General features: G+C 68.5%; 58 protein-coding genes (2 of these 58 running past the window's edge). 15 read left to right on the top strand and 43 right to left on the bottom strand.

What is annotated here, in order from left to right:
* From CXY79_RS14865 to rpsB, 5 genes are all read right to left on the bottom strand, one after another.
* Positions 1–314: the 5' portion of a phosphatidate cytidylyltransferase gene (locus tag CXY79_RS14865; protein ID WP_233191535.1), read on the bottom strand. Its footprint begins 682 nt before the window's first position; only the first 314 of its 996 coding nucleotides appear in the window; its start codon is at positions 312–314; its stop codon lies off the left edge, out of view.
* Positions 315–329: 15 nt separating this feature from the next.
* Positions 330–884 carry a ribosome recycling factor gene (gene frr, locus CXY79_RS14860; RefSeq protein WP_104103176.1) on the bottom strand — a complete coding sequence of 185 codons (555 nt, stop codon included), beginning with the start codon at positions 882–884 and terminating at the stop codon, positions 330–332.
* A 31-nt stretch (positions 885–915) separates the two neighbouring features.
* Complete coding sequence (pyrH, locus tag CXY79_RS14855) at positions 916–1,632, bottom strand: UMP kinase (RefSeq protein ID WP_104103173.1); 717 nt, start codon at positions 1,630–1,632, stop codon at positions 916–918.
* A gap of 200 nt (positions 1,633–1,832) precedes the next feature.
* Complete coding sequence (tsf, locus tag CXY79_RS14850) at positions 1,833–2,660, bottom strand: translation elongation factor Ts (RefSeq protein ID WP_104103170.1); 828 nt, start codon at positions 2,658–2,660, stop codon at positions 1,833–1,835.
* Positions 2,661–2,669: 9 nt separating this feature from the next.
* Positions 2,670–3,590, bottom strand: coding sequence for a 30S ribosomal protein S2 (rpsB, locus tag CXY79_RS14845; protein WP_104103167.1), 921 nt, complete (start codon positions 3,588–3,590; stop codon positions 2,670–2,672).
* A gap of 324 nt (positions 3,591–3,914) precedes the next feature.
* Here rpsB and CXY79_RS14840 point away from each other — a divergent pair, with 324 nt between their 5' ends.
* Positions 3,915–4,478 (top strand): M23 family metallopeptidase, encoded by a 564-nt coding sequence (locus CXY79_RS14840; protein ID WP_104103164.1) that lies wholly within the window; start codon positions 3,915–3,917, stop codon positions 4,476–4,478.
* 56 nt (positions 4,479–4,534) lie between these two features.
* Here CXY79_RS14840 and CXY79_RS14835 read toward each other — a convergent pair whose 3' ends face one another.
* Together CXY79_RS14835 and CXY79_RS14830 are read right to left on the bottom strand one after the other, a co-directional pair.
* The gene (locus CXY79_RS14835; RefSeq protein WP_104103161.1) at positions 4,535–5,581 is read right to left on the bottom strand and encodes a tyrosine-type recombinase/integrase; all 1,047 of its coding nucleotides are present in this window, start codon (positions 5,579–5,581) and stop codon (positions 4,535–4,537) included.
* A gap of 11 nt (positions 5,582–5,592) precedes the next feature.
* On the bottom strand, positions 5,593–6,492 hold the full coding sequence (locus CXY79_RS14830; protein WP_104103158.1) for a phosphodiesterase: 900 nt from the start codon (positions 6,490–6,492) through the stop codon (positions 5,593–5,595).
* A gap of 230 nt (positions 6,493–6,722) precedes the next feature.
* Here CXY79_RS14830 and CXY79_RS14825 point away from each other — a divergent pair, with 230 nt between their 5' ends.
* Both CXY79_RS14825 and CXY79_RS14820 read left to right on the top strand, forming a co-directional pair.
* Positions 6,723–7,229, top strand: a complete 507-nt coding sequence (locus tag CXY79_RS14825; RefSeq protein ID WP_104103155.1) for a hypothetical protein — start codon at positions 6,723–6,725, stop codon at positions 7,227–7,229.
* A gap of 113 nt (positions 7,230–7,342) precedes the next feature.
* Positions 7,343–9,376, top strand: coding sequence for a hypothetical protein (locus CXY79_RS14820; protein ID WP_104103152.1), 2,034 nt, complete (start codon positions 7,343–7,345; stop codon positions 9,374–9,376).
* A 110-nt stretch (positions 9,377–9,486) separates the two neighbouring features.
* Here CXY79_RS14820 and dprA read toward each other — a convergent pair whose 3' ends face one another.
* From dprA to CXY79_RS14795, 5 genes are all read right to left on the bottom strand, one after another.
* Positions 9,487–10,746, bottom strand: coding sequence for a DNA-processing protein DprA (gene dprA, locus CXY79_RS14815; protein WP_104103149.1), 1,260 nt, complete (start codon positions 10,744–10,746; stop codon positions 9,487–9,489).
* The gene (locus CXY79_RS14810) at positions 10,743–12,278 is read right to left on the bottom strand and encodes a YifB family Mg chelatase-like AAA ATPase (RefSeq protein WP_104103146.1); all 1,536 of its coding nucleotides are present in this window, start codon (positions 12,276–12,278) and stop codon (positions 10,743–10,745) included. Before CXY79_RS14810 ends, dprA begins: the two co-directional genes overlap by 4 nt.
* A complete protein-coding gene (locus CXY79_RS16660; RefSeq protein ID WP_104103537.1) occupies positions 12,278–12,634 on the bottom strand; it encodes a YraN family protein in 357 nt (118 codons plus the stop codon). Before CXY79_RS16660 ends, CXY79_RS14810 begins: the two co-directional genes overlap by 1 nt.
* Positions 12,635–12,875: 241 nt before the next feature.
* Entirely contained in the window at positions 12,876–13,586 is a 711-nt protein-coding gene (locus CXY79_RS14800) for an SGNH/GDSL hydrolase family protein (RefSeq protein ID WP_104103143.1), read from the bottom strand.
* Positions 13,587–13,644: 58 nt separating this feature from the next.
* Positions 13,645–14,760, bottom strand: coding sequence for a dipeptidase (locus CXY79_RS14795; RefSeq protein WP_104103141.1), 1,116 nt, complete (start codon positions 14,758–14,760; stop codon positions 13,645–13,647).
* A gap of 141 nt (positions 14,761–14,901) precedes the next feature.
* Here CXY79_RS14795 and CXY79_RS14790 point away from each other — a divergent pair, with 141 nt between their 5' ends.
* Both CXY79_RS14790 and CXY79_RS14785 read left to right on the top strand, forming a co-directional pair.
* Positions 14,902–15,714 carry a metal-dependent hydrolase gene (locus tag CXY79_RS14790; protein ID WP_104103138.1) on the top strand — a complete coding sequence of 271 codons (813 nt, stop codon included), beginning with the start codon at positions 14,902–14,904 and terminating at the stop codon, positions 15,712–15,714.
* Positions 15,715–15,774: 60 nt separating this feature from the next.
* Positions 15,775–16,221: a nitroreductase family deazaflavin-dependent oxidoreductase gene (locus CXY79_RS14785; protein WP_104103135.1), complete on the top strand. Its 447-nt coding sequence runs from the start codon at positions 15,775–15,777 to the stop codon at positions 16,219–16,221.
* 30 nt (positions 16,222–16,251) lie between these two features.
* On the opposite strand, the gene CXY79_RS14780 is transcribed toward CXY79_RS14785, so the two are convergent.
* The 11 genes from CXY79_RS14780 to rpsP form a co-directional block, all read right to left on the bottom strand.
* Positions 16,252–17,721 (bottom strand): glyceraldehyde-3-phosphate dehydrogenase, encoded by a 1,470-nt coding sequence (locus tag CXY79_RS14780; RefSeq protein ID WP_104103133.1) that lies wholly within the window; start codon positions 17,719–17,721, stop codon positions 16,252–16,254.
* 73 nt (positions 17,722–17,794) lie between these two features.
* A complete protein-coding gene (locus tag CXY79_RS14775) occupies positions 17,795–18,118 on the bottom strand; it encodes a DUF2469 family protein (protein WP_066596196.1) in 324 nt (107 codons plus the stop codon).
* Between the two features lie 12 nt (positions 18,119–18,130).
* A complete protein-coding gene (locus CXY79_RS14770; RefSeq protein WP_104103130.1) occupies positions 18,131–18,772 on the bottom strand; it encodes a ribonuclease HII in 642 nt (213 codons plus the stop codon).
* A 3-nt stretch (positions 18,773–18,775) separates the two neighbouring features.
* Positions 18,776–19,522: a signal peptidase I gene (lepB, locus tag CXY79_RS14765; protein ID WP_104103128.1), complete on the bottom strand. Its 747-nt coding sequence runs from the start codon at positions 19,520–19,522 to the stop codon at positions 18,776–18,778.
* Between the two features lie 85 nt (positions 19,523–19,607).
* The gene (rplS, locus tag CXY79_RS14760) at positions 19,608–19,952 is read right to left on the bottom strand and encodes a 50S ribosomal protein L19 (RefSeq protein WP_104103125.1); all 345 of its coding nucleotides are present in this window, start codon (positions 19,950–19,952) and stop codon (positions 19,608–19,610) included.
* Between the two features lie 192 nt (positions 19,953–20,144).
* Positions 20,145–20,723: an MFS transporter gene (locus CXY79_RS14755; RefSeq protein WP_104103120.1), complete on the bottom strand. Its 579-nt coding sequence runs from the start codon at positions 20,721–20,723 to the stop codon at positions 20,145–20,147.
* Between the two features lie 36 nt (positions 20,724–20,759).
* A complete protein-coding gene (trmD, locus tag CXY79_RS14750) occupies positions 20,760–21,509 on the bottom strand; it encodes a tRNA (guanosine(37)-N1)-methyltransferase TrmD (protein ID WP_104103117.1) in 750 nt (249 codons plus the stop codon).
* Between the two features lie 9 nt (positions 21,510–21,518).
* Positions 21,519–22,400 (bottom strand): formate/nitrite transporter family protein, encoded by an 882-nt coding sequence (locus CXY79_RS14745; protein ID WP_104103114.1) that lies wholly within the window; start codon positions 22,398–22,400, stop codon positions 21,519–21,521.
* An 87-nt stretch (positions 22,401–22,487) separates the two neighbouring features.
* On the bottom strand, positions 22,488–23,162 hold the full coding sequence (gene rimM, locus CXY79_RS14740; protein ID WP_104103111.1) for a ribosome maturation factor RimM: 675 nt from the start codon (positions 23,160–23,162) through the stop codon (positions 22,488–22,490).
* A 22-nt stretch (positions 23,163–23,184) separates the two neighbouring features.
* Positions 23,185–23,421: an RNA-binding protein gene (locus CXY79_RS14735; RefSeq protein ID WP_104103108.1), complete on the bottom strand. Its 237-nt coding sequence runs from the start codon at positions 23,419–23,421 to the stop codon at positions 23,185–23,187.
* Positions 23,422–23,423: 2 nt separating this feature from the next.
* A complete protein-coding gene (gene rpsP / locus CXY79_RS14730) occupies positions 23,424–23,849 on the bottom strand; it encodes a 30S ribosomal protein S16 (protein ID WP_104103105.1) in 426 nt (141 codons plus the stop codon).
* Between the two features lie 285 nt (positions 23,850–24,134).
* Here rpsP and CXY79_RS14725 point away from each other — a divergent pair, with 285 nt between their 5' ends.
* Positions 24,135–25,271 carry a glutamate--cysteine ligase gene (locus tag CXY79_RS14725; protein WP_104103102.1) on the top strand — a complete coding sequence of 379 codons (1,137 nt, stop codon included), beginning with the start codon at positions 24,135–24,137 and terminating at the stop codon, positions 25,269–25,271.
* Between the two features lie 348 nt (positions 25,272–25,619).
* Here the strand turns inward: CXY79_RS14725 and CXY79_RS14720 are convergent, their stop codons facing one another.
* Together CXY79_RS14720 and ffh are read right to left on the bottom strand one after the other, a co-directional pair.
* Positions 25,620–26,459, bottom strand: a complete 840-nt coding sequence (locus CXY79_RS14720) for an LLM class F420-dependent oxidoreductase (protein WP_104103100.1) — start codon at positions 26,457–26,459, stop codon at positions 25,620–25,622.
* 70 nt (positions 26,460–26,529) lie between these two features.
* Positions 26,530–28,104: a signal recognition particle protein gene (gene ffh / locus CXY79_RS14715; RefSeq protein ID WP_104103097.1), complete on the bottom strand. Its 1,575-nt coding sequence runs from the start codon at positions 28,102–28,104 to the stop codon at positions 26,530–26,532.
* 76 nt (positions 28,105–28,180) lie between these two features.
* Between ffh and CXY79_RS14710 the strand changes: the two genes are divergently transcribed.
* Entirely contained in the window at positions 28,181–28,501 is a 321-nt protein-coding gene (locus CXY79_RS14710) for a putative quinol monooxygenase (protein WP_104103094.1), read from the top strand.
* A 20-nt stretch (positions 28,502–28,521) separates the two neighbouring features.
* On the opposite strand, the gene CXY79_RS14705 is transcribed toward CXY79_RS14710, so the two are convergent.
* On the bottom strand, positions 28,522–29,025 hold the full coding sequence (locus CXY79_RS14705; protein WP_104103091.1) for a DUF2004 domain-containing protein: 504 nt from the start codon (positions 29,023–29,025) through the stop codon (positions 28,522–28,524).
* Between the two features lie 7 nt (positions 29,026–29,032).
* On the bottom strand, positions 29,033–29,908 hold the full coding sequence (ftsY, locus tag CXY79_RS14700) for a signal recognition particle-docking protein FtsY (RefSeq protein WP_104103088.1): 876 nt from the start codon (positions 29,906–29,908) through the stop codon (positions 29,033–29,035).
* A gap of 488 nt (positions 29,909–30,396) precedes the next feature.
* Between ftsY and CXY79_RS14695 the strand changes: the two genes are divergently transcribed.
* The gene (locus tag CXY79_RS14695; RefSeq protein WP_134342632.1) at positions 30,397–30,777 is read left to right on the top strand and encodes a four-helix bundle copper-binding protein; all 381 of its coding nucleotides are present in this window, start codon (positions 30,397–30,399) and stop codon (positions 30,775–30,777) included.
* Positions 30,778–30,814: 37 nt separating this feature from the next.
* Here the strand turns inward: CXY79_RS14695 and CXY79_RS14690 are convergent, their stop codons facing one another.
* Positions 30,815–34,576, bottom strand: coding sequence for a chromosome segregation SMC family protein (locus tag CXY79_RS14690; RefSeq protein WP_104103534.1), 3,762 nt, complete (start codon positions 34,574–34,576; stop codon positions 30,815–30,817).
* Positions 34,577–34,926: 350 nt separating this feature from the next.
* Between CXY79_RS14690 and CXY79_RS14685 the strand changes: the two genes are divergently transcribed.
* Together CXY79_RS14685 and CXY79_RS14680 are read left to right on the top strand one after the other, a co-directional pair.
* On the top strand, positions 34,927–35,556 hold the full coding sequence (locus tag CXY79_RS14685) for a GNAT family N-acetyltransferase (protein ID WP_104103082.1): 630 nt from the start codon (positions 34,927–34,929) through the stop codon (positions 35,554–35,556).
* Between the two features lie 57 nt (positions 35,557–35,613).
* Positions 35,614–35,919, top strand: coding sequence for a hypothetical protein (locus CXY79_RS14680; protein WP_104103079.1), 306 nt, complete (start codon positions 35,614–35,616; stop codon positions 35,917–35,919).
* On the opposite strand, the gene CXY79_RS14675 is transcribed toward CXY79_RS14680, so the two are convergent.
* The gene (locus CXY79_RS14675) at positions 35,855–36,433 is read right to left on the bottom strand and encodes a hypothetical protein (protein WP_233191533.1); all 579 of its coding nucleotides are present in this window, start codon (positions 36,431–36,433) and stop codon (positions 35,855–35,857) included. The genes CXY79_RS14680 and CXY79_RS14675 overlap by 65 nt on opposite strands.
* On the opposite strand from CXY79_RS14675, the gene CXY79_RS14670 reads away from it, so the two are divergent.
* On the top strand, positions 36,432–36,803 hold the full coding sequence (locus tag CXY79_RS14670) for a hypothetical protein (RefSeq protein WP_146068155.1): 372 nt from the start codon (positions 36,432–36,434) through the stop codon (positions 36,801–36,803). The genes CXY79_RS14675 and CXY79_RS14670 overlap by 2 nt on opposite strands.
* A 339-nt stretch (positions 36,804–37,142) precedes the next feature.
* Here CXY79_RS14670 and CXY79_RS14665 read toward each other — a convergent pair whose 3' ends face one another.
* From CXY79_RS14665 to CXY79_RS14625, 9 genes are all read right to left on the bottom strand, one after another.
* Positions 37,143–38,084 (bottom strand): Fpg/Nei family DNA glycosylase, encoded by a 942-nt coding sequence (locus tag CXY79_RS14665; RefSeq protein ID WP_104103069.1) that lies wholly within the window; start codon positions 38,082–38,084, stop codon positions 37,143–37,145.
* A 33-nt stretch (positions 38,085–38,117) separates the two neighbouring features.
* Entirely contained in the window at positions 38,118–38,777 is a 660-nt protein-coding gene (gene rnc, locus CXY79_RS14660; protein ID WP_233191532.1) for a ribonuclease III, read from the bottom strand.
* A 162-nt stretch (positions 38,778–38,939) separates the two neighbouring features.
* Entirely contained in the window at positions 38,940–39,143 is a 204-nt protein-coding gene (gene rpmF, locus CXY79_RS14655; RefSeq protein WP_066596228.1) for a 50S ribosomal protein L32, read from the bottom strand.
* A gap of 2 nt (positions 39,144–39,145) precedes the next feature.
* Positions 39,146–39,718, bottom strand: coding sequence for a DUF177 domain-containing protein (locus tag CXY79_RS14650; RefSeq protein WP_104103063.1), 573 nt, complete (start codon positions 39,716–39,718; stop codon positions 39,146–39,148).
* Positions 39,719–39,729: 11 nt separating this feature from the next.
* A complete protein-coding gene (locus tag CXY79_RS14645) occupies positions 39,730–42,171 on the bottom strand; it encodes a DUF3488 and transglutaminase-like domain-containing protein (RefSeq protein ID WP_104103059.1) in 2,442 nt (813 codons plus the stop codon).
* The gene (locus CXY79_RS14640; protein ID WP_146068154.1) at positions 42,158–43,723 is read right to left on the bottom strand and encodes a DUF58 domain-containing protein; all 1,566 of its coding nucleotides are present in this window, start codon (positions 43,721–43,723) and stop codon (positions 42,158–42,160) included. Before CXY79_RS14640 ends, CXY79_RS14645 begins: the two co-directional genes overlap by 14 nt.
* A gap of 4 nt (positions 43,724–43,727) precedes the next feature.
* Entirely contained in the window at positions 43,728–44,699 is a 972-nt protein-coding gene (locus CXY79_RS14635; protein ID WP_104103531.1) for a MoxR family ATPase, read from the bottom strand.
* 86 nt (positions 44,700–44,785) lie between these two features.
* Complete coding sequence (coaD, locus tag CXY79_RS14630) at positions 44,786–45,274, bottom strand: pantetheine-phosphate adenylyltransferase (RefSeq protein WP_104103054.1); 489 nt, start codon at positions 45,272–45,274, stop codon at positions 44,786–44,788.
* A 57-nt stretch (positions 45,275–45,331) separates the two neighbouring features.
* A complete protein-coding gene (locus CXY79_RS14625; RefSeq protein WP_104103051.1) occupies positions 45,332–47,527 on the bottom strand; it encodes an ATP-dependent DNA helicase RecG in 2,196 nt (731 codons plus the stop codon).
* A gap of 95 nt (positions 47,528–47,622) precedes the next feature.
* Between CXY79_RS14625 and rsmD the strand changes: the two genes are divergently transcribed.
* On the top strand, positions 47,623–48,201 hold the full coding sequence (gene rsmD / locus CXY79_RS14620) for a 16S rRNA (guanine(966)-N(2))-methyltransferase RsmD (protein WP_104103048.1): 579 nt from the start codon (positions 47,623–47,625) through the stop codon (positions 48,199–48,201).
* A 7-nt stretch (positions 48,202–48,208) separates the two neighbouring features.
* On the opposite strand, the gene thiL is transcribed toward rsmD, so the two are convergent.
* Complete coding sequence (thiL, locus tag CXY79_RS14615; RefSeq protein WP_233191531.1) at positions 48,209–49,216, bottom strand: thiamine-phosphate kinase; 1,008 nt, start codon at positions 49,214–49,216, stop codon at positions 48,209–48,211.
* Between the two features lie 24 nt (positions 49,217–49,240).
* Here thiL and CXY79_RS14610 point away from each other — a divergent pair, with 24 nt between their 5' ends.
* The 3 genes from CXY79_RS14610 to CXY79_RS14600 all read left to right on the top strand — a co-directional run bounded on the left by CXY79_RS14610 (position 49,241) and on the right by CXY79_RS14600 (position 51,291).
* A complete protein-coding gene (locus CXY79_RS14610; RefSeq protein WP_104103042.1) occupies positions 49,241–49,756 on the top strand; it encodes a DUF3515 family protein in 516 nt (171 codons plus the stop codon).
* A 213-nt stretch (positions 49,757–49,969) separates the two neighbouring features.
* Positions 49,970–51,028 (top strand): YeeE/YedE family protein, encoded by a 1,059-nt coding sequence (locus CXY79_RS14605; protein WP_104103039.1) that lies wholly within the window; start codon positions 49,970–49,972, stop codon positions 51,026–51,028.
* Between the two features lie 35 nt (positions 51,029–51,063).
* Positions 51,064–51,291 (top strand): sulfurtransferase TusA family protein, encoded by a 228-nt coding sequence (locus tag CXY79_RS14600; protein WP_104103036.1) that lies wholly within the window; start codon positions 51,064–51,066, stop codon positions 51,289–51,291.
* A 28-nt stretch (positions 51,292–51,319) separates the two neighbouring features.
* Here CXY79_RS14600 and CXY79_RS14595 read toward each other — a convergent pair whose 3' ends face one another.
* From CXY79_RS14595 to murA, 4 genes are all read right to left on the bottom strand, one after another.
* Positions 51,320–52,438 carry a D-alanine--D-alanine ligase family protein gene (locus tag CXY79_RS14595; protein ID WP_104103033.1) on the bottom strand — a complete coding sequence of 373 codons (1,119 nt, stop codon included), beginning with the start codon at positions 52,436–52,438 and terminating at the stop codon, positions 51,320–51,322.
* Positions 52,341–53,438, bottom strand: a complete 1,098-nt coding sequence (locus CXY79_RS14590; protein WP_104103030.1) for an NAD(P)H-dependent glycerol-3-phosphate dehydrogenase — start codon at positions 53,436–53,438, stop codon at positions 52,341–52,343. Before CXY79_RS14590 ends, CXY79_RS14595 begins: the two co-directional genes overlap by 98 nt.
* A 19-nt stretch (positions 53,439–53,457) precedes the next feature.
* Positions 53,458–54,153: a 1-acyl-sn-glycerol-3-phosphate acyltransferase gene (locus CXY79_RS14585; protein ID WP_233191551.1), complete on the bottom strand. Its 696-nt coding sequence runs from the start codon at positions 54,151–54,153 to the stop codon at positions 53,458–53,460.
* A gap of 133 nt (positions 54,154–54,286) precedes the next feature.
* A protein-coding gene (gene murA, locus CXY79_RS14580; protein WP_233191550.1) for a UDP-N-acetylglucosamine 1-carboxyvinyltransferase crosses the window boundary here: on the bottom strand, positions 54,287–55,114 show its 3' portion. It continues 495 nt past the right edge of the window; only the last 828 of its 1,323 coding nucleotides appear in the window; its start codon lies off the right edge, out of view; it ends in the stop codon at positions 54,287–54,289.

The raw sequence follows: 55,114 nt of genomic DNA, 5'->3' as shown, positions 1-55,114 counted from the left end.
GCGAGCTCGAAGGCCGTGAAGCCCACGAACGCGATCGCGCAGACCATGAACAGGTCTTTGATGAAGATGAGGCTGAACAGCATGAACAAGCCAAGCGCGAGCCCGATCAGGGTTGCCAGGATCAGGTTGCGCCCGGTGCGCGCCTGGATACGTTCCTGAGTCGCATCCAGCTGCGCCCGGGTCGCCAGCATTTGACGTTCGAGATCGGCCTTCTTCGACTGCATCTGGGCCCTGAACTCGGCGCGACTGACACCATGCTCGCGCTTGGCGCGCAGCCCTTCGCGTTCTCCGGAATCGCCTGATTCGTCCGTCATGAGGCTGGATCGTCCTTAGATCTCGAGGAGTTCTGCTTCTTTGCGCTTGAGGGCGTCGTCGATGGCATCCACGTGGGTCTTGGTGATGTGTTCGAGTTCTTTCTCGCCGCGGGCCACGTCGTCGTCTCCCACTTCACTCTTGAGGGCGTCGAGGTCGTCCTTGGCCTTGCGGCGCAGGTTGCGCACCGACACCTTGGCATCTTCGGCCTTGGTGCGCACGATCTTGACGTATTCCTTGCGGCGGTCCGCGGTCAGCTCCGGCAGCGTGGCCCGGATGACGTTGCCGTCGTTTCCGAGGTTGGCGCCCAGGTTCGGAGTGTCGCGAATGGCCTGCTCAATGTCTCGCAGGGCGCCCTTGTCGTACGGCCCGATCAGGAGCGTGCGGGCCTCCTGGTTCTGCAGCGAGGCGAGCTGTTCCAGTGGCGTCGGTGTGCCGTAGTAGTTCACCAGGATCTTGGCGAACATCTGCGGGTTCGCACGACCGGTTCTCACGGTCGCGAAGTCGTCTTTGGCAGCTTCCACGGCCTTGTGCATGCGGGCGGTGGCGTCGGACAGAACATCCGTGATCACGATGACTCCTTCTTCGATGGCGTTGTCAAGCTTAGTTGGAGACAAGGGTTCCCAGATCGGCGCCGAGAATGGCAGCCGTCACGTTGCCGTGCGGGGCCATGCCGAACACCTGCATGGGCATTCCGTTGTCCATGCAGAGGCTGAAGGCCGTCGAGTCGACGACCTTGAGGCCGCGCTGCAGTGCCTCCTGGTAGGTGATGTGGTCGATCTTGTGCGCGTCCGGGTTGGTGCGCGGGTCGTCGGAGTAAATCCCGTCGACGCCGTTCTTGGCGACGAGCACGATGTCCGCATCGATTTCCAGGGCACGCTGGGCCGCAACCGTATCGGTGGAGAAATAGGGCAGCCCGGCGCCCGCGCCGAAGATGACCACGCGGCCCTTTTCGAGGTGGCGTTCCGCGCGACGAGGGATGTACGGCTCGGCGACCTGGGTCATCGCGATCGCGGACTGCACCCGTGTCTCGGATCCGGCCTGCTCGAGGAAGTCCTGGAGGGCAAGGGCGTTCATCACGGTGCCGAGCATGCCCATGTAGTCGGCACGGCCGCGGTCCATTCCACGCTGGGACAATTCGGCGCCGCGGAAGAAGTTGCCGCCGCCGACGACGATGGCGATTTCCACCGTCTTGGCCGCCTCGGCGATCTCGCGGGCGAGGGCGCTGATGACGTCGGGATTGACGCCCAGGCTGCCTGCCCCGAAGGCTTCGCCGGAAAGTTTGAGGAGGACCCTGCGCTTCTTGACCGTATCTGACATTCTGTGCGCTTCTTCCCTCGTGATGCTCTGTGCCGTGCTGTGCTGTGCAGTGTTGCCTTGGGTTGGGTTGTGTTGTGTTGCGCCGTGCCGTGTTCCGGCGGTGTTCTAAAACTACTGGGTGGGCTGGTGGGTGCCCACACACAGAAGGAGACCGGATTGCGACTGCAACCCGATCTCCTTCACTACGATCAAACGACCGGTTACGCGCCGACCTTGAATCGGGCGAAGCCCGAGACGGTCAGTCCGGCGTCAGCCAGGACCTTGCTGACGGACAGCTTGTTGTCCTTGGCATAATCCTGTTCGAGGAGTGCAACCTGCTTGAAGTACGCGGTGACGCGACCCTCGACAATCTTGGGCAGTGCAGCCTCCGGCTTGCCCTCGTTCTTCGAGATCTCGGTGACGATCCGGCGTTCGGCCTCAACGAGGTCGGAGGGAACGTCTTCGCGAGCGAGGTACTCGGGGTTCGCGAAGGAGATGTGCTGAGCCACGCTGCGCGCGCTCTCCGCGTCACCTCCGGAGTAACCCAGAACAACGCCGACCTGCGGGGGCAGGTCCTTGCTGGTCTTGTGCAGGTAGATCGCGAACTTCTCACCCGCGACGGATGCGACGCGGCGAAGTTCGAACTTCTCGCCAATGATCGCGGCCTCGCCGTCGATGAGCTGGCCGACGGTCTGACCGTCGACCGGAGCGGCCAGGCCTTCCTCGACCGTGGTGGCCGCGGCAGCGGCGACCGCGTCCAAGACCTTCTCGGCTAGTGCAACGAACTTATCGCCCTTGGCGACGAAGTCGGTCTCGCAGGCGAGTTCGATCAGGGTGGCGGTGTTGCCGATTTCCTTGGCAGCGACGAGTCCCTCGGAGGTGGAACGATCGGCGCGTTTGGCGTTACCCTTCGCACCCTTCATTCGAAGGATTTCGACGGCCTTTTCCATGTCGCCTTCGGCTTCAACGAGGGCGTTCTTGGTGTCGACCATGCCGGTACCGAGGCGCTCGCGCAGCGCTTTGACGTCTGCGAGGCTGATGCTTGCCATGCTTGGTCCTTACTTGGTTTCTTCGGCGGGAGCGTCGGCTGCAACAACGGCTGCGGCTTCGGCTTCTGCGGCTGGGGCTGCGGCGGCTTCCTCGTCGGCAACCGGCGCGGCCACGACGGCCTCTGCGGTCTCGTCGGAGACGGCGACGGCTTCGTCAGCTGCCGGGGCGTTCTCGGCAGGAGCGGCCAGGAGTTCGGCTTCCCACGCGGCGAGAGGCTCGATTTCAGCCTCCGGCTTGGCGTGGCGCTGGATGAGGCCCTCGGCCGCAGCGTCCGCGATGATGCGGGTCAGCAGGCCGACGGAACGAATGGCGTCGTCGTTGCCCGGGATCGGGTACTGGACGTCGTCCGGGTCGCAGTTGGTGTCGAGGATCGCGATGACGGGGATGCCGAGCTTGCGGGCTTCGTCAATGGCGAGGTGCTCCTTGTTGGTGTCCACAACCCACAGCGCCGACGGCGTCTTCGTGAGGTTGCGGATGCCGCCGAGGCTCTTGTGCAGCTTGACGAGCTCGCGCTTCTTGATGAGCATTTCCTTCTTCGTGAAACCGCTCTTGGCGGTGTCCTCGAAGTCGAGCTCTTCAAGCTCTTTCATGCGGGCCAGACGCTTGGAAACGGTCTGGAAGTTGGTGAGGAGGCCGCCGAGCCAGCGCTGGTTGACGTAGGGCTGGCCCACGCGGATGGCCTGTTCGGCGATCGATTCCTGCGCCTGCTTCTTCGTTCCGACGAAGAGGATGGTGCCGCCGTGGGCAACCGTCTCCTTGACGAAGTCGTAGGCCTTGTCGACAAACCCGAGCGACTGCTGCAGGTCGATGATGTAGATGCCGGAGCGCTCCGTGAAGATGAAGCGCTTCATCTTCGGGTTCCAACGGCGGGTCTGGTGCCCGAAGTGCACGCCGCTGTCGAGCAGCTGGCGGATGGTTACGACGGCCATGAGCCGTTCTCCTTGTCCGGCGCGCGCTGCGATGCAGACGAACGCCAATCGGTTTGTGTCGTGATCGGATGATCACCACTCCTGGTGCCCGGCACAGAACCGCCTCGCATCTGAAAGAAACGAGGACCGAGTGGGTCTGGAGGCCGAATGGGCACGCGTAGTCAGCACGCAAGCGCTGCTCCTCAAAGGTTAGCACCCACGGGGGTGCCCCGTGCGCGCGCCGGCACGTGCGGGCGTCCCTCCCCAGGCGGGGTGGTACGGGATCCGGTCACGGATACCGCCCTCGCCGGTTTGGGGGGGGGACGGAGGCCGCACGGTGGTGGCATGAATGCCTTCCGTCTGCTCATCGCGGCCGCGCTGCTGCCGCTGTCCTGCCTGTCCATGGTGCGGAGCGACGCGGCGGGTGTGACATTACCCGGGGCGGCGTCGGTCACGGAGACGGCCGCGGAGACGGCCACCTCCGGCACCTGGCACTGGCCGCTGGCTCCGCCGCATCCGTTGCTCCGGGGTTTCCTGGCGCCGGCCACCCAGTATGCGCCGGGCCATCGAGGTCTGGACCTGTCGGCCGAGGCCGGCCGGGAGGTGGTTGCACCGGCCGAGGGTATCGTCTCGTTCGCCGGGGTCGTGGTCGACCGCCCCGTACTCTCGATCGAACATGCCGACGGCCTGGTATCCAGCATCGAGCCGGTGTCGGCCAGTGTCGCGGTCGGTGACCGGGTCGCGGCAGGGCAGCCCGTCGGCCAGGTTGCCGACGGCGGGCACTGCGCTGGGCAGTGCCTGCATCTTGGCGCCCGGTTGAACGGTGGCTATGTGTCACCACTGCTGTATCTGGTCGGAGTTCCTCGCGCGGTGCTGCTGCCGGCACTGCTCCTGAGAGGAGACAGCTGAGGGGCCGGCAGCCGCGAGGTAGTCGCGGAGCAGTCCCGGAACCCGTCGCCGGGGAGTCAGGCGCGCGGGTGCGCGGTGCGGTAGCTCTGTTTGAGGCGTTCGGCCGAGACATGAGTGTAGATCTGGGTGGTGCCGAGGCTGGAGTGGCCGAGCAGCTCCTGCACGGCCCGGAGGTCGGCTCCGCCGTCGAGCAGGTGGGTGGCCGCCGTGTGGCGGAGGGCGTGCGGGCCGGCCGGCCCGTTGCCGGGCACATCGGCGAGCAGAGTGGCGACCAGCCGGTAGACCGCCCGCACGCCGAGGCGCTGGCGGCGCGCACCAAGGAACAGCGCGCTCACCGGCGTCGCGGCGTTCTCGGCAGCGGTTTTCGCTGCGTGCGCGCGGTTCTCGGCAGCGGGCCCCACGGTCCCGGCGGGGGCTGCGGTCTCGGCGGGCGCTGCGGTCTCAACGAGCCGGGGGCGGCCCCGTTCGAGATAGGCGAGGATCGCGTGCTGGGCCGGCACGCCGAAGGGAACGACGCGTTCCTTGGAACCCTTGCCGGTGACCCGCACGGTGAGTCGGTGCAGATCGACGTCGGTGACGTCGAGGCCAACGAGCTCCGAGACCCGCAACCCCGACGCATAGAGCAGTTCCACTATCGCGAGGTCGCGCAGCGCCGCCGGGTCGGGACCGGCAGCACGAAGTTCCAGGTGGGTGAGTAGCTCCTGCATTTGGGTGTGGTTGATCACTCGGGGCAGTGGTCTGCCGGGTTTCGGCGAGCGCAGCCGCACGGCGGGGTCGGTTGCGCTGCCGCCGGTGCGTGCCAGCCAGGCCGTGAAGCTGCGGGCGGAGGCTGACCGCCGGGCAATGGTCGCCCGCGCCAGCCCCGACTGGGTTCCGACCCACAGCCAATCGCGGAGCAGATCGAGGCTCAGCGCCGCCGGGTCGATGACGCTGCGAGTTTCGGCGAAGGCGATCAGTCCCGCCAGGTCGGTGCGGTAGGCGCGCACGGTGTGTACGGAGAAGCCGCGCTCAACGGCCAGGTAGACCACGAAGTCGTCGACAGACGCATCGAGGAGGTGCACCGGCGCGGGAACCGGCGGTGGTATGCGAACGGACTCAGGCATAGTCACCTCGGTCAGACCTGCCGCGAGAAGGCCTCGGTGCGCTCGTCGGGCGTAAGCGCCTCCATCCGGTCGAGGAAGGCCGCGTCGAAGCCGGTCGCTGCCGGAAACTCGCCGAGAGCCACATGCGAGTGCACGATCTGGTCGTCGTAGACGTGCACGAGGTTGATCGATTGCCCACCCTGCAGACCGCTGAGCGCCCCCTGCGGCGCGGTCGGATCGATCGTGTAGCAGGTCGCTGCGGCGACCGACACCGGGATACCCGCGAAGAGTCCGGTCGTCGCGTAATGCAGGTGTCCGCCCAGGATCGCCCGGATATCGCTGCCGGCCACCACCTCGGCCAGTCGGGGCTGCCCCCGCAGCTCGAGGATGGACATCAGCGGCAACATCGTGGGCACGGGCGGATGATGAAGCGCCAGCAGGGAGCCGTGCGGAGCAGGCTCGCTGAGCACCTCGGCCAGCCACGCTAACTGCGCGCCGGACAGGTCGCCGTGGTGATAGCCCGGAACACTCGTGTCCAGTGCGATGATGCGCACTCCCCCGATGTCGAATACCCGGTCGATCGGCGCCGAGGATCCTTTTTCCCGGAGCAGCTCGGTGCGGAAGGCCTCGCGCTTGTCGTGGTTCCCCATCACCCAGATGACGGGGGCGCCCATCCGTTCGGCCGCGGCCTCGACAATGTCACGCACCCGGCGGTACGCAGCGGCTTCACCGCGGTCGGCGATGTCACCGGTGAAGAGCAGCGCGTCGGGCCGGAGACCGGACCGCTCCAACTGTGCCATCGCCTGGTACACGGTGGTGTCGGTGTCGACCGCGCCGTAGAGCGCTCGACCTCCGCCGAGGAAGTGGGTGTCGCTGATATGCGCGATGAGGTGGGTGGCTGGAGGGTACTGGCCCAGTTGCACGGCTGACATGACTCACCTTTCGTGGGTGCCGCCCAGACTACGGCCTGCCCCCGACGTCGGCCTGTCGTCGCGCGAATTCACCCTTCGGTGGGATTCGCGCGAACCCACTATTGGGGGGCCCGCAGCCCCGTTCTGTGGGCTCATCCGGCCTAACGGCGCACACGAGACCGCCCTAGCTTTCAGCACGTGTCCTCACAGATGAGGACTGTCGAGACCCGAAATCGATAGAAGGGCATCACATGACCAAGAAGACCACACCCGAGGCAACCGCCGGCACCGCCAAGCAGCTGCGGGTGAGGAGCATCGCGCTCGTCGCGGCCGCGATGCTCCTGGTCGGCGGAGGCGGAGCGTACGCCTACTGGTCGACGACCGGCTCCGGCACCGGTGCGGCGGCCAACGCCAAGTCCAACGGCTCGCTGGTGCTGAGCGCCCACCTGGCCGACGGTCTGACCCCGGGCGCCTCCGTGCCGGTGACGTACTCCGCAAAAAATGCGGGCACGTCCAGCCTCAAGGTCGCAACCATCTCCCAGACCGGCAGCACTGACGCCCCGGGGTGTGTCTTCGCCGACAACTTTACGATCGCCCCGTCCGTCGTCTCCGACACGCGCGTGATGGGCATGCCCAGGAGCCAGACCGTCGTCGATGTGACCATCACGGGAGCCTCGACGCTCATGTTCCTTGACACCGCTGACGACCAGGACGCCTGCAAGGGCGCCACCGTCACGCTGACGCTCAAATCCAACTAGCTCGATCACAGGTGGGCAGGCTCTCTCCGAGCCTGCCCACCTGTGCGATTTTTATTTTGGTACATCTGAGTCCCTGAACATTCATGCTCGTTCGACAGCTGTGAGAGGTTGACGTGACTTCCCTCCGTGCCCACCGTTCCGCATCCGGAAACACCCGCCTCTCATTCTTCGGCCTCACCGCCGCCGTGACCCTTGCCGTGTTGGTCGTGTCCGTAACCGGTGGCGCCTCCGCGTATTACACCGCCCCCGGGTTCGGCTCCGGCTCGGCAGCCCTCGGCACGCTGCTTCCGCCCACCGACGTGCTCGTTCCCGCGACGAGCGCCGGCACCGCGAGCCTGCGCTGGACGGCATCCGTCGGCACGCCCGCGCCGACCGGCTCCTGCGCCACCCGCACCAAGACCGGCACCGGCACGCCGACCCCGGCCTGCGGCACCAGCCCGACCATCATCGTGGCCACCGCGTTTTGCGACGACCTGCTCGTTCTGACCGGCGACTATACCTACACGGTCACCGCCGTCTACAACGGCTGGACCGCGGCGAGCGCCCCCAGTGGCAGCGTGACGATCTCGAATCCGACGAAAGTCGCGTTCCAGGCCCAACCGTCCGACGCGACCAGCGGCGCCGTCTTCACTGCCCAGCCCAGCGTCGCGATCCAGAATGCCGCCGGAGACACAGTGCCCACCAGTACCAGCCCGGTCACACTGGCAATCACCGGGTCGCCCGCCGACGCCAGGCTCACGTGCCCAACCAACCCGCTGGCGGCAGCATCCGGTATCGCGGTCTTCACCGGCTGCGCCATCGACAGGGCCGGCACCTATACGCTCACCGCGGCCTCCGGTGCCCTGACCGCCGCCACGAGCACCGCCCTGACCGTTTCCGCGGGCTCCGCGAAGAAACTGTCCTTCACCCAACCTGCCGTTGACTTCTCCATCACCAGCCAGACCACGTTCGCCGCGCCCGTCCAACCGATGGTCACCGTTCAGGACGCCGGCGGAAACACCATCACCGGCAGCACCGCAACAATCAGCCTCGGCCTCACCTCACCCGCCGGGGCCAGCCTGACCTGCGCCGCGAACGCCCGGGCTGCCGTCTCAGGCATCGCCGCCTTCGCCGCCTGCCAGATCGACAAGGCCGGCAGCTACACGCTCACCGCCACCTCGGCCGGGCTCGCCGACGCCACGAGCAACGGCATCAACGTCACCGCCGGGCCCCCTAAGAGACTCGTCTTCACCGCACAGCCCGCCAATAGCAGTAGCGGCGGAACCCCGTTCTCAACCCAACCTGTCATTGCCGTGCAGGATGCGTTCGGAAACACCGTCACCACCAGCCTCAGCCTCACGACCCAGGCAGGCGCCGCGCTGTCCTGCACCTCAGGCAACCCGCTCGCGGCCGCGTCCGGTGTCGCGGCCTTCACCGGTTGCCGGATCGACAAACCCGGCAGCTACACACTCACGGCGGCCTCAGGGACCTGGACGGCCGAGTCCAGCAGCCTCACCATATCGGTCGGCTCCGTAGCGAAACTAGCCATCGCCTTCCCGACCAGCACCGCCATCAGTCAGAGTGCCTTCTCCACCCAACCGGTTGTCACGGTGCAGGATGCCGGTGGCAACACCGTCACGAACAGCACCGCAGCCGTGACATTGAGCCTCACCAACACACCCGTCGGGGCCACCCTGTCCGCGTGTGCTTCCGCCAGCACCGCCGGCGTCACGACCTTCACCGGTTGTCGGATCGACAAGGCCGGCGCCTACACACTGACGGCCGTCGTGGCAGGCCCCATCACGGCCACGAGCAACACCACCACGATCTCGGCCGGGGCCGCGTCAAAACTCGCTTTCACCGGAACATTCCCTCAGAAGAGCCATAAGAGGAACGACTTCTTCGTGCCTCAGCCGGAAATCACGATCCAGGATGCCTTCGGCAACTCAGCGAACGCCGCTGTAAGCGTCACGCTCTCTGCGAGTCCACCGTCCAACAGATCCGGCACGCTGTCGTGCGCGGCGACAACCAGGACTTCTCTCAACGGTGTTGCTACGTTCAGTGGCTGCCAGGTCAGTTACCAAGGCAATCAAGCGGGCCTGTACACGTTCACGGCGGAAGCTTCGGGGCTTGTGAGCGCCTCCGTCATCGTCACGATCGTCCAGTGATCAGGAGTCTTCCAGTGATCATGGATGACAACGACGGGGCCACGGTCGACGTGCTCGTACGCCGAAAGGACGGGGACGACCAGGGGGGTGGTCGGGTGAACGGCGAACCGTTACCGGCCGCGCACCCAGCCGGTCTCCTTCTCCCGAACCACCCCCTCCAGGTCGAGGGCGCCGAGGGACCCCTGCACCGTTGACATCGACAGTCCGGCCCGACGGGCGATGTCGGTCACGCTGCGCGCCGCCCGCGTGCTCAGAGCGTCGAACACGCGCACCTGCTCGCTCGTGCGGCCGCCGAACCCGGCCGTGTCTCCATCGGCGGGCGGCAGGTCGAGGGTGAGGCCCAGCATCCGTTCGCCCACCAGTTCGGCCATTTCCGCGGCTGTGCTGACGCAAACGGCGTCATACTCGCGGATCAGCCGATGGCAGCCGGCCGACGTCGGCGAGGTCACCGGGCCCGGAACGGCCCCGAGCGGCCGGCCGAGAGCGGCGGCATGCCCGGCAGTGTTGAGCGAACCCGAGCGCCAGCCGGCCTCGAGCACGACCGTGGCCGCGCTGGCAGCGGCGATCAACCGGTTGCGTTGCAGGAACCTCCATTTGGTGGGCGCGGCCCCGCACGGCAGTTCGGAAATGATCGCCCCCATCGTGGCGATACGGCTCAGCAGGGCGTCGTGGCCGCTCGGGTAGTAGCGGTCCACTCCCCCGGCGAGGAACGCGACGGTCAGCCCCGAGCTGGCCAGTGCCGCCCGGTGCGCCATGCCGTCAATGCCGTACGCCGCCCCGGAGACGATGAGGAAGCCGCGGTCGACGAGCCCGGCGGAGGCCTCCATCGTCACATGCTCGCCGTAGCCGGTGGCCGCGCGGGCACCCACCAGGGCGATCGAGTTGGACAGCGCCGTCAGAGCGGTCGGGATGCCCCGCCACCAGAGTGCGATCGGCGCGTGGACTGCCAGGTCGTCGACGCCTCTCGGCCAATGTGCATCAGTGGGCACCAGGAGCCCGGCGGACGCGCGCGCCGCCTGCTGCAGGGAACGGATCACCTCGGCCGAGGATAACCGCGGCCGCCAGCGTTGCAGGGCCTGCTCCAGTAGGGCCTGCAGGTCGTCGGTCAGTGGCAACCCCGTTGCGGCCAGCGCGCCCGCGAGCCGGGCCCCGGTCCACAGGTCGAGGACGGCACTGAGTGCCGGCCCGGCCCCCAGCCCCTGCACGAGCAGTCCGGCGGCGCCGTCGCCCGGCTCCGAGATACCGGTCCACGCGGCGCGCGCGAACACATCGGCGGCGGCCGCGGCATCCGTCGGGCCAGACCCGGCGGATGCCCGCACGCCCCCGGTCAGCGCAACCACCGTGGATTCCTCCAGCCCAAACAGCATCATGACGTCATTCCCTTCCGCAGGTACAAGGCCTGCCCTACTTGTTCAATGCCGGGCCGGGACACGCCCTCGAGGTCGGCGATGGACCAGGCCACCCGCAGTACTCGGTCATATCCGCGCATGGTGATGCCTCCGCGTTCAAGCGCCCGGTCAAGGATGGCCGTGGCCGCTCTGCCCAGCCGGGCCTGGGGGCCGCGCAGCCAGGGGCCGGGCACATCGGAGTTCAGCGTCCACGGCGTGCCGGCGAGGCGCTGGGCCGCGGCGGCTCGGGCCTCGATCACCCGTCCGCGGGCGACGGCGCTCGCCAGTCGGGGCGTCTCGGTGGCCAGCCGCAGCTGGGCGGCAGTGATGCGCTGCACCCGCAGCTGAATGTCGATACGGTCCAGCAGCGGTCCCGAAATGCGCGCCAAGTACCGTCGCCGGGAGCTCGGCGGGCAGGTGCAGTCCAGGTCAGGGGCGCCGTACTGCCCGCAGGGGCACGGGTTGGCCGCCATCACCAGCTGGAAGCGGGCCGGGAAGTGGGCGACCGCGTTGGCGCGGTGAATGCTGATCACCCCGGATTCCAGCGGCTGCCGGAGCGCGTCGAGCACCGCCGAGGCGAATTCGGGAGCCTCATCGAGGAAGAGCACCCCGTGCGAGGCGCGCGCCGCCGCGCCAGGCCGGACCTGCCCGCTGCCTCCGCCGACCATGGCCGCCGCCGTCGCCGTGTGGTGCGGGGCCTCAAGCGGCGGGCGGGTGATCAGGGCGCGCCCGACGGCGCGGCCGCTGAGCGACCGCATGGAGCTGACCTCGAGGGAGGCCTCAGCGTCGAGGTCGGGCAGCAGTCCGGGCAGCCGGGCCGCCAGCATGGTCTTGCCGGCGCCGGGCGGCCCCACCATGAAGACGTGGTGACCGCCGGCCGCCGCGATCTGCAACGCCAGGATCGCATCGTCATTGCCGATGATGTCGACCAGGTCGGGTTCGGCCGTCTCCGCCGCGGCGTCGCCGGGAACGAGGATGGGGTCAACCGGGATCGGTTCGAGTTCGGCGCCATGCCAGATGGCGGCGTCCCGCAGGGAGGCGACACCGATCACCCGCACGCCCGGCACGAGGGTCGCCTCATCGACGTTGCCGGCGGGAACCATCACCGTGCCGTGGCCAAGCCGGGAGGCCGCGATCACCGCCGGGAGCATGCCCGGCGTCGGCCGCAGCCGTCCGTCGAGGGCCAGCTCGCCGATGTGCACCACCCGGCCCACCGACGCGGCCGAGACCACCTGGTCGGCCCCGAGGCAGGCCAGCGCGATGGCCAGGTCGAAGCCCGACCCGTGCTTCGGCAACGACGCCGGGGAGAGGTTGATGGTGAGCTTGTTGCGGGTGAGCGGACAGCCCGAGTTCTTCGCCGCCGCCCGCACCCGCTCGGTGGCCTCCGACAGGGCCGCATCGGGCAGCCCGATCAGGATGATACCCGGCAGCTGCCCGGAGATGTCGGCCTCCACCTCGACCAGTGCCCCGGTCATCCCGGCCAGGGCCACCGCATGCGTGCGGGCGAGCCCCATCAGAACACGCCCGTCAGGTGCTCGATCACGGGCTCGGTGCCGGGACGGATGATCACGGCGATGGCGTCGACACGGATGCGGGCGGGCCGGGCATCCGCCTGTTCGCACCACGCCGCCGCGAGGCGACGCAGCCGGGCGAGCTTGGCGACAGTGATGGCCTCGAACGGATGCCCGAAGCGGGTTCCCGAACGCGTCTTCACCTCGACGAAGACGACCTCTCCCCCGAGCTCGGCGACCAGGTCGATCTCACCCTGCCCGCAGCGCCAGTTGCGCTCCACGACCCGGTAGCCGGCGGCGGCGAGGAAGAGGGCGGCGCACTCCTCGCCCTGCCTGCCTAGTTCGTCTTTGCGTGCCACGAGCACCTCCGCCCCCAGCGTGCCGGGTAGGCGCTCCCGGCACTCGCGGGGTCGAGAAGCTGTGCGGTCGGCGGCGCGGCCGCGTCTGGGGAGGACCACCCCCGGCCCGGCCTTCAGCACCACCGTCCCGAACGAATTCGACGCCGGCACGGCGGTCCGTCTGTGCTGACCAGCGTCCACGCGGTGCAACCAGCTCTGCCGTTCCGGGAGCGACACAACCAATCGATCAGGACTCCCCCAGCTACAGCCCCAGCGCGGCGAGCGCCGCGTCCATCCGCTCGGCGAGGGCTGCGTAGCCGGCGTCATTGGGGTGCAGGCCGTCGTCGGCCATCCACTCGGGGTGCCCGTCGAGCCAGTAGGAGGCGCCGGAGATGTAGTCTGCGTCGGCGCCGAGCGCGGCCGCCTGAACCCAGCCGATGATCTGCTCCACGGAGTCCGGGCGCTCCTCGGTGTACCAGAACGGCTCCACGACGATGAGGCGCGCCTCTGGCAGGGCCGCCCGGATCGTCTCGAAGTCGCGGGTGATCGCCGCCTCGATCTCGTCGGCGCGGGACGGCATCGAGAAGTTGTCGTTGAGCCCCATGGTGCTGATCACGATGTCCGGCCTGGCAGCGATGACCTGGTCGATCAGATCATCCCCCCGCCGCTGGTTCACGAAGCCGAGGCCGTTGCGGCTCGGGTTGACCTCGGTCCAGTCGCGCTCTGCCGAGACGATGGTCGACCAACGTTTGTCCGCAGCCGAGCCGCCGGTGCCGCGCGTGTAGGAGTCGCCGTAGAAGGCGACCACGGTCTCGCCGGGGCCGCGGGCCGCGGGACCCGGGTCGGCCTCGCCCAGGCCGCGGCCCAGGACGCCGCTCTGGGCGAGCATTGCCAGGGCCACCGCCCCCGCGAGCAGCACGGCGGCGGCGATCCACACGGTGATCCAGAAGGCAGGGCGTCGTCGAGGGGTCATGACACTGATTCGGAGCCGGGCACCGGCAGGGTTGGCGGAACACGCCGGCCCGGCATGCTCAGCGCACCAACCGGGGCACCGAGGCGCCGGATGCCGCGTGTCCGGCGGCCGCGAACGCGGCATCCGTCTCGCGCAACACCCGCAGCACGTTGGCGCCGGCAAGAGCCGCGAGGTCGGCGGCCGACCAGTCGCGCCGGGCCAACTCGGACAGCAGCGCCGGGTAACCGTCGACGCCTTCGAGGCCGGCAGGGAACTCGTCGGTGCCGTCGAAGTCGCCTCCGAGGCCGATGTGGGCCATTCCGGCGACGCGGCGGGCGTGTTCGACGTGGTCGGCGACATCCGTCAGCGTCACGACCGGCGCCGGCCCGGCCCGGTCGCCCTCGAACCAGACCGAGTAGTCCTCGGACAGGAATTGGGGCACGAAGGTGAGCATGAGCACCCCGCCGTTGGCGGCCAGTCGGCACAGCACGTCGTCGGGCACATTGCGGGGGTGGTCACTGAGGGCCCGGCAGGAGCTGTGACTGAAGATGACGGGCGAGTCGGACGCGTCCAACGCCGCATGCGCCGTGGCCGGGGAGACGTGCGAGAGGTCGACCAGCATGCCCAGCCGGTTGAGTTCGTGCACGTAGTCGACGCCGCGGGGTGTGAGGCCACCGTGCTCGGGTTCATCGGTGCCCGAGTCGGCCCAGGTCGTGTTGTGCACGTGGGTGAGGGTGAGGTAGCGCACGCCCAGCCGGGCGAACATGCGCAGCGCGGCCGGGGAGTCGTTGAGGCTGTGTCCGCCCTCGGCGCCGAGCAGGGAGGCGATGCGCCCGATCGCTCGGGCGGCCTCCACGTCGGCGGCACTGCGCGCGATGCCGAAGTCGTCGGGGTAGCGCGCGGCGAGGCGGTAGACCCAGTCGATCTGCTCAAGCGTGCCCTGCACGGCGTCGGCGCCTGTAAGGTCGTCGCTGACGTAGACCGACCAGAACTGCGCTCCGACCTGCCCTGCCCGCAGCCTGGCGATGTCGGTGTCGGTGGACAGACCGCCCCCGAGACCCTCCACGGAGTAGTCGCGGCTCTGCCGGCACTCCCACGCCCAGTCGTTGTGGCCGTCGATCAGCGGGGCCAGGGCCAGCGCCTGCTCCACGACGACGGATGCCGCGGCGGGCGCGGACGGAACCGGTGTGCTCATGCCCCCACGCTAGTGCCGGCCGGCACGGGCGGGGAGCGGAAGCCACCTACAGTTGAACGGGAACTGGTGAACCGGTTTAGTCGAGGCTCGGCATGCCCCCGACGGCCTGAATCAGACTTGGACCAGTTAGGACCCCCTCTCATGATGGGTGCACACCATGCCATGACCGGCGCCGCCGCCTGGATCGCCGTCACGGCGACCGCCGGGCACGGCCTCGGGCTCTTTCCTGTGACGCCCGTCGGCACGATCGCCGGCTCGCTGCTCTGCGCCGGGGCGGCCCTCCTCGCCGACGCCGACCACAACTCGGCCACCATCTCGCAATCCGTCCCCGTGCTCGGCCGGCTCGTCACCACGGGGATCTCCCGGGCCTCCGGCGGCCACCGGCACGGCCTGCACAGCCTGCTCGGCCTGTTCTCGGCGTGGCTGCTCGCCACCGTGATCGGTCTGGTGCTCTGGGAGCCCGTCTGGGCCACGGAACCGGTGCGCGTCGGCCCGGCCCTGATGAGCGCCGCGGCGATCGCGTTTGCGGCCAAGGTGCTCGGCCTCTCGAAGCAGTCGTGGGGGCTGGCCTGGGCGATCGGCTTCGCCGTGGCGGCTTTCATCGCCGTTTTCGCCCCGGAGCAGCACTCGTGGTTCGTGATCTGCTTCACACTGGGCTACGGCGTGCACCTTCTGGGCGACCTGCTCACCACCGGCGGGCTGCCCCTGTTCTGGCCGTGGATCCCGAAACCGCCCAGATGGTGGTGCCGGGTGCCGGTGCTCGAGAATCTGTGGTCATCGGGCGGCTACCTGTCCGTGCCGGTGCTGGGCAACGCCGGCTCCCTGCGGGAGTGGCTGCTGCTGATCCCGGTCACCGCCTATGCGGGCTACGGCGTGCTGTTCGCGCTGCTGGAGACCTGGGGCGTCAACCTGGAGGCCGCGCTGGTGGACATTGCCGGGGCGCTACCGCTGTAGCGGGGCAGAAGACGCCGGGACATCCGTCGGTCGCCCCTGTTCACCTCGTAGGCTGGAGGCATGGGACTGCGTAATCGGCTGACGGATCTGCAGATGAAGACGATGAGCGTGCTGCACCGCGCGGTGCTGACGGCCTCCGGCGGGCGCCTGCTCGCCTCGTTCGGGTCGATGCCGGCGGTCGAGCTGCACACCATCGGCCGCTCCAGCGGCAAGCGTCGCACGACCATGCTCACCGCCCCCGTGCACGGGCACCAACGCTTCGTGCTGATCGCCTCGAAGGGCGGCGACGACCGCCACCCGCAGTGGTATCTCAACCTGGTCGCGAACCCCGACGTCGAGCTGACCGTGCGCGGCACCACCCTGAAGCTGCGGGCGCGAACCGCGTCCCCCGCGGAGAAAGCCGAGCTGTGGCCGCAAATCGTGGCGGCCTATCGGGGCTACGACGGCTACCAGCAGAAAACCGGCCGTGATATCCCGGTCGTGATCTGCGAGCCCCGGCCGCGCTGACCCGAACCCGGGCCAACGCCGCTCGGTGACTCAGACCAGGGCGACCGGCTCGTTCAACACCTTCGGGAACACCGGCGGATGCACGCCCGCCATCTCCTCGAGCACCCGGATGACCTGGCAGCTGTACCCGTATTCGTTGTCGTACCAGACGTACAGCACGGCCTTCGTGTCGGTGCAGATGGTGGCCAGGCCGTCGACGATGCCGGCCCGGCGGGAGCCGAGGAAGTCGCTGGAGACCACCTCGGGTGAGTCGATGTAGTCGATCTGCTTGTGCAGCTCGGAGTGCAGCGACATGGTGCGCAGGTAGGTGTTGAGCTCGTCCTTGGTGGTGCCCTGCGTGAGGGTGAGGTTGAGGATCGCCATCGACACGTCGGGCGTGGGCACCCGGATGGCGTTGCCGGTGAGCTTGCCGGCCAGCTCGGGCAGCGCCTTGGCGACGGCCTTCGCGGCCCCTGTCTCGGTGATCACCATGTTCAGGGCGGCGCTGCGCCCGCGGCGGTCGCCCGAATGGAAGTTGTCGATCAGGTTCTGGTCGTTGGTGAACGAGTGCACCGTCTCCACATGGCCTTCCCGGATACCGAAGCGGTCGTTCACGGCCTTGAGCACGGGCGTGATCGCGTTGGTGGTGCAGGATGCCGCCGTGATGATGGTGTCGTCCGCGGTGATGGCGTCGTGGTTGATGCCGTGCACGATGTTCTTCAGCGCGCCCTTGCCCGGAGCCGTGAGCAGCACCCGGGCGACACCCGGGCAGGCCAGGTGCTGGCGGAGTCCGTCGGCGTCGCGCCAGCGTCCCGTGTTGTCGACCACGACAGCGTTCTGGATGCCGTATCGGGTGTAGTCGACGGTGGCCGGGTCGCTCGAGTAGATGACCTGAATCAGCGTGCCGTTGGCGAGGATCGTGTTGCCCACCGGGTCGACGGTGATGGTGCCCTCGAATGGTCCGTGCACCGAGTCGCGGCGCAGCAGGCTCGCCCGCTTGACGATGTCGTTGTCCGACCCGCGGCGCACCACGATGGCCCGCAGGCGCAAACCCTGTCCCCCGCCGGCGTGGTCGATCAGGATGCGCGCGAGGAGACGTCCGATCCGGCCGAAGCCGTACAGCACGACATCCGTGCCCGCGGTGACGAAGTCACCCTGCCGGTCGACGACATCCGCCAGCTCGGCCCGGAGGAATTCCTCCCGGCCGCGCCCGGCACCCTCGAGTTTGTAGGTCATGGCCAGCCGGCCGAGGTCGATCGACGCGGTCCCGAGCCGGAGGGTGCTGAGGGTCTGCAGCAGCGGCAGGGTCTCCTCCAGGGGCAGTTCCACATCGTCGATGTGGCGCGCGAAGCGGTGCGCCTTGAGCAGTCCGATCACCGACTGGTTGACCAGTCCCCGGCCGTGCACGCTCGTGACGACGTGATTTTCCCGATACAGACGGCCGATCAAGGGGATCATCTCTTCAGCGAGTGCCTCCCGGTTGATCCACGAGGCCAGAGCGCGATCAGATTCCTGAAGCAAAAGACATACCCTTCGTTCTCGACCGCATCGTTGCGCCGAGTGTGCAGACCCCCAGGCCTGAGTCTTCGTTGTGCTACTCGTCGAGCGCGAGTTCCTTCGGCAGTTCGAACTCCTTGGACGCGAGTTCCTCGACGTTGACGTCTTTGAAGGTCAGCACCCGCACCGACTTCACGAACCGGTCGGAACGGTAGACGTCCCAGACCCAGACATCTTTCATGGTCAATTCGAAGTAGAAGTCGTGCTCCGTGTCACGGCGCACCAGTTCGACCTCGTTCGCGAGATAGAAGCGTCGTTCGGTCTCGACGACGTACTGAAACTGCCCCACAACGTCTCGGTACTCGCGGTACAGGGCCAGCTCGACCTCGCGGTCGTAGTCCTCGAATTCATCTTCTTCCATGGTTCCTCAATCCTACGCTGTGATCTTCAGCCAGGATTTGCGATGCAGCAGAGTGGGTCCGAGCAGGGCGATCGCCGCCATGTGGGCGGGGCTGCCGTAGCCCTTGTTGCCGGCCCACTCGTAGCCGGGCGTCACGGCATCCGCCTCGATCATCAGAGCGTCGCGGTGCACCTTCGCGATCACGGATGCCGCGGCCACCGACGCGCAGTCCTGGTCGGCCCGCACGCGGGTCACCACGTTGAGCGGAGTGCTCAGTGCCCTGTTCAGCCAGTCGTCGTTGCCATCCAGGAGCACCACGGCGCCGGTGATGTCGACCCCGGCCGCGAACAGCTGCGCGAGGGCCCGCTTGCCGGCCAGGCCGAGCGCGGCGATGATGCCCAGTCGGTCGACCTCCAGCGGCGTCGCGAGGCCGACCGCTGAGTGCAGCGCCCAGGCGACAGCCAGCGGCGCAAGGAGCCCGCGCCGGGGTTCACTGAGCATCTTGGAGTCGCGCAAACCGGCCGGGAAGGGCGAAGCTGAGGCGTTGACGACGGCCACACCTACCCCCACCGGACCGGCAAGGGCGCCGCGGCCGACCTCGTCGACGCCGATCACGCAGGTCGCCCCGGCGGCCAGCAACGCCCGTTCGACGTCGAGGGTCGGATCCACGACCATTCCCTACCTCGTCTCCGTGGGGACGCCCTGGAAGACCTCCGGGTAGTCGTCGAGCCAGGACCAGCGCGCGGTCGGCCAGCTGATCACGAGGGCGCGCCCGACGACGTTGTCGATGGGCACGAACCCCTTGCCGGGGGTCTCGGTGTTGTAGCGGGAGTCCTTGGAGTTGTAGCGGTTGTCACCCATCACCCAGAGCGAGCCGTCCGGCACGACGATGTCGAAGTCGTCCTGCGAAACGCTCGTCTCCCCGGTCGGCAGAGACACATAGGGTTCGGACAGAGGCACGTCGTTGACGCTCATCTGGCCGAGCGGGTTGCAGCAGGTGACGTGGTCGCCCGGCAGCCCGATGACGCGTTTGATCAGGTGGTCGTTGCTGTCCGGCGCCGACAGCCCCACCGCGGCCATGACCCAGTCCACGGCGGCGATGACGGCGTTCTGCTCGAGGGGCGCCTGCGGCAGCAGCCAGCCGCCCGGATCCCGGAACACGACGACGTCGCCGCGTTCGACCGGGATCAGTTTCGGTTCGAGCTGGTTCACGATGATCCGGTCGTTGATCAGGAGGGTGGTCTCCATCGACCCGGAGGGAATGTAGAACGAGCGCACCAGGAACGTCTTGATCAGGAACGAGATGAGCAGCGCCACCACGAAGATGACCAGCAGGTCACGTATAAAGAGTGCAACGCCGCGCTTCTTGCGCTTTGTTTCTGTTCCCTGGCGATTGGATCGCGTGGGCAGAGAATTATCTGTCATTAAACCGCCTGAGCTCCTGACCCAGTGTACGGGTGAGGAGCTCAGGGGGAATTCAGCGCAAGCTGGAAGTCGACTGCGACGGGTGTTAGTCGCGCTTCTCCTTGATCTTGGCCTTCTTGCCGCGCAGGTTGCGCAGGTAGTACAGCTTCGCGCGACGCACGTCACCACGGGTGACGACCTCGATGCGGTCGATCACCGGGGAGTGCACCGGGAAGGTACGCTCGACGCCGACCTGGAAGCTGACCTTGCGTACGCAGAACGTTTCGCGCACGCCTTCGCCGGAGCGTCCGATGACGGCTCCCTGGAAGACCTGCACACGAGAGCGAGCGCCCTCAACGATGTTGACGTGGACCTTGACGGTGTCGCCGGCGCGGAACGCCGGAATGTCCTTGCGGAGGGATGGGGCATCCACCTGGTCGAGAATATGCATACTGTTCGCTCTCTGTATCCGCCACAGGACGACTACGGCTTATGCGATCCGACCCGCGAGGCGAGCGAATCAGCAAATGAATGAGTGTGTTTCGTGCCGATACCTTGCAGCTCCCCTGTGGCAGAGGCTTGCCACGGCACAAGCGATGATTATGTCACGAAACGCACCATGCCCGCAAAAGCTGGGTGAAGGTCAGGCCTCCGGCGCCTGACCGTGCTTCTTCCCGGATTCCTTCTTCTCGAACGACTCCCCGGGCGGGCGGAGTGAATGCTCGCGCACGATGATGACGGAGGGATCCGGCGTGGGGATGAAACCGTCGGTCGGCGGCAGCGTGGGCGGCACGGTCGGCAGGAACGCGGGGCCCCTCGCCGTCTCCTCGACCAGGAGCATCATGGCCCGCATGCTGCGGCGGGCGGCGGCGATCAGCTCCCAGATGGCGAACCAGAACGCGCCGATTCCGACCACGATCACCAGCGCGGCGAGGCCCGGCGCGACGTCGTAGGTAAAGCCCATGCCCACGATCAGGGCGTGCCAGAGCGTGAGGATGCCCACGTCGGCCCACGACACCATGCGGGTGCTGCGCACCTCGGTGCGGGCGAAGAAGATCAGGCTCACGGTGAGCAGGCCCACACCGACCACGAGGCCGCCGAAGAAGCTGCCGACCACGTCCCAGCCGCCGCTGCCGTAAACGGAGGCGCCGACCAGGAGCCACGCCGGAAGCACGAGGACGGCAATGAACTGCCAGTAGTAGAAGAACCTGCGTACGAACACGAAACCAGACTACCCGGGCGACCTGCTCCGGCGAGCTCAGTTCGCTGGCGGCAGAAGGTCCGGGCGCACCCGGGCCGTGCGCAAGAATTGCTGCTCCCGCCGCCACGCCGCGACGGCGCCGTGGTTGCCACTGAGCAACACCGACGGAACGTCGAGGCCGCGCCAGGCCGCGGGCTTCGTGTAGCTCGGATATTCGAGGAGGCCGTCCTCGTGGGATTCCTCGACAAGGCTTTCCGGGTTGCCGACGACCCCCGGGATCAGACGACCGACGGCCTCGATCATGGCCATCACGGCCACCTCTCCCCCGTTGAGCACGTAGTCGCCGAGACTGACCAAGCGCACCCGGCCGTCCTGCTCGAAGTGGTCGAAGACCCGCTGGTCGATGCCCTCGTAGCGTCCGCAGCCGAAGATGAGGTTCGATTCCTCGGCCAACTCCCGGGCCATGGCCTGCGTGAACAAATCCCCAGCCGGGGACGGGAAGATCAGGAGCGGACTGGCATCCGTCGCCGTCGTTTCGGGCATGACGGACGCATCCGGCGGCTCGGCACCCGGGTGCACGTCGGTGAGGATCGCGTCGATCGCGTCACCCCATGGCTCCGGCTTCATCACCATGCCGGCGCCGCCGCCGTAGGGCGTGTCGTCGACGGAGTGGTGCCGGTCGTGGGTGTGGTCGCGCAGGTTGTGCACCCGAAGGTCGATCAGCCCCGATTGCCGGGCCTTGCCGACCAGGGAGACGTCGAGGACGGAGAAGAACTCCGGAAAGATCGTGATGATGTCGATACGCACGGGAGAAGTCTACGAGCGAACGAGCGTGGGTTCGGCAGGCTCGGTCGCCTCGGCGGCCACCTCCGCGTCGACGTCGACTGCTTCACCGGATGCCGGGGCGCGGTTCACATGGGTACGGTGCGAGAAGTAGATTGGCAGCGCGGTGAAGAGGATGGCGCCCAGGACGTTGCCAAGGAGCACCGGGGCCTGGTTCCATACCCACCACTGCCCGACCGTGACGTCGGCGCCGAGCATGATGCCGGCCGGGATCGCGAACATGTTGACGATCGCGTGCTCGAGGCCGAGGCTGAAGAAGGTCGTCACCGGCAGCCACATCGCGAGGATCTTGCCCCCCGTGGACTTGGACGTATAGAACATGATGGTGCCGATGGCGACCATCCAGTTGCAGAGCATGGCCTTGATGATCACGACAAGGATGCCGCCGGCACCGACCGCCTCGTAGGGCAGCACCTTGTGCTCGGCGAGGTCGATGATGGCCTGGACCATCGGGTCGGACATGTCCGTGCCCAAGTAAGTGATCGACGTCGTGTAGAGGAAGGCGTACAGTCCGGCCCCGAAGAGGTGGGCGAGAATGACCACGAAGAAGTTCCTGAGTCCCCGGGTGACCGTCGTGCGCCTTTCCATGATCGCAAGCGGGACAAGGGCGAAGCTACCGGTGACCAGCTCGAGGCCCAATAGCAGGATCATCGCGAATCCGACCGGGAAGAGCACGGCCCCGACGATCGGCAGCCCGGTCTGGGCCGTGGCGGTTAAGGCGACGGTCGTGGCCGCTCCGAGAATCGCCCCGGCAAGCGCACCCCGCATCACCATTTGCCCCAGGGTCAGGTGCGTTTTAAGCATGCCGGAGTGAGTGATGTCATCGACGAGTTGGCTCGGTTTAACGTACGACATGCGACGGTGCTCCAATAAGAGGTCTGCCGCGTCGTGACGAGGTGGGGAGCCGGTCGGGCGCGGCGCGCCTCTCCCCGAGGAGGTGTTTCAGCTCCGGCCGGGGGCTCCGTCAACCTCGGCCTGGGGTTCTGATTCAGTTTCGGGGGCAGCCGTGGCTGCGGTGTTGTCACTATTGTCGACGTTGTCATCGTCGTCGTCCGGTTCCTCCGGGAGCTCTTCGAGCAAGCCGGGAGGCGGGGTGATGGTGACGATGCCGGTCGCGATGTCGACGGAGGGCACGATGGCCTTCACGAATGGGATCATGACCTCGGCGGCGGGGGTCTTCACGATCAACAGGTCCTGCGCGGGAAGGTGCTCCAGCCGCGCGATGGTTCCGATCTGGACGCCGTCGCGCACGACGGAGAGGCCGATCAACTGGTGGTCGTACCAGGCGTCTTCTTCGCCGGACTGTTCCGCGTCGTCTTGGTCGATCCAGAGGATCGCCTTGGCGAGGGCTTCGGCCGCTTCACGGTCGGGGACATCCTTGAAGAAGCCGACCGCGTGCTGGTTGTACCAGCGGAGCTCGACGAGCTCGATTTTCTTGCCGTGCCAGGGTGAACCCGTGGGCACCTGCAGGGTGAACACGGCGCCCGGGACGAAACGACGTCCCGGGTCATCCGTGAACAATTCCAGCTTGATCGCGCCCTTGAGACCGTGCGCCTTGGTCAGGCGCCCCACCCTCAACTGGCTGCGCGGAGTCGTACTGTCGTTCACCGAACTCATATCCAACTACTCATTTACCAGTTCAGAAATCGGTGTCGACGACGTCAACGCGCACGCGCCGGCCGTCGGCCAGCGCGGCCACGAGGGTGCGCAGTGCCTTGGCGGTGCGCCCGGAACGCCCGATCACGCGGCCGAGGTCTTCGGGGCTCACACGAACCTCGAGAACCTCGCCCCGTGGGGACGTCTGGGTCACAACATGCACATCGTCCGGGTGATCGACGATCCCCTTGACAAGATGCTCAAGCGCGGGAGCGAGCAAAATTACGCCTTGTCCTCTTCGGTTGCCTCCGCGGCAGCCTCGGTCTCCTTGGGTGCCTCTTCCTTGGCCACAGGCTTGACGGCCTTCGGCTTCAGAACCGGCTTCTTCTTCTCGTCGGCGACGAACGGAGCCTTCGGCTCCTTGAACTTCACGGTACTGACGGCGTTCTTGTCACCCTTGAAGATGCCCCAGTCGCCGGTCAGCTTGAGGAGAGCCTCAACCTGCTCTGTCGGCTGTGCTCCAACGCCCAGCCAGTACAGGGCACGCTCGGACTTGACCTCGATGACGGAGGGCTCCTGCGTGGGATGGTAGATGCCGATCTCTTCGATGACACGACCATCGCGCTTGGTGCGCGCGTCGGCAACGACGATGCGGTAGTACGGTGCACGGATCTTGCCCATGCGCTTCAAACGAATTTTGACAGCCACAATTCTCCTGTGTATTTGATTTTTGGCGAACTGAGGGCCGTGAGCGTGGGGGCACACTCGGCACAAGCTCAATAAGGTTTTTTCCTGCGCCTGAGTAGAGGGTCGGACGCAAGAGAACTCGACTAATCATTCTGTCAGACATCGACGACTTTCTGATAATCGACCGGCTGGGCGGCGCGGTCATCACCGGACCCGCGTCCGGCTGGGGCGCCGCTTCGCCAATCGGTGTCAGGATTGTCACACAACCACGCCCGAAGGGGTGAACCAGGATCGGAAGGACCGCGCATGGGGATCGAATTTGCCCGGTCGAAACGGTCAACCATTGGCATCGAGTGGGAACTCGCCCTCGTCGACCGCGAGTCGGGTGACCTGGTCTGCCTGGCCGAAGAGGTGCTGACGGCTCTGGCCGCGCCCGACGGCACGCCGCATCCGCACATCACCGGGGAATTGCTCCTGAACACGGTCGAACTCGTGTCGGGGGTGCACCATACAGTTGCGGGCGCCGTCACGGATGTCGCCGTCCAGGTTGACGAGGTGCGCGCCATCACGGATCCGCGGGGCGTCGAACTCATCTCTAGCGGATCGCATCCGTTCAGCCAGTGGTTCGACCAGAAGGTCACGGACGAGGCCCGCTACCAGCGGTTGATCGACCGCACCCAGTGGTGGGGCCGCAACATGATGATCTGGGGCATCCACGTGCATGTGGGGATCGAGGACAAGGCCAAGGTCATCCCGATTTTGAACGGCCTGCTCGGCTACCTGCCGCACCTGCAGGCCCTGTCGGCGTCGAGCCCGTTCTGGGCCGGCGTGAACACGGGCTACGCCTCCAACCGCGCCCTCATGTTCCAGCAGTTGCCCACCGCCGGCCTGCCGTGGATCCTGCAGGACTGGGAGGCCTGGGAGCGCTACGTGGCCGATATGACGGCCACCGGGGTGATCGAGGATGCGACCGAGGTGCGCTGGGACATCCGTCCTTCGCCGCGATGGGGAACCATCGAGGTGCGCGCCTGCGACGGCGTGTCCACGACGGAGGAACTCGGCGCCATCGCCGCGTTCATCCAGTGCCTGGTCGACTGGATGTCTGGGCGTCTCGACGCCGGCGAGACGGTCGGGCCGATGCAGCCGTGGTTCGTTCGTGAGAACAAATGGCGGGCCGCTCGCTACGGCCTGGACGCCGAGATCATCACGGATGCCGCGGGCGCCGAAAGCCTGGTGACCGACGATGTGCGCCGGCTGATCGGCATCCTCTCCCCCGTCGCCGAGCGTCTGGGCTGCCTGGACGAGCTGCAGAGCCTGAACCGGATCATCACCGCGGGTGCGAGCTACCAGCGGCAGCTGCGCGTCGCCGAGGCGCACGGCGGCAGCCTGCCGGCCGTCGTGAAGTCGCTGACCCGCGAACTCCGCACGGGCCTCCCCGCATAGCTGACTGAGCCCTCATGGCCGTGGACGATGCGGGATCGCGGCTTGGGGGTTCCGAGCCGGGTGTTCGTGATGTCGACGCAGGCAGGCAGTGGACCGTGACGCGGGATGTGAGTGCGTTCCGGCCACCGTGTCTCTCGGGTCCGCGGCCCTGCAGCAACTCCGTCCCCAACGAATTCGACGGCGATTTTGGCGGAATCGGCCCGTCACACACCGAAAAACCCGTTTCACACCAAAATCTCCGTCGAATTGGTTCACCACCGAAGCCGGCGTTCCGCCTGTGATGATCAGCGTCCACGTGGTGCGGGCAGGACTGACCTTCCGGGAGCGATACCACCACTCGATTAGGACTCACGCATCTCGGGTGCAGCCCGTCTCAAGCGCGTTTTTTGTATCACGCCAGGCGAGCCAGTCAGTGAGCGAGGCCAGGTCGTAGTGCGGGCCGGACAGCCCAAGGGTGAACAGGCGGGCGCCTAGGTCGTAGAGCTCGTCGGCCTCGGTCACGGTGCGGGCCCGCAGCTCGGTGGAGATCTCGATCTCGGAGAGGTCCCGGCCCACCGTGTCACACCACTTCGAGAGCACGCCGAGCTTGTGCTCGAGCACCGCGGGAGTGGAAAACGAATGCCAGATGTCCGCATGTCTCGCCACGATCCGGAGGGTCTTCTTCTCGCCCCCGCCGCCGATCAGCACCGGGATGTCGCGCAGGGGCGGCGGGTTCAGCTTCGCCCAGCGCGCCTCGATCCGCGGGAGGTCGGCTTCGAGGGCGTCCAGGCGGGTGCCCGCGGTGCCGAACTCGAAGCCATACTCGTCGTAGTCGCGCTCGAACCAGCCGGAGCCGGTGCCGAAGATGAACCGGCCGCCGCTGATGTGGTCGATGGTGCGCGCCATGTCGGCCTGCAGGTCGGGGTTGCGGTAGCCGTTGCAGTTGACCAGCGCGCCCAGCTCGATGGTGGAGGTCTGCTCCGCCCAGGCCGCGAGGAGCGTCCAAGACTCGAAGTGGAGGCCGTTCTTCTCGCCGGAGAGCGGAAAGAAATGGTCCCAGTCGAACGCGATGTCCGTGCCCAGGGCCTCGACCTCCGCCACGGTCACTCGGATCTTCGGATAGAGGGCGTGCTGCGGGGCGATTTGCACACCGATACGCACTCGGTCGGCCCTGGGGGAAGGCGTGGAGGAAGGCGTGGAGGAGGTCATGCGCTCATCCTAAACCGGCGGCCGGGGGCATCCGCAGCGCAGTCAGCGGCTCAGCGTTTGCGGCGCAGTGTCACCGACCGAGCATCTTCTGCAGGGCGGCCATCTCGTCTTCGGTGGGACCGCCCGCCTTCCTGGCGCCGCCGAGGCCGAAGCCCGTGCCGCCGCCCGCACCGGGGCCCGCGCCAGCGGGCTTCTCACCGGACGCGATCGCCAGGTTCTCCGCCGCGCGCTTGGCCGGGTTGCCCGACTTCGAGCCCTTCTTCTTGGGCTGCGGCTTGCCACGGCCGCCGCCGCCCATGCCGCCGGGGACCGGGCCCATGCCGGGGATGTTGGGCATGCCGCCCTTGGCGACCGTCTTCATCATCTTGGCGGCCTGCTCGAACCGGGACACGAGCTGGTTGACCTCGGTCACGGTCGATCCGGCGCCGCGGGCGATGCGCAGCCGACGGGATCCGTTCAACAGCTTCGGGGTGGTGCGCTCGGCCTTGGTCATCGACTGGATGATGGCCTCGGTGCGCACGATCTCGCGTTCGTCGAAGTTCTCGAGCTGCTGCTTCATGGCGCCGGCGCCGGGGAGCATGCTCATCATCTTCTTGATCGAACCCATGTTGCGCAGCTGCTGCATCTGCCCGAGGAAGTCGTCGAGGGTGAAACTGTCTGTGGAGAACTTCTCCGCCATCTTGCGTGCTTCGTCTTCGTCGAAGGCACCCTGCGCCTGCTCGATCAGGGTGAGGATGTCACCGAGGTCGAGGATGCGGCTGGCCATGCGGTCGGGGTGGAACGGCTCGAAGTCGTCGAGGCTCTCACCGGTCGACGCGAACATGATCGGACGGCCGGTGATCGAGGCCACGGACAGGGCCGCACCGCCGCGCGCGTCGCCGTCGAGCTTGGAGAGCACCACGCCGGTGAAGTCGACGCCGTCCTGGAACGCCTTGGCGGTGGCCACCGCGTCCTGGCCGATCATGGCGTCGATCACGAAGAGCACTTCGTCGGGGTCGATGGCCGTGCGGATGTCCGCGGCCTGCTTCATCATCTCCGCGTCGACGCCGAGGCGTCCGGCGGTGTCGACGATGACCACGTCGTGCATCTTCTGCTGCGCGTACTTGACGCCGTCGCGGGCGACCTTGACCGGGTTGCCGACGCCGTTGCCGGGCTCGGGCGCGTAGACGGGCACGCCCGCCTGGGCGCCGACGACCTCGAGCTGGGTGACCGCGTTCGGGCGCTGCAGGTCGGCCGCGACCAAAATCGGGGTGTGGCCGTCTTTCGCGAGCCACTTCGCGAGCTTGCCGGCGAGGGTGGTCTTACCGGCACCCTGGAGGCCGGCGAGCATGATGATGGTCGGCGGCTTCTTGGCGAATTCGAGTCGGCGCTGCTGACCGCCGAGGATCTCGACGAGCTCCTCGTTGACGATCTTGACGACCTGCTGGGCCGGGTTCAGCGCCTTGCTGACCTCGTCGCCGAGGGCACGCTCGCGCACCTTGCCGGTGAAGTCCTTGACCACCTCGAGGGCGACGTCGGCGTCGAGCAGTGCGCGCCGGATCTCGCGCACGGTGCCGTCGACATCCGCCGCGCTGAGCTTGCCCTTGGTGCGGAGATTCTTGAACGTCTCGGCCAGGCGATCTGAGAGGTTTCCAAAAGTAGCCATAATGCGTTTAGTTTAACCGGTCGCGGAGCCTACGTTTGTTCGGGTGCGCAAACCGCATCCGAAGCCAGGAGTCACCATGTCCGTTGTCGTCGTCGCCGTACTCACCCCGCAGCCCGGTCGCAGCCAGGAGCTCCTGGACGCGTTCGCCGTGGTCTCCCCCACGGTGCACGCCGAGACCGGCTGCGAACTGTATGCCGCGCACACCGACGGTGACCTGGTGGTCATGGTCGAGCGCTGGGCCAGCGTCGCCGACCTCGCGGTGCACGCGACCGGCGCGGGAATCACCGAACTTGGTGCGCTCACCGATGACGCACTGGCCGCCCCCACGGACGTCAAGGTGCTGCAGAACGTGCCGTTCGGCGACCCGGCCAAGGGCACCATCCAGGAGGGGCACTGACGTCCGACCGGACTGCTGCGCTACTGCTCGACGGCGATCCGCACGGGGTCGCCGTGCACGTCGATCGTGACCACGAGCAGGGCGTCGGTGTCATCGGGGCTGATCGAGTACTCGAGCACCGCGAAGTGCTCCTCGCTACGGAAGTGGTGCGGGTGGAAACCGATCCGCTGCAGCTGGATGGAGCGCAGAAAATCGATTTGTTTGTCGCCCGAATCCCAGATCAGGGCGTCGTCGAGAACCTCGGGATCCATTTCGTCGAGTTCGGTCGTGATGTATGCGCCCGTCACCGAGCCCTCCTTGCTGAGGTCGGCCACGAGCGATTCGCGGGCCTGCGAATCGAGTCCCTCGATGTCGTTGACCATGGCCGCCGCAATGTCGAGCGCTTCGGCCGAGACGGACTCCTCGTCGGGGGAGCTGAGGTCGATCTGCACGTCCTGGTCGCCCAGTTCGGCCGAATCCGACCAGTAGACCTCGCCAGCATCGTCACTGCCGAGAATTCCGAAGAAATCGTGTTCGATGGTCATGACTGTCCTATCCGACGAGTTTTTGTGCGAAAACGTGCGGCGTGAAACCGGTGAGGTCGTTGATGCCCTCGCCCTGGCCCACGAGCTTGATGGGGATGCCGGTCTTCTCCTGCACGGCGAGCACGAAGCCGCCCTTGGCGGATCCGTCCAGTTTGGTGAGCACGAGCCCGGTCACGCCGGCATGCTGGATGAAGGCCTCGGCCTGGGCCAGTCCGTTCTGGCCGGTCGTCGCGTCGAGCACGAGGAGCACCTCGGCGATCGGGGTCTGCTTCTCGATCACCTTGCGGATCTTGGTGAGCTCGTCCATCAGGCCGCCCTTGGTCTGCAGCCGCCCGGCGGTGTCGATGATCACGATCTCCGTGCCGTCTTTCATGGCCCGCTCGACGGTCTGGAAGGCGACGGATGCCGGGTCCTGGCCGTGGGCCTGCGGCCGCACGATGTCGGCGCCCGCCCGTTCGGCCCAGGTTGCCAGCTGTTCCACGGCGGCCGCACGGAACGTGTCTGCCGCCCCGATCAGCACGCTGCGGTTGTAGGTGCGCAGGAACTTCGCGAATTTGCCGATCGTGGTGGTCTTGCCGACGCCGTTGACGCCGACGACGAGCACGACGGCAGGCCGCGCGCTGAGGTTGAGGGTGGAGTCGAGCTTGGAGAGCCGTTCCTCGAGGCCTTCGCGCAGCATCCGTTGCAGGTCGGTCGGGTCGGTCGTGTTGTACCTGGCGACCTTGGCCCGCAGGTCGGCCACGACCGCCTCCGTGATGCTGGGACCGAAGTCGGCCTGGATGAGCGCGTCTTCGAGGTCTTCCCAGGTTTCGGCGTCGATGAGCTTCTTCGCGAACATGCCGCGCAGTGCGCCGGAGAGAGACCAGGGGGTGCGTTCTGCCATACCTACAGCCTATGGCTCGCGCGGTATCTGCGCCGCTGCGCCCCAGGTGTGCCTCGCGCGAAGCGGCGCAGCCGGCGCGTACCGAGCGGTGGACCTCCGAACCGATGGTGCGGACCGGGAGCGGCACCGCCCCGATAACGCTCGTTCGTGCGATTCGTGCCGTCACACGAGCGACCCGACCCGGCAGAATGACGGGGTGACGGCCCAGACCTCATCCTCTTGTGTCGGCATGGTCCACATCACGGCACGTCCTTCCCGCACGGCCCGGCGGCGGTCGGCAGCCTGATGCGTACGCTGGCGGCCGCGCGGCCGGAGCCGATCGTTGCCCTCGGATTCGTCGATGTGCAGCGCCCGGACACGCCGGAGACCCTCAGCCCGGTGTGAGGGTGTTGTTCTGAGGGACTTTCGGTCCTGGAACGACCACCCGAAAACGAGCAGGAATGTGCAAGCCCCCCGACAGCCGCCCGGACCCGGTCTAGGGTGTCGGCATGGCAGTCAGCACAGGGCCCGAGAGTGTGCGCACCGGGATCAACCGGTGCATCGCGGCGTGCGACGCTCTCGTGACGGTAAGCGAGGACTGCGCGCACGCCTGCCTCCGCATCAAGGGCAACGGCGACATCACCCGCTGCTTCTTCGCCGACCTGGACTGCATCGAGGTGTGTTCGTCGACGAGCCGGCTGCTGTCCTGGCATGCGCGCAAGGACGGGCTGATGACCATCGCGCTGCTGGAAACCTGCCGCGAGGCCGCCCGGGCATCGATCGCGGCCTGCGAGAACATGGCCCGGCTGCATCCGGGCTGGCACACCTGCAGCATGGCCTGCCGCCGGGTCGACGAGGCCTGCGCGCGACTCCTGGCCGTGCTGCGCTAGCGTTCCTCACTCGACAGCGGCGAACAGCGGCGACGTGTCAGGATGCCTGCTCGTCATCCTTCGCGATGCGCTGCCCGACCACGGCCGAGACCCCATCGAGGCGCATCGAGACGCCGTAAAGGGCATCCGCGATCTCCATCGTGCGTTTCTGGTGGGTGATCACGATGAGCTGACTGGTGGCGCGCAGGTCCTCGAAGATAGTCAGCAGCCGGCCGAGGTTGGCGTCGTCGAGGGCAGCCTCGACCTCGTCCATGATGTAGAACGGACTCGGGCGGGCCTTGAAGATGGCGATCAGCAGGGCCACGGCGGCGAGCGAGCGCTCTCCGCCCGACAGCAGCGAGAGCCGCTCGATCTTCTTGCCGGCGGGCTTGACCGAGACCTCGATGCCGGTCGTGAGCAGGCTGTCGGGATCGGTGAGACGGATGCTGCCGCTCCCGCCCGGGAACAGCACCGGGAACACCTCGGCGAACGCCGCCTGGGTGTCGTCGAAGGCGCTGCCGAAGATGGCACCCATCTTCTCGTCGATCTCCTCGATGATGGTGAGCAGGTCACGGCGCGTGTTGGAGAGGTCGGTGAGCTGCTCAGTGAGGAAGCGGTGCCGCTGCTCGAGCGCGGCAAACTCCTCGAGGGCCAGCGGGTTCACTCGGCCGAGCTGGGCATAGCGGCGCTCGGCGACGGTCAGGCGGCGCTGTTGGTCGTCCCGGTCGAAGCGGACGGGTTCGATGGTCGGGTCTGAGCTGTTCTGGACGGCGCCCGGGATCGGCTGGTCGGGCCCGTACTCGGCCACGAGCACGTCTTCGGTCAGACCGAGGTCGCTGACGGCGCGCTCGAGCAGCCCGGACAGGTGCAGCTTCTTCTCGTAGATGGCCAGTTCCAGGCCGTGCACGGTCTCGGTGACGGCCTGCAACCGGGCGCGCAGAGCGCTGTCCTCCCGGCGCAGCGCCGCGATTTCCTCGTTCTGGCTGCTGCGCTCCGCCTCGGCGGTGGCCAGGCGCAGCCTGGCTTCGCTGGCGGAGGCGTCGACCGAGGCGAGAACCAGCGGGAGCGCCTCGGCCACCCGGCTGGCGGCATCCACCTGACGGCGACGGATGACCGCACGCCGGGCTGCCTCCTCGGCCGCCGCCCGCGCGGCAGTCTGCTGTTTCGCTAGCGCGTCGGCCCGCGCCTGCCCGGCGCGCACGCGTTCGCGGGCGGTCTCGGCCTGGAGCCGGGCCTCGACCTCGGCTTCGCGCGCGGCCTCGAGGGCGGCGACGAGCGCGTCGCGAGGTCCGGTATCCGGCACCGGGCGCGGCCGGGCGCGCTGTTCGTCGCGCGCGGTGCGGGCCATCTCGCTCGCGGCCTCGAGGGCGGCGACGGCCTCGGCCTGCAGTAGGAGGGCGGCGGAGAGCCGACTCAGTTCGGCGGTGGCCGCCTCGAGCTGCACGGTGGCCCGGTTGGTCTTCTCGGCCTGCACGGTCGTGCGGGACTCGAACGCCCGCACCCGGGCGGTGGCCGCCTGGGCCTGGGTCTTGCGGGCGGACAGCACGACGCGGGCCTCGGCGAGGTCGGCGACGACCTGCTCGAGCCGGATGCGCACCGCAGCGAGCGAGTCGGCGGCCGCATCGCGGTCGGCGATGAGCTCGAGGCGGCTGCGCCGGGCCCCGGAACCACCGCACAGCACGGTGTCGCTGAATACGTCTCCGGCCCGGGTGATGACGGTGATAGGGAGGGCTGCGCGCCCGGCGGTCGCCACGCCAACGGTCTCCACGCCAACGGTCTCCACTTCCTCGGATCGGGGTCCGAATCGGTCTACGACGGCTCGGGCGGCGTCGAGGTCGTCGGCGATCACCGTACGCCGGAGCAGGCCGAGCACCCCGGGTGGCGCGTCGATCACCGATTCGGCCCAGAGCAGCCCGGGCTGCACGGTGAGGTCTGGCCGGGTGTCGGGTGCGAGGACATCCGTCGTGCCGGTACCCGACGTGCCAATACCTGACATGCCGGTATCCGCCGTGCCGTCACCGGGCGCGTCGGCGTCGATCGTGCCGGCCGTCGCATCGCCGGTCGCGTCTGCGGGCGGGGCGTCGGCCCTGGCGTCTTCGTCGATCGTGCCGGCCACGATAAGTTCGACCCGGCCGAGATCGTCGGCGCGGGCGCGCACGATGGCGTCGACGGCCGCGCTCCAGGTGTCGGCGAGCACGGCGTCGGCGAGGGAGCCGAGGGCGGCGGCGATGGCGGCCTCGTAGCCGGGCCGCACGCGCACATGCTCGGCCACCAGACCACGGATGCCCGCCGGGGCCGCAGCGAGCAGGGCCGCCGAGCCGTCCTTATGGTCCAGAGCGAGGGACAGTGCCCCCGCGCGGGCGGCGAGGGCGTCCCGTTCGCGTTCGCCGAGGTGCAATTCGTCGCGCAGGCGTTCGACCTCGACCTCCGCCTGGGCGACGGCAGACCGGGCCGCGGCGGCAGCCTCGGCCGGGTGGATCTCGCCGGCGTCGACGGCGGCCGCGTCGAGCGCCGCGGCGTCCGCGGCGAGTCCGGCGAGGTGTGCCTCAGCCGTGTCGACCCGGCCACGGGCGGCATTGAGGGCGTTCTGCTGCCGCAGCACTTCGCCGCGCACGGAGGCCAGGCGGCCCGCGGCGGTCTCGGCCTGCCCGGTCAGCTGGGAGAGGTGGAGGTCGTGCCGGGAGACCAGCACGGCCTGGGCGGCGATCTGTTCGTCGAGCGCGTCGAGCCGGCCCCGGGCCTCCTCGGTGGCCGCGCGGGCGGCAGCCCAGGTGGAGTCGGCCACGTCGATGCGGCTACGCAGCGCGTCGATCTCGGCGGCGGCATCCGTCAGCATCGCCGTGGTCACGCTGGGGCCGGCGTCCACGGACTCGGCCTGCGAGCCGAGCAGGGCCAGCCGCTGGTTGGCGAGGGTGTAGAGGCCGCGCAGGCGCTCCTGCACGGATTCCAGGCCGAAGTTCGTGCGCCGGGCCCGGTCGACGGCGTCGCCGATCTGCTCTTGCTCGAGTCGGCGCAGGCGCCGCTGCCGGGTCTCGAGCTGTTCGGTCAACACGAGTCGTTCGGCGTGCCGCTCGCTCTCGGTGCGGCCGTGCGCGTCGAGCGCGATACGCAGCGTGACCACGTCGTCGGCGAGGAGCCGGGCCCGGGCGTCGCGGGCGACGGCGGCGATGATCTGCGCCTCGCGGGCGATGTCGGCCTGGCGCCCGAGCGGTTTGAGCTGCCGACGGATCTCCCCGGCAAGGTCGCTGAGCCGGGTGAGGTTGGCCTGCATGCCGTCGAGCTTGCGGAGGGTCTTCTCCTTGCGCCGACGGTGCTTGAGAATGCCGGCGGCCTCCTCGATGAACCCGCGGCGCTCCTCGGGGCTGGCGCGCAGCACGGCGTCGAGCTGCCCCTGCCCCACGATCACGTGCATCTCCCGGCCGAGGCCGGAGTCGCTGAGCAACTCCTGCACGTCGAGCAGGCGGCAGGTGCGCCCGTTGATCGCATACTCACTCGCACCGTTGCGAAAGAGGGTGCGGGAGATGGTGACCTCGGTGTAGTCGATCGGTAGCGCGCCATCCGTGTTGTCGATGGTCAGCGTCACGGCCGCCCGGCCGAGCGGGCCCTTGGTGGACGTGCCGGCGAAAATGACGTCTTCCATCTTGCCGCCGCGAAGGGTCTTCGCGCCCTGCTCGCCCATCACCCAGGCGAGTGCGTCGACGACGTTGGACTTGCCCGAGCCGTTGGGCCCGACCACGCAGGTGACGCCGGGTTCGAAGGCGAACGTGGTGGGGTGGGCGAAGGATTTGAAGCCTTTGAGCGTGAGGCTTTTCAGATACACGGTTTCGCCCCCTTTCGCCGCTGACTCGGGTCGCGGCTGCCCGGCGCGCCGCCCCCAGTAACGGTACCGGACACAGCCGCCACCGCCCGGTAGGCGCGGTCCCTGGCGGTAGGCGCGGTCCCTGACGAATTCAACGGAGATTTTGCCGATTTGGAGCGGAAACGGATGTATCGGGCCGGGTTTGAGCAAAATCTCCGTCGAATTGATTCGGAGCTGGGGCCGAACCCGGGCGGCAGGGGCGGCGCTACGCTGGCCGATCATGGGGACCTTCACCTTCGAGATCGACGAACTCGCCATCCCCCCCCGCGCCGCAGGCTCCCGGCTGGGCCGATTTCGAGGCGGCAAACGGGGTGCGCAACACGGTCGAGGCGGAGGCGTATGGCACCACCGACCTGGAGCTGACCGCCGAAGAGCTCCTGCCGGACTGGCTCAAGCAGGCGTGGGAGCCCAAGCGCCTCTTCGTGGCCCGGTCCAAGGGACGCCTTGTCGGGCGCGGTCACTACGAGACCCTTCCGGACGGTTCCGCCGAGCACGCGTGGTTGGCCGTGGAAGTGCTTCCCGAGTACCGACGGCGAGGCATCGGCTCAGCCCTCACTGCCCGGCTCGAGGCGATCGCGCACTCCGAGGACCGCAGCGTTCAGATCGTCTACGCACCATCACCGACAGCGCCGGGTGAGCGCCTTCACTCCCCCACCGGGTTCGGTTCGGTTCCGCTCGGCAACCCCGAGGTTCGGTTCCTTCAGGGCCGCGGCTACCTCCTCGAGCAGGTCGTGCGCGCCAGCGGGCATACCCTGCCGGTGGATCCCACGCAGCTAAGTCGACTGCGCGACGCCGCCGCCGCGCACGCGGGTCCGGACTATGCAGTGCTGCAGTGGGTCGATCGCACCCCGCCGGAATGGTTACCCGATCTGGCGGTGCTCTACACGCGCATGAGCACGGATGCCCCGAGCGCCGGCCTTGCCGAACCGGAGCAGCTCTAGACGCCCGAGCGCGTCATGCAGGAGGAGTAGAAGGCTGCCGCCGGCAGGCGCACGGCGTTGACCTCGGCGGTGCTGCATGGCCCGAGCGGCCACCTCGTGGGATTCACCGAGCTGGAGGTGCCGGCGGAGTCCCGCCGCGCGGTCAGCCAGGAGGACACTCTGGTGCTGCGCGAGCACCGCGGCCGCCGGTTGGGGATGCTGCTGAAGACGGCGAACCTCGAGCTGCTCGCGGCGGAGCGCCCCGGGCATCCGTCGGTGATGACCTATAACGCTGAGGAGAGCCGGCACATGCTCACGGTCAACGAGGCCATCGGCTTCGTGCCGCTTGGTTACGAGGGAGCCTGGCGCCGCGACGCCCTCTAACCCGGCTCTCCGGCCCTCGAGCCTGCCGAGCCCTGAATTTCCGAACCCTGAGTCCCAGAGCCAAAGACCCAGATCCCGAGACCCGACAACCAAAAGCCCAAAGCCAAAGCCAAAGCCAAAGAACAAAAGACCGCAAAGCCAGCAAAGAGGGCAAAGCCGGCACACGTAGCTGAGGCGAAGGGCGGCGACCGCCGAACACCCGGCCCTGATCGGCCTCGCCGGCGATCGTCAGCAGCTGCACGAGGGCATCGGCGGCGATCTGGTCCGTGGTGCGGGGGTCGTCCTGCATGCGTGTGGCCCACGCGGCTTTCGCCTTGTCGACGAAGCGCACCCCGCCGCGGCGAGGGCTGGTGATCGAGTCGAAGACGGAGAGCACGAACTCGCCGTCTTCGGTCGCGAAGAGGCCATTCAGACGCACCTTGCCGTTGCCGAGCCGGTAGACCTTCAGGAACCGGTCGTCGTGGGCCTGCTTCTCCCAGGCGGCAATGCCGGCCTCGTCGAGGCGGTCGCGCATGCGCCGCGCCAGTCTGAAGACCTGGTCCGTGTTCAGCGTCGACGCCTCGACGAGAAGCAGGGGTCAGGGTTTCGGTGAGCTTGTCGGCGGTGACCGTCGCGGCGATCTGGCCGAGACCAAAACGGATCGACTCGGCCGCGTCGACGGAGAGAGCGCCCCTAGTGACCGCGCGGGCGATCGGCGCTTGCCAGGGCACCTTCGCAACGAACTCCGCGACCTCGGCGGCATCAGCGTCCGGCGACTCCACGGCCGCCTCGACGCGCGCCTGCGCCGCCTCGGCACCGGCCATCATCGTGCCGACCGAGACCAGTTTGAACGCGTCGGTCTTAGTCGAGCCCGTCACCTTTTGGATCAGCGCCTCGGGCGATAGGAATCCCTGCTGCGGGGCCAGACCTGAATGGCCGAGTTCGGGCCGGGACCGCCGGGCGATGGTCGCCGCCATCCACGCGGATCACGTGTCGAGGAGGCGGCGGGCGGCCGCGATCTGCTTCTGACCGGCCAGCACCTCGGCGTCGGCGAGGTGCTCCTAGTCGGCGCAGGAGGAGTCCAGGCGGGCGACGGCATCCGTTGCCGCTCTGAGGTCATCTGCGGCGGTTGTCATGGTCCGCGGTTAGCAAAGATGGTGATTGAAGTTGAGAGTTATTCACTTGATATTCAAAAGAGTTTCGTATTTTTGTTCAACAGTCAGGCTTCTCGCGGGCAGCGAGCCTCAGCGCAGCCGTTGGCATCGCGGGCAGAGGTGTGAACTGCGGTTCATGAACTGCTGCCGCACGAGCAGTGTGCCGCAGCGGGGGCACGGTAGACCCTGCCGGCCGTACGTGTTGAGGCGGTGCGAAAAATATCCGGACTGACCATTCACGTTCACGTATTGCGCATCGAAACTGGTGCCGCCCTCGGCCAGGGCCCGGTTCAGGATGCTGCGGACCGCGCTGAGCAGCGCCCGCCCCTTCGCGGGCGACAGGGAGTCTGCCGGCTGCTCGTAGTGCACCCGGGCCTCAAAAAGGGCCTCGTCGGCGTAGATGTTCCCGATGCCGCTGATCAGGGTCTGGTCGAGCAGGGCGCGCTTGATCCCGGTCTTCTTGCGGGCCAGGGCAGCCAGGAAGAGCGGCGCCGAGAAGCCCGGATCCAGCGGGTCGCGCGCGATGTGCGCCACCTGCGACGGGATCAGCCCCGACCAGCCCAGGCCCGAACCGGCTAGTCCGTCCGCCCCGGTCGCGCCGCCTGCGAGCCCGGAGTACCCGGCCGTCAGCCCGTCGCGGGTGGGCTGCATCGAGTCCACGGCCATACTGCCGAAGATGCGCTGGTCGACGAAGTTGACCCACAGCTCGCCGTGTTCCGGGTGCTCGATCTGCAAACGGATGCGCAGGTGCCGGTCCGTGTCCGATCCGGGGCTGCGCAGCAGCACCTGACCACTCATTCCGAGGTGCACGACAAGGGCGCGCCCGGAATCCAGCGGCAGCCAGAGGAACTTACCCCGGCGGACGGCGGCGAGTACGCCCCGGCTCTGCAACAGGTCGGCAAAATGCCCGCTCGCGGAGTCATGGCGACGCAGGGATCGTGGCTCGAAGACCTCGACGCCGACGATCACGGCGCCGGTTACGGCCGGCGCCAGGCCGGCGCGAACGACCTCCACTTCAGGAAGTTCGGGCATGCGAGCCTTTCAGCGTCACGGCCTGACAGCAGCTCAGGGAGCGCTGAGGCGCGTCCAGGCGTCGAGTGCGGCGGCCATCTCGGCGTGCTTCTTGCTCGTGCCCTCGCCGACCGCACTGACCTCACCCACGGTGACGGTGGCGATGAAGATCTTGGAGTGATCGGGTCCGCTTTCCGCGATGGAATACACGGGAACCCCGGTGCCCAGGCGAGCCGCGGCTTCCTGCAGGCTCGTCTTGGGGTCCATGGATACTCCGAAGTGCCCTGGGTCACGGAGGAGCGGCTCGATCAGGCGCAGCACGAGCGCCGTCGCCGTCTCTCCGCCGGAGTCGAGGTAGACCGCTCCGATGAGCGCCTCGACGGTGTCGGCAAGGATCGACGACTTGTCACGCCCATTGGTGAGGATCTCGCCGCGGCCGAGGCGCACGTACGCACCCAAGCCGATGCCGCGCGCGATGCCCGCTAGGGCAACGCTCGACACCAGGCTGGCCCGGCGCTTGGCAAGGTCACCCTCGTCGAGCTGCGTGTACTCCCGATAGAGCATGACCGTCACGGCCTGCCCCAGAATCGAGTCGCCGAGAAATTCGAGGCGCTCATTATTGGGTATGCCGCCGTGCTCGTACGCGTACGAGCGGTGGGTGAGAGAGAGCTCAAGCAAGGCCGGGTCGATCTGCACGCCGAGAGTCGCCAGCAAGGACGAAACCTCGGGATCGACGTTCACGAGTGCCGGCTCAGCGAGTGCGCGCCGGGCAGATGCCGACCGAAAACACTGATGCCGCGACTCAACGGAACGGGACCCTGAATCGGGACTCCCGGCATCCGTCGGCGCGGCATCAGGCGTTCGAGCACGACGAGACTAAACGTCGGCGACCTTGCGGCCCTTGTATTCCATGAACAGCGCCGTGCCGGCTGCGTCGGTGACGACCTTGGCGCGGTGCGGCAGGCTGTAGACAACTTTGCCGTTTTCCATGGTCTTGACCAGGGTGGGCGCTTCGGCCTTCCAGCAGGAACGACGTGAACGGGTGTTGGAGCGTGATTGCTTGCGCTTCGGGACTGCCATGACTACTTCTCTTCTCTATCCGTTTCAGCCTGGATGTCTTCATCCGTGCCGCTGCTTTCGGAAGCTTGGAATTCCATGAGCGCGGCCCACCGGGGATCGCGCTTTTCTTCGGGTAGGAACTCAGGGGCCTCGGCAAGCCGTTCACCGGTCTCGGGGTCGAGACCTGGGCAATCCGGCCGGCAAACCGGCTGGAACGGCAGTGACAACACCACCGCATCCCTGATCAGAGGTTCAAGATCCACGTGGTCATCTTGAACTTCACTTTCATAAGCTTCGTCTAGAGAGTACGCGAAAAGCTCGTGAAACTCGACTTGGACCGGCAATTCGACGTCGATGAGGCATCTGCCGCACTCTCCGGCGGCGATTCCGGACACCTGGGCCGACACGAGGATGCCCTCGTGCAGGGTTTCGAGGCGCAGGTTCGCGATCACGGTAGAGCCGGCCTTCACGGCGACCAGGCTCTCGCCGAGGTCTCCCGGCACGACGATTTCGAGGTGTCGTTCCTGCATGGTGCCCGGGCGGTTGATCAGGTCGCGCACATCGACCTTGTACGGGGTCTTCTTGAATCTACTCACGAGGGAAGATTCTACGCGTTCACGGCTGGGCGTCCGATTCGTCGCTCGCCGGGGCGCCAGAGCGATGCCGGCAGCAGCGTCGCCCGCACCCGCAGGCGCCGGCCCGACACCGAATGGATGCCGCGGAGCACCACGTCGAGGTCGGCCACGCGTTCCGCCGCCCGCGCGGACTGCGCGTCGTCACCCGGTCGCCCGTAGTGGCTGCGCTCCGCTCCCACGAGGAGCCGGTCGAGGGCCTCGGCCGCGGCTCCCCCGCCCGGACCGGCGCCCTCCGTAACGCTCTCGGTACCGCCCACCGAGCCGATGAGAACCCGGAGCCGCGCGGCGAGCTCGCGCGGCGTCTCGGTCTCCCGCACGAAGACGCCATGGTCCACCGCCGTGTCGCTGACCTCACGCCACGCCTCCACGGCCCCGCTCTGCCCCGACAGGAGGCCCCGGCGCCGCAGCATCCGCCGGGTCACCCGGATGAGGGCCGGCAGAAGGAGCAGCGCGAACGTCCCGAGGACGAGCAGGCCGAGACGGATGATGCCGCCGCGCGAGTCCGCGGGCGAAGAAGCGTCGGCCTGGGCGTCAGCGGCGTTCTGGCCGCCGAGGTCCTCGGGGCGCGGCGCGTCCGACGGGCCGGCCTGGCCGGAATCAGTCAGCGGCACGGTGACGGCATCGTCCTGCGTGTACGCAGGCACGGCGCCGCGGCCGGGCGTGGGCTCGAAGGGCACCCAGCCGACGCCCTCGAAGTAGACCTCCGTCCACGCGTGAAGGTCGTGGGTGTCGACGCTGTACCGGCCGACCCCGGCGACGGAACCCGACGCGGACAGCGACCCGGGCTGGTAGCCGATCGCGATCCGGGACGGGATGCCGATCGAGCGGGCCATAGCCGCCATCGCCGAGGAGAAGTGCACGCAGTACCCGGTCTTCACCTCGAGGAAGGTGCTGACGACGTCAATGCCGCCACCGTCATAGCCGGCCTCGACGGGAGCCTCAGTGTCGTAAGCGAAGTCGCTGCCGCGCAGGTAGTCCTGCAGGGCCCGCGCGGCCTCGTACGCGCTCGTGGTGCCGGCGGTGACCTCACGCGCGGTGTCGCCGATCAGGGCCGGAGTCTCGGCTGGCAGCCTCAGGCTGCGCCGGATCTCCGCCGGATACGCACCCTCGGCTTCCCGCAACTGCTCCGCCGTCGGCTCCAACGTAAGCGCGGTGACGGTGTACTCCTGGCCGCGGGTCGTGTCGCCGGGGCTCGTGATGGACCCGGTCGCCTCGTTCCAGTACCAGGCGCCGAGCAGGCCGGTCACCGAGCGGGGTGGCGCAGGGGTAGGCAGCCACCGGGCGGCCAGGTTGTCGATGCCGATGGTCGTGATCGTCTCGCTCGTCTTGATATCGGGTGAGAACCCTGGCGGCAGGTCGATGTCGTCGACGGCGTTCGCGCGGCTCCTGGGCGCCTCCCCGGCGGTCCAGTTGCGGCCCGAGAATTCATCGAGTGTCAGCAGCCGAAGGTAGGGCGGCCGAGTCGCCGTGGTGCGGAAGTGCAGCACCGGTTCGGCGTCCGGCCGGCGCAGGTCCTGACCGAGGTTGATCATGGGGCTGACACCGTTGGCGAACAGCAGGCTGCTGCCCGGGCGCGCGCGCGTGAGGCTGCCCCCAGGCAAGACGGGCGTGGCGACGCTGACCACGATTGCCGCCACTATCGCGACGCTGCCCACGACGACCGCTCCCTTAGAAGAGCCGGGCACGTGGCGCCGCCCGGGCGCGACCGTGCCGGGCCCCGCTACGACCGGCGGGCCGGGCAGGCTGCCGGCTCGGCGCATCCGGATCTCGACATGGAGGAGCAGGAGGTAGGCGGCGGCCGTGAGCACGAGGGCCTCCAGGTTGGCCTCGTGGCCGAGGGCAAGCCCCGGCACGAGCAGCGGCACCAGCACGGGCAGTCCGGCGAGCGCGGGCACGCGCAGGATGACCGCGAGCGTGTCGATCAGGATCGCGATCACGCCGGCGCCGGCGCTGAGCAGGAACAGGATGCCGGCGGTCGCCTCGGCCGGCGTCGATTGCTGCTCGATGGAGACCACCCCGGAGAGCGCCAGATCGCGGAACCGGTCGATCGTCTCCCCGGTCGGGATCAGCCAGAGCCAGCCGCTTCCGGCTCCGAAGAGCAGCGTCAGGACCGCCACAAGAACCCCTAATCCAGCGAGCGGCCCGAGGAAGACGGGCAGGCCGACGCGGCGGAACCCGGCGGAACCGAGCAGGACGCCGGCGGCCGTGAACGTCATCAGCCACCACCAGCCCGTGCCCTCGAGCAGCGGCCCGAGGCCGGCGTCGGCCACGACCAACAGCAATAGGAGTGCGAACGCGAGGGGCCACTCCGCCCGCTTGAGTCGGGCCGCGCGGGCGGAGGGGTCGCGCCAGGCGGTGCGAGTGCCCTGGTCGGGAGCGGCCTGGTCGGGAGCGACCCGGTCAGACGGCGTCATTCAGGGGCCTTCTCGCGCCGATAAAGTCCTCCCAGGCACGGGGGATGTCCGGGGTCTGGTGCACGGGGATGCAGCGCCAGCCGGCCTCGCGCAGCCGGCGCACGGCATCCGTTCGCACCGTGGGCAGCACGAAGGCCACCGCGGGGCGGCTCTGGGACACGAGGTCGGCGAGCTCGGCCAGATCCCGGTCGTCGACGGCGACGAGCACCGCGAAGGTCGGCAGCAGCCCGCCGGGCACCACGAGCGTGCTGAGTTTCGCGGCGGTCCCGGGCTCGGGCGTACCGGGTTCGACGGATGCCGGGGGTCCGGGCTTCACTGCGGGGCCGCCGAACGTGTACGTCTGTTCTGCTTCGTCCTCGGCGGTCTCCGCCGGGTCGGGCGGGTCCGCCGGCTTGACCCCGGCCAGCCCTTCGAGCAGCAGCGCGACTCCGCCCGGCGGCAGGAAGACGGTGGGAGGGTCGCCGCGCAGGCCGCCGCGGCCGCCGGGTCGCCCCGGGGTGGCGTTCGCCTGACCCGGGCTCGCCACTCTGCCGGACGAGCCCGAACTGGTACTGGACAGGCTCGGTCCGGACAGGCTCGGTCCCAGCGCAACGAGGTCGAGCCGGTAGCCGGCCGCCAGCAGGTGCACCCCCACGGATGCCGCGAGCTCGACGGCCACCTCGAACGCCTGCTCGAGGCGCGGCCCGCCGAGATCGGTGCCGCTGTCGGCACCGGCACCAGTGTCGGCACCGACGACGGTCGGGCGGCCGCGGCGTCCGCGCAGCGCGGTGTCAAGCACGAGTCGGGCTCCGGGGTTGCTCTGCTCTTCCTCCTGCCGCACCATGATCGCGCCCAGGCGGGCCGTGGCCGGCCAGTTCACGCGGCGCAGCGGGTCGCCCGGCCGGTACTCGCGCGCGATCAAGGGGTCTGCGTTGTGGTTCAGGTGCCGGAGCCGCTCCGGAACGTCGCCGTCGTTCAGGGTGCCGGTGAGGCCCCGGCCGGCCAGGGCGGTCACCCGGGGCGTCACCGCCAGGTCGTGCGGCTCCCCCACGGCCCACTCGCCCGAGGCAAGGCCGAACGGATCCGAACGCCCGATCAGCACCGGGCCCGTTGCGTAGAGACCCCGCCGGGGCAAGCTGAACCGGTACTCGAACCTCACGCTGTCTGCACCGGTGTCCGGGCCGCCCTCGTAGCGGTTGAGGGCCGGCAGCGGCGTTCCGGCCGGCACGGTCAGTCCGGCGTCGCCGGCATCCCGCCCCCGCACGGTGTCCCGCAGATGCAGGCCCGCCAGGGGCCGGGGGGAAAGGTTCCGCACCCCGAGCCCCACGACGACCTCGCCGCCGGCCGGCACGACCGGTGGGCGCAGCATCCGGGTGACGCGCAGGCGCGCCGGATGGATCGAGACGTACCCGAGGGCGGCGACGGGGATGGCCAGGAGCACACCGGCGATGAACAGAAGGTCGCGCTGGTCCGTCAGCAGGGCGAGCAGCAGAAGGCCGGCTCCCGCGGCGAGGAACATCCCGCCTCGAAGGGTGACCCGGGGAAACCGGACGCGCCGCTGCTTCGCCGGCATGGCGTCAGGGATGCCCGGTGGCACCGACGGGAACGGGGGTGGCCGCCACGATCCGGCGAACGATGTCGTCGACCACCGGGCCGCTGTCCTGATGGTGGCCGAGCACCCGGCTGCTCGCCACGAGGCGGTGCCCGAGCACGGCGACGGCGAGAGAGTCGATGTCGTCGGGCAGCACATAGTCCCGGCCGTGCAGCGCCGCCTGGGCCTTGGCCGCCCGGATCAGCTGCAGTGTGGCACGGGGGCTGGCGCCCAGGCGCAGGTCGCGGTCGTCGCGGGTGGCCCGCACCAGGCTGACCGTGTACTCCTTCACCGCGGGAGAGGCGAACACCCGCTGTACGGCCGTCATCATTCCGCGCAGCTGGGCGCCGGAGACGACCGCCTCGATGCCGGCCAGCGGGCTCGACGTGTCTCGGGCATCCAGCATCATCAGCTCGGACTCGGTGTCGGGGTACCCCATCGAGATGCGTGCCATGAACCGGTCCCGCTGGGCTTCGGGAAGCGCATAGGTGCCCTCCATCTCGATCGGGTTCTGGGTGGCCACGACCGTGAAGGGCAGCGGCAGCAGGTAGGTGGAGCCGTCGACGGTGACCTGGCGTTCCTCCATGCATTCCAGCAGCGCGGACTGGGTCTTCGGGCTCGCCCGGTTGATCTCGTCCCCGATCACGATGTTCGCGAAGATGGCGCCAGGCTTGAACTCGAATCGGCGGTCCACCTGGTTGAACACCGACACGCCCGTCACGTCGGAGGGCAGCAGGTCGGGGGTGAACTGGACGCGGCTGACCGTGCAGTGCACGGACTTGGCCAGCGCCTTGGCCAGCATGGTCTTGCCGACGCCGGGAACGTCCTCGATCAGAAGGTGCCCCTGGGCCAGCAGCACCGTGAGAGCCGTCGTGACGGCCGTGTGCTTGCCGTCGATGACGGTTTCCACATTGCGGATGATCGCACGCGCCGCAGCCTCGACGGCCGGAAGGTCCATCAGGGTCTCGTCGTCCGTGTCGGCGACAGGGCCGCCCACGTTCCCGGCGAGCGCCGGAACGGAAACCGAGCGCAGGGGCGACGTATTCACACGCGTGTCTTCTGCAGGAACGCCGCCACGGCCGGCGGCACATACGGGGTGATATCGCCGCCGAGCGCGGCGACCTGGCGCACCAGGGAACTGGACACGTGGGCGTTGGCCGGGTCCGGCAGCAGGAAGATCGTTTCCACGGCGGCGAGGTTGCGGTTCACGATCGCCATCGGGGTCTCGTAGGCCACGTCCACCTGTGAGCGGATGCCCTTGATCAGCACGCTTGCGCCGACCTCCGTGCAGTATTCGACGAGCAGCCCCATGCCCCAGGAGGCCACCACGATGTTGCCCGGCAGCCCGGCGTCCAGGATGGACCGCTGCAGCAGGGAAACCCGCTGGCTGATCGGCAACAGAGCCGTCTTGCCGGGGTTGTGCACGACGAGCACGTGCAGTTCGTCGAAGAGACCGGACGCCCGTTCAATCACGTCGAGATGACCCCGCGTGACGGGGTCGAATGAACCGGGGACGACGGCGATCCTGCGCATAGCGATCACCCTAGCCCCAGTGCGTGAACGGTGCCTGAGCGCGCTCCAATCCTGCTGTCAGGACTTGGTGAGCGAGGCCCGCTCCGCGTCGTCGAGGCGCCGCCGCACCGCCTCCCGCAACGCCGGGACCGATTCGAGGTGCGGGTCGTGCTCGCTCAGGCGCTGCGCATGGCCTCTGGCCTCCCCGATCAGGTCGCCGTCGGTCGCCACCCTCAGCAGGCGCAGCGAAGAGCGGCCCCCGGACTGGTTGCTGCCGAGCACATCGCCCTCCCGGCGCAGCTCCAGGTCGACCTGGGCCAACTCGAACCCGTCGAGGGTGGCAGCGACAGCCTCGACTCGCTCGCGCGCGATGGTTTCGGCCTCCGCGCTCGTGACCAGGAGACAGAGCCCCGGCACGCCGCCGCGGCCCACCCGGCCGCGCAGCTGGTGCAGTTGCGAGACGCCGAACCGGTCGGCGTCCAGCACCACCATGGCGGAGGCGTTGGGCACGTCGACGCCGACCTCGATGACGGTCGTCGCCACGAGCACGTCGATCTCACCGGCCGCGAACGCGCGCATGGCCACGTCTTTCTCTTCGCTGGTCATGCGCCCGTGCAGCGGTTCGATGCGGGCAGAGGCCAGGGCCGGGTTACGACGCAGTTCGGCGAGCACCATTTCGACGGATGCCGGCGCTGCAGCCTCGGGATCGACCTCCGCGCCCTCCTCGAGCTGTTTCGGGGCGATGGCCGGGCACACCACGAAACCCTGGCGGCCCTGGGCGAGCTCCTCCGCCAGCCGGGTCCACACCCGGGTGACCCAGCCGGGCTTCTCGAACACAGGCACGACGAACGTCTCGATGCCCTGCCGCCCCTCCGGCAGCTCCGCGATCGTGCTCACGTCGAGGTCGCCGAACACGGTCATGGCCACGGTGCGCGGGATCGGGGTGGCGGTGAGCACCAGCACGTGCGGCGGCACGGCCCCCTTCAACCGCAGCGCCTCGCGCTGGTCCACGCCGAACCGGTGCTGCTCGTCGACGACGACCAGTCCGAGGTCGAAGAACGTGACCTTGTCGCCGAGCAGCGCATGCGTGCCGATCACGATCTTGGCCTGTCCGGACACCACTCGGAGCAGCGCCTTGCGGCGCTCTGCCACCGGCAGCTGCCCGGTGAGCAGGGTGGGCATCAGCGTGCCCGCCAGCTCGGGGCCGAGCGACCGCACGATCGTGCGCAGGTGCTGGGCCGCCAGAACCTCGGTGGGAGCGAGGAAAGCCGATTGGCCGCCCGTGTCGGCGACGGTGAGCATGGCCCGCAGGGCCACGACGGTCTTGCCGGATCCGACCTCACCCTGCAGCAGCCGGTTCATCGGGTGGGTCTCGATAAGGTCGGCGGAGATCTCCGTGGCCACGCCCTGCTGGTCCGCGGTGAGGCTGAAGGGCAGGCCGGCGTCGAAGCGCTCGAGCAGGCCGCCGGACGACGCCACGCGCGGGGTGGAGTGCTGCTGCCGAGCGGTGAGCCGCTGCTGCACCAGGGCGCTCTGCAGCACGAAGGCCTCGGTGAACCGCAGGGTGTCCCTCGCACGGCGCCAGTCCGCATCGGTTTCCGGGCGGTGGATCAGCTCGAAGGCCCGGCCCTGCGGCAGCAGCCCGCGCTCGGCGCGCAGCCCCGGCGGGATCGGGTCGGGCACCGGGCCCACGCTGTCCAGCAGGATCGCGATGGACTGCGCGACCTGCCAGCTGGCCACGGTGTTGGTGGCCGGGTAGATCGCGACGGGCTGCTCGATCCAGAGTTTGGCGGCCGCGGCATCCGTGGGCATCTCGGGTTCGTCGTCGGCGCCGGGGCCGAATAGCTTGTAGGTCGGATGCGTGAGCTGCAGGTGGCCCCGGTAGTCAGTGACCTTGCCCGCGAACATTCCGCGCATGCCGGGTTGGAGCTGCCTGGCCCGCCAGGACTGGTTGAACCAGGTGAGACTGAGGATGCCGCGGCCGTCGGAGATCTTCACCTCGACGATCGACCCCTTGCGGGCTTTCATCGGGCGTTCCTCGACCGAGCGGATCTCCGCCACAATGGTCACGTTCTCGTCGAGCGGCAGCAGGCTGATCGACGAGAGCTCGCCGCGGCGGGCGTAGCGGCGCGGGTAGTGGCTGAGCAGATCGCCCACGGTGTGCGAACCGAAGGCCTTGCCCAGGGCGACGGCCGTTTTGCCGCCGACCACGGTGGCCAGCTTGCTGTCGAGGGTCACTGGGGCGAGAGTCTCCCCAGCCTCCGAATCGGTCATGTCTCGATCGTAGGCGGCACGTGCGACATGCGGCACCGCGTCGGCGCGAGTGCACCGCGACCGCGGCCGCCGACGGGCGATAAACTCGACTGGTTATGACGCGAATCGTCGCCGGGTTTGCCGGTTCCCTGCCCCTGGCGGTGCCCAAGACCGGCACCCGCCCCACCAGCGACCGTGTTCGGGAGGCGATCTTCTCCGCCCTCGACGCGCGCGACATCATCCGTGGCGCTCGGGTTCTCGATCTGTACGCCGGGTCGGGCGGGCTCGGCCTGGAGGCGGCCAGCCGGGGAGCGCGCATCGTGACCCTGGTCGAGAACAACTTCGGCGCCGCGCAGATGTGCCGCAAGAACACCGAGGCCGTGCTGCGGGCGGCACCGGGGCGGGGCGCCCCGAGGATCAAGGTGAGCAGCCAGGCCGTGCAGTCGTTCCTCGCGGCCACCGGCGAGGGGTTCGACCTGGTCTTCATCGACCCGCCCTACGACCTGGCCGAGACCGAGCTCGGCCACAACCTTGCCGCCCTGGCGCCGCTGCTCGACCCGGGCGCACTCGTCATCGTGGAGCGCAGTTCGCGCTCCCCCGAACCGGTCTGGGGAGCGGGCCTCGCATCCGACCGGCGCAAGGACTACGGCGACACGACCGTCTGGTACACCTCCCCCGTGCTGCCGGCGGCCTGAGGCGCTCTCAGGCGACGGCGCCGTCCCAGCCGCGGTAGGGGTCCCAACCGGCCTGGTCGTGGGGGCGGCCATCCACCAGGACCGAGCCTGCGGCATCCGTCACCACGCCGACGGCGCGGAAGCCGGCCGGCAGCACGGCGCCCGGCGGGAAAGTGGCCAGCAGGCCGTGGTCCTCGCCGCCGCCGAGGGAACGCTCGACATTCTCGCCGAGGGCCGACCGGGCGAAGTCGATGCCCACGCCGCTGGCCCGGGCGAGGCGCCCGGCGTCGATGGCGAGTCCGTCGGACACGTCCAGCATCGCGGTCGCGCCGGCGCCGGCGGCGGCCGGACCTCGGTCGATGGGCGGCACCGGTGCGAGCTGCGCGGCGACCGCCTCAGGATGCTGCGCCCGCAGTGCGTCCGCCAGCGCAGCATCCGGAACACCGTTTTCGTCCACGGCGAGGCGGAAGAGCAGGTCCAGGCCTCGGGCGGCCTCACCGAGGCGCCCGGCCAGGACCACGACGTCGCCTGGCCGCGCCCCGGAGCGCAGCACGGGCTCGCGTCCCTCGAGGTCGCCGAAGGCTGTCACAGCGAGCGTGAGGGCGTCGGACGCGGACAGGTCGCCGCCGACGACGCCGCAGCCGGGGGCCAGCGCCTCGCAGCAGTCGCGCACCCCGTCGGCGATGCCCTCGATCACCGAGATCGGCGTCGACGGCGGGGCGGCGATCGCCACCACCAGTGCGGTGGGACGGGCCCCCATGGCGGCGACGTCGGACAGGTTCGTCGCGGCGGCCTTCCAGCCGAGGTCGTGCGGGGACGACCAGGCGAGCCGGAAATCCGGACCCTGGATCATCATGTCCGTGGTGACGACGTAGCGCCCGTCCGGGGCCCGCATCACGGCGGCGTCGTCGCCGGGGCCGAGGAGCTGGGCCGCGGAGCCCGGCAGTCGCGGGAAGATCCGGGCGAGAACCTCCCCTTCGCTCAGGTCGGCCAGCGTCGCACTCATGGGGATCATCGCGCCCGCAGAATTCGTCATGCTTCAAACGGTAGCCTGAATGCAATGACTCCCCGCATCCGTTTCCTCCACACCGGCCTCGCGCTCACGCTCGTCGCCGGTACCGTGCTCCTCGCCGGCTGCACGGCGGTCGTGCCGCTGGAACCGGCCGCGGATGCCGTCAATCCCACCTGCGCCGACCTCATCGTTCGCCTTCCGACCTCGGTGGCCTCGCTTCCGGAACGTGAGACGAACGCCCAGGCCACGGGCGCGTGGGGCACCCCGAGCGCGGTCCTGTTGCACTGCGGCGTTGCCGTGCCCCCACCGACGACGCTCCCCTGCCTCACGGTCAACGGCATCGACTGGATCGAAGATGACTCGGATGCCCCGCTCTACCGTTACACCACCTACGGCCGCGACCCGGCCACCGAACTGGTCATCGACTCGGACAAGGTCAGCGGGTCCACGGTGCTCGTAGACCTGGCGCAGGCCGTGGGTAACATCCCCGCGACGGGCCAGTGCCTCGGCGCCGCGGACCTGCTGCTGCCGACCGACGGCGAGAAGGTGGCGCCCGCTCCATAGCCCGCCACCCTGCCACCCCGCCGTCCTGCTGCCCCGAGTCGACAGCTTTCGGGTGTTGCGGCCGCGAGGACGAGTGCGGGTACGGAGTTGTCAAGTGTTACGTCTCATTTCGTTATGCCGCGACGTCTGGGAGCAGCGCCGCCGGCCGGCCCGTAACGTCGCTGGGGAGTCGCCGTCACACGGCGTGCGGCCTCTGATGGACGGGGACACGACATGCTTCTCACCGGACTCGGCCTGGGCGTCGCCCTGGGCTTCACCATGCAGCGGGGCAGGTTCTGCGTCACCGGCGCTTTCCGGGACCTGTGGCTCACGGGCAGCACCCGCTGGCTGACGGCCTTTCTGATCGTCATCGCGGTGCAGAGTGTGGGAGTCTTCGCCCTCGACGCTGCCGGTGTGATCACCCTCGACCCCCAGCCCTTCGCCTGGCTGGCCACGATCATCGGTGCGTTCATCTTCGGGTTCGCCATCGTGCTGGCCGGCGGATGCGCCACGGGCACCTACTACCGCGCCGGCGAGGGTCTGGTGGGCAGCTGGTTCGCCCTGATCTTCTACGCCCTCTTCTCCGCCATCTCGAAGACGGGCGCGCTGTCCGCTCCGGTCGCGGCGCTGCGCGGTATCACCGTGGAGGCTTCCACCATCCACGGAGTCCTCGGCATCTCACCGTGGGTGCTGGTCGCGGTGCTCGTCACCGGCGTCGGCCTGCTCGCCCGGCACCACCTGCGGCTGCGGTCGTCCCTGCCGGTCGCGTCGCTCCCGGCCCGCACGAGCGGCATCCGGCATCTCCTGTTCGAGAAGAAATGGGGCGCGTTCACCACCGCCCTGATCATCGCACCGCTCGCCATCCTCGCCTGGCCGCTCAGCTGGGCAACCGGGCGCGAGTCCGGGCTCGGTATCACCGGGCCGTCCTCGAACATCGTCAACTACCTCGTGCGCGGCGATCCCCAGTTGATCGACTGGGGAGTGTACCTGGTGATCGGCATCCTGCTCGGCTCGTTCATCGCAGCCAAGGGCAGCGGCGAGTTCCGCGTGCGGCTGCCCGATGTCACCACCACCATCCGCAGCATCCTCGGCGGGGTGCTGATGGGCGTCGGAGCCAGCCTGGCCGGCGGCTGCACCATCGGCAACGGCATGGTCGACACCGCCACCTTCGGCCTCCAGGGCTGGGTGGCGCTGGTGTTCATGATCATCGGCACCGGCGCCGCGACGCGCCTCTTCATCACCGGGTCCGCGCGGGTAGGGGTCTCCCCCGCTCGCGTTCCGGCCAACCAGTAGCAACCCCGCAGCCAACCAGAAGAAAGAAGCCCGACATGGCACAGTACATACTTGAGACCGACGGTCAGGTCTGCCCGTTCCCGCTCGTGGAGGCCGGAGCCGCAATCGAAAAGCTCGACCTCGGCGACGAGCTCACCATCAACTTCGACTGCACGCAAGCGACGGACGCCCTGCCACGCTGGGCGGCGGAGAGCGGCTACCCGGTCACCCACTTCGATCGCGTCGGGGACGCCCACTGGACCATCACGGTGCAGAAGGCCTGATCGCCGCGCCGGGCGTGCGGCTGGGCGGCTAGACCGCCAGGTGCAGCGCGGCCGGCGCGGCGCGGTGGGCGATCGCCACCTCGATCAGCTCATCAATCAACTGCGGGTAGGTGAAGCCACTGGCCAGCCAGCAGCTCGGGAACATCGAGATGGGGGTGAACCCGGGCATGGTGTTGATCTCGTTGATGACCCAGCCGTCATCGGTGAGGAAGAAGTCCACCCGCGCCAGGCCGGCGCCATCGATCGCGTCGAACGCGCGGATGGCCAGGGCCTGCATCTGGGCGAGTTCCTCGGAGGTGAGGTCGGCCGGGCAGACCAGGTCGATGCCGGACGCACCGAGATACTTGGCGGCGAAGTCGTAGAAGTCCCGCCCGGTGACCCTCACCTCGCCGGCGACGGATGCCCGCGTCGGCTCCCCAGGACGCCCCTGCAGCACCGCGATCTCGAGTTCGCGTCCGCGCAGCCCGGCCTCGATCAGAACCTTGCTGTCCTCGAGCAGAGCAACCCGCATCGCCTCGGCGAGCTGGTCCAGGGTCGACACCCGACTCACGCCTACGCTCGACCCCGCCCGAGCCGGCTTCACGAACACGGGCAGCCCGAGCTCCTCGGCCGCCGCGAACGCCATCCCGGGAGCCTCGGCCCAATCGCCGTCGGTGATGGTACGCCACGGGGCGACCGGGAGGGCAGCCTGCTGGAAGACGGTCTTGGTGAAGTGCTTGTCCATTCCGAGCGCCGACGCGAGCACGCCTGAGCCCACGTAGGGCAGCCCGACGAGTTCGAGCAGCCCCTGCACGGTGCCGTCCTCGCCGAACGGGCCGTGCAGGATCGGGAAGACCAGGTCGACGTTACCGAGCGAACGATAGCCGGCGCCGTCACTGACGGTCAGCTGGCGGCTGAGGCTGCTCTCCGGCCACCGGATGCGGGTGCCGTTGTCGAAGACCTCCGGCAGTTCGTCCGCGTCCAATGTGAACCGAGCCGGGTCATCCGCTTCGAGCACGAAGGCTCCGTCACGGGTGATGCCGACCGGAATGACGTGGTAGCGATCGCGGTCAATCGCCGCCAGGACGCCGCCCGCTGTGGCGCAACTGATCGAATGTTCGCTTGACCGACCCCCAAAGAGCAGCGCCACCGTGAGCTTGTTCGTCATCAATCGTCCTTTCGCCCTGCGGCTCCGCTGAGTCCGTGGTCAGGTGCGGGGCGAGATCCCGCGGTTTCAGAGTACCGGCCAGCACCTGGCGGACCTGCTCAACGATGGGCATGTCCACCCCCTTGGCGCGGGCGAGATCGAGAATGGGGCCGACGGACGCAAGACCCTCGGTGGTCTGCTGCATCTGCTTGACGACGTCGTTGATGCCGTAGCCCTGGCCGAGGAGCCGGCCGGCGGTGTTGTTGCGCGACAGCGGCGACTGGCAGGTCGCGATCAGGTCGCCCAGGCCGGCCAGGCCAGCCAGCGTTTCCGGATGCGCGCCGTAGGCCACCGCGAAATCGGTCATCTCCACGAGACCGCGGGTGATGATCGACGCCTTCGTGTTCTCCCCGTAGCCGACGCCGTCGACGATGCCGATGGCCACGGCGATGAGGTTCTTCAGCACGCCGCCGAATTCGGTGCCGATGACATCCGTGTTGACGTAGGAGCGGAAGTAGCGGTTGCGGGCCAGCATGGCAACGGCCTGCGCAGTCTCGAGGCTGTTCGAGGAGACCACGGCCGCCGTCGGCTGTTCCTTGGCGATTTCCAGGGCCAGGTTGGGTCCGGAGATCGCCGCGATCAGGTCGGGGTTGATCGGCAGGATCTCGGCGATGATCTGACTCATGCGCAGGCCGGACCCGCGCTCGACGCCCTTCATCAACGACACCACGATGGCGCCGGGAGCCAGGAACGGCTCGGCCAGGATCAGGTTCTCGCGCAGCGACTGGCTCGGCACCGATACGAACACCTGCTCGGCGCCGGCGAGGGCCAGGTCGAGCCTCGCGGTGGCCCGCAGGCCCTCCGGCAGGTTGATGCCGGGCAGGTAGTCGCTGTTGCGCCGGGCCTCGGTGATCTCGCGGGCGAGCTCGGGACGGCGGGCCCACAGCACGACGTCGGCCCCGCCGTCGGCCAGGATCTTGGCGAACGTGGTGCCCCAGCTGCCGGCACCGAGAACGGCCACCCGTTTGCCTGGCTGAACCTTAGGCTTCAAAACGGCCGGTCTCTTTCTGATCGTGCTCGGTCGGGTTCCAGCGCCTGGACGGCGCCGTCTCACCTCGAAGATCTTCGAGCAACTGGGTGATGGCGGCCATGACGAGCATGGTGGCCTCGTTGAGCGTCGCCGGGTCGAGGTTGCGGCCCCGGAACTGCGCCAGGTCGAGCGGGTCACCGATCTTGACCAGCACGGTCTTGCGCGGGAATAGGTTCAGCCGCTTCGAGTAGCGCGGCATGATCGCCTGCGCTCCCCAGTGGGCCACCGGCACGATCGGGATACCCTGCTCGAGAGCGATCCGCACAGCGCCGGTCTTGCCACGCATCGGCCACAGCGCGGGGTCCCGGGTCAGCGACCCCTCCGGGTAGACGACGACCATCTGGCCACGTTCGACCAGTCGCTCGGCCGCCTTCACGGGCTCGCTGCCGCGCACGCTGCCGCCGCGCTGCACCGGGATCTGTCCCGACTTGTGCAGCAGCCACCCGATCACCGGGATTTTGAAGACGGATGCCTTCGCCATGAACCGGGGCGCGCGCCCCATATTCCAGCTCATTACCCCCATCAGAAGCGGGTCGATCTCGCTGAAGTGGTTGGGCGCCATCACGAACGCCCCCGAACGGGGGAACTTCGCGGCGTCGGTGACCTTATACCGCACGGCGAGATTGATCACCGGAAGGATCATCATCGCCAGCACCCAGAACACGGATGGCCGCCGGGTCTCCGAACGCTCCCGCCCGGGGTTCACGACGTCACGGGAGATGTGGGTCTGGGGCGTTGGATCGGACACGGACGCTGGATCGGATGCTGGCACAGCCCCATTATCCTTCGAGATCGAAGTCAGCCCCCAACAGTTGAAGCTTGGTGATGAAGTTCTCGTAGCCGCGGCTGATGATTCCGACGTTGCTGACGGTGGAGGTTCCCTTCGCGGTCAGCGCCGCGATCAGGTGGCTGAAGCCGCCGCGCAAATCGGGAACCTCGATGTCGGCGCCGGTCAGTTTCGTCGGCCCGGTGATCACGGCCGAATGGTTGAAGTTGCGCTGGCCGAACCGGCAGGGGTGCCCGCCGAGGCATTCCCGGTGGATTTGAATGGTGGCGCCCATCTCGACGAGAGCGTCCACGAAGCCGAAGCGCTGCTCGTAGACGGTCTCGTGCACGATCGAGACGCCGTGCGCGTGGGTCAAGGCGATCACGAGCGGCTGCTGCCAATCCGTCATGAAGCCGGGGTGCACATCCGTCTCGATGATGACGGGCTTGAGGTCGCCGCCCGGGTGGTAAAAACGGATGCCGTCGTCTTCGATGTCAAACGCCCCGCCGACCTTGCGGAACACGTTCAGGAACGTCAACATCTCGGGCTGGCGTGCGCCGCCGACGAAGATGTCGCCGTCGGTGGCCAGGGCCGCTGCCGCCCAGCTGGCCGCCTCGTTCCGGTCGAACAGGGCGCGGTGGTTGTAGCCCTCGAGGCGCTCGACGCCCTCGATCCGGATCACCCGGTCGGTGTCGACCGTGATGATGGCGCCCATCTTCTGCAGGATGTTGATGAGATCCATGATCTCGGGCTCGATCGCCGCGCCCTTGAGCTCGGTGATGCCCTCCGCGCGCACGGCGGTCAGGAGTACCTGCTCGGTCGCGCCGACGCTCGGGTAGGG

This window comes from Cryobacterium sp. M96 (assembly GCF_002929845.1).
Lineage (GTDB): Bacteria > Actinomycetota > Actinomycetes > Actinomycetales > Microbacteriaceae > Cryobacterium > Cryobacterium sandaracinum.
Note: the sequence above shows the minus strand (reverse complement) of the source record. Positions and strands in the feature narration are given on the sequence as shown.

Excerpts from the sequence above, each read along its gene's own strand:
- pyrH (WP_104103173.1), bottom strand. The coding sequence starts at position 1,632 with ATGTCAGATACGGTCAAGAAGCGCAGGGTCCTCCTCAAACTTTCCGGC.
- tsf (WP_104103170.1), bottom strand. The coding sequence starts at position 2,660 with ATGGCAAGCATCAGCCTCGCAGACGTCAAAGCGCTGCGCGAGCGCCTC.
- rpsB (WP_104103167.1), bottom strand. The coding sequence starts at position 3,590 with ATGGCCGTCGTAACCATCCGCCAGCTGCTCGACAGCGGCGTGCACTTC.
- CXY79_RS14840 (WP_104103164.1), top strand. The coding sequence starts at position 3,915 with ATGAATGCCTTCCGTCTGCTCATCGCGGCCGCGCTGCTGCCGCTGTCC.
- CXY79_RS14835 (WP_104103161.1), bottom strand. The coding sequence starts at position 5,581 with ATGCCTGAGTCCGTTCGCATACCACCGCCGGTTCCCGCGCCGGTGCAC.
- CXY79_RS14830 (WP_104103158.1), bottom strand. The coding sequence starts at position 6,492 with ATGTCAGCCGTGCAACTGGGCCAGTACCCTCCAGCCACCCACCTCATC.
- CXY79_RS14825 (WP_104103155.1), top strand. The coding sequence starts at position 6,723 with ATGACCAAGAAGACCACACCCGAGGCAACCGCCGGCACCGCCAAGCAG.
- dprA (WP_104103149.1), bottom strand. The coding sequence starts at position 10,746 with ATGATGCTGTTTGGGCTGGAGGAATCCACGGTGGTTGCGCTGACCGGG.
- CXY79_RS14810 (WP_104103146.1), bottom strand. The coding sequence starts at position 12,278 with ATGGGGCTCGCCCGCACGCATGCGGTGGCCCTGGCCGGGATGACCGGG.
- CXY79_RS14800 (WP_104103143.1), bottom strand. The coding sequence starts at position 13,586 with ATGACCCCTCGACGACGCCCTGCCTTCTGGATCACCGTGTGGATCGCC.
- CXY79_RS14795 (WP_104103141.1), bottom strand. The coding sequence starts at position 14,760 with ATGAGCACACCGGTTCCGTCCGCGCCCGCCGCGGCATCCGTCGTCGTG.
- CXY79_RS14790 (WP_104103138.1), top strand. The coding sequence starts at position 14,902 with ATGATGGGTGCACACCATGCCATGACCGGCGCCGCCGCCTGGATCGCC.
- CXY79_RS14785 (WP_104103135.1), top strand. The coding sequence starts at position 15,775 with ATGGGACTGCGTAATCGGCTGACGGATCTGCAGATGAAGACGATGAGC.
- CXY79_RS14775 (WP_066596196.1), bottom strand. The coding sequence starts at position 18,118 with ATGGAAGAAGATGAATTCGAGGACTACGACCGCGAGGTCGAGCTGGCC.
- CXY79_RS14770 (WP_104103130.1), bottom strand. The coding sequence starts at position 18,772 with ATGGTCGTGGATCCGACCCTCGACGTCGAACGGGCGTTGCTGGCCGCC.
- lepB (WP_104103128.1), bottom strand. The coding sequence starts at position 19,522 with ATGACAGATAATTCTCTGCCCACGCGATCCAATCGCCAGGGAACAGAA.
- rplS (WP_104103125.1), bottom strand. The coding sequence starts at position 19,952 with ATGCATATTCTCGACCAGGTGGATGCCCCATCCCTCCGCAAGGACATT.
- CXY79_RS14745 (WP_104103114.1), bottom strand. The coding sequence starts at position 22,400 with ATGTCGTACGTTAAACCGAGCCAACTCGTCGATGACATCACTCACTCC.
- rimM (WP_104103111.1), bottom strand. The coding sequence starts at position 23,162 with ATGAGTTCGGTGAACGACAGTACGACTCCGCGCAGCCAGTTGAGGGTG.
- CXY79_RS14725 (WP_104103102.1), top strand. The coding sequence starts at position 24,135 with ATGGGGATCGAATTTGCCCGGTCGAAACGGTCAACCATTGGCATCGAG.
- CXY79_RS14720 (WP_104103100.1), bottom strand. The coding sequence starts at position 26,459 with ATGACCTCCTCCACGCCTTCCTCCACGCCTTCCCCCAGGGCCGACCGA.
- ffh (WP_104103097.1), bottom strand. The coding sequence starts at position 28,104 with ATGGCTACTTTTGGAAACCTCTCAGATCGCCTGGCCGAGACGTTCAAG.
- CXY79_RS14710 (WP_104103094.1), top strand. The coding sequence starts at position 28,181 with ATGTCCGTTGTCGTCGTCGCCGTACTCACCCCGCAGCCCGGTCGCAGC.
- CXY79_RS14705 (WP_104103091.1), bottom strand. The coding sequence starts at position 29,025 with ATGACCATCGAACACGATTTCTTCGGAATTCTCGGCAGTGACGATGCT.
- ftsY (WP_104103088.1), bottom strand. The coding sequence starts at position 29,908 with ATGGCAGAACGCACCCCCTGGTCTCTCTCCGGCGCACTGCGCGGCATG.
- CXY79_RS14695 (WP_134342632.1), top strand. The coding sequence starts at position 30,397 with ATGGCAGTCAGCACAGGGCCCGAGAGTGTGCGCACCGGGATCAACCGG.
- CXY79_RS14670 (WP_146068155.1), top strand. The coding sequence starts at position 36,432 with ATGCGCCGCGCCAGTCTGAAGACCTGGTCCGTGTTCAGCGTCGACGCC.
- CXY79_RS14675 (WP_233191533.1), bottom strand. The coding sequence starts at position 36,433 with ATGCGCGACCGCCTCGACGAGGCCGGCATTGCCGCCTGGGAGAAGCAG.
- CXY79_RS14665 (WP_104103069.1), bottom strand. The coding sequence starts at position 38,084 with ATGCCCGAACTTCCTGAAGTGGAGGTCGTTCGCGCCGGCCTGGCGCCG.
- rpmF (WP_066596228.1), bottom strand. The coding sequence starts at position 39,143 with ATGGCAGTCCCGAAGCGCAAGCAATCACGCTCCAACACCCGTTCACGT.
- CXY79_RS14645 (WP_104103059.1), bottom strand. The coding sequence starts at position 42,171 with ATGACGCCGTCTGACCGGGTCGCTCCCGACCAGGCCGCTCCCGACCAG.
- CXY79_RS14640 (WP_146068154.1), bottom strand. The coding sequence starts at position 43,723 with ATGCCGGCGAAGCAGCGGCGCGTCCGGTTTCCCCGGGTCACCCTTCGA.
- CXY79_RS14635 (WP_104103531.1), bottom strand. The coding sequence starts at position 44,699 with ATGGACCTTCCGGCCGTCGAGGCTGCGGCGCGTGCGATCATCCGCAAT.
- coaD (WP_104103054.1), bottom strand. The coding sequence starts at position 45,274 with ATGCGCAGGATCGCCGTCGTCCCCGGTTCATTCGACCCCGTCACGCGG.
- CXY79_RS14625 (WP_104103051.1), bottom strand. The coding sequence starts at position 47,527 with ATGACCGATTCGGAGGCTGGGGAGACTCTCGCCCCAGTGACCCTCGAC.
- rsmD (WP_104103048.1), top strand. The coding sequence starts at position 47,623 with ATGACGCGAATCGTCGCCGGGTTTGCCGGTTCCCTGCCCCTGGCGGTG.
- thiL (WP_233191531.1), bottom strand. The coding sequence starts at position 49,216 with ATGACGAATTCTGCGGGCGCGATGATCCCCATGAGTGCGACGCTGGCC.
- CXY79_RS14610 (WP_104103042.1), top strand. The coding sequence starts at position 49,241 with ATGACTCCCCGCATCCGTTTCCTCCACACCGGCCTCGCGCTCACGCTC.
- CXY79_RS14605 (WP_104103039.1), top strand. The coding sequence starts at position 49,970 with ATGCTTCTCACCGGACTCGGCCTGGGCGTCGCCCTGGGCTTCACCATG.
- CXY79_RS14600 (WP_104103036.1), top strand. The coding sequence starts at position 51,064 with ATGGCACAGTACATACTTGAGACCGACGGTCAGGTCTGCCCGTTCCCG.
- CXY79_RS14595 (WP_104103033.1), bottom strand. The coding sequence starts at position 52,438 with ATGACGAACAAGCTCACGGTGGCGCTGCTCTTTGGGGGTCGGTCAAGC.
- CXY79_RS14585 (WP_233191551.1), bottom strand. The coding sequence starts at position 54,153 with ATGATGATCCTTCCGGTGATCAATCTCGCCGTGCGGTATAAGGTCACC.